Origin of the sequence: Bacillus suaedaesalsae (genome assembly GCF_016890225.1) — a bacterium.
Classification (GTDB): Bacteria; Bacillota; Bacilli; order Bacillales; family SA4; genus Bacillus_BS; species Bacillus_BS suaedaesalsae.
Genome location: NZ_JAFELM010000024.1, coordinates 1 through 57,671, shown reverse-complemented (window position 1 = coordinate 57,671; position 57,671 = coordinate 1). Strand labels below are relative to the sequence as shown.

The 57,671-nt window shown below is 35.4% G+C and carries 52 protein-coding genes (1 of these 52 running past the window's edge); 38 read left to right on the top strand and 14 right to left on the bottom strand.

The genetic code is table 11. The features are described 5' to 3' along the window. The 9 genes from JR050_RS08145 to JR050_RS08105 all read left to right on the top strand — a co-directional run. Positions 1-523: the end of an MFS transporter gene (locus tag JR050_RS08145; protein ID WP_239454206.1), read on the top strand. It extends 782 nt beyond the left edge of the window; only the last 523 of its 1,305 coding nucleotides appear in the window; its start codon lies beyond the left edge, outside the window; its stop codon occupies positions 521-523. 434 nt (positions 524-957) lie between these two features. Beyond that, positions 958-1,422, top strand: coding sequence for a hypothetical protein (locus JR050_RS08140; RefSeq protein WP_204203024.1), 465 nt, complete (start codon positions 958-960; stop codon positions 1,420-1,422). 695 nt (positions 1,423-2,117) lie between these two features. Continuing rightward, a complete protein-coding gene (locus JR050_RS08135; protein WP_204203023.1) occupies positions 2,118-3,014 on the top strand; it encodes a chemotaxis protein in 897 nt (298 codons plus the stop codon). Positions 3,015-3,038: 24 nt separating this feature from the next. Further along, positions 3,039-4,646, top strand: a complete 1,608-nt coding sequence (locus JR050_RS08130) for a diguanylate cyclase (RefSeq protein WP_204203022.1) — start codon at positions 3,039-3,041, stop codon at positions 4,644-4,646. Continuing rightward, positions 4,647-5,714 carry a HEAT repeat domain-containing protein gene (locus tag JR050_RS08125; RefSeq protein ID WP_204203021.1) on the top strand — a complete coding sequence of 356 codons (1,068 nt, stop codon included), beginning with the start codon at positions 4,647-4,649 and terminating at the stop codon, positions 5,712-5,714. Continuing rightward, positions 5,686-7,110 carry a glycosyltransferase family 2 protein gene (locus JR050_RS08120; protein WP_204203020.1) on the top strand — a complete coding sequence of 475 codons (1,425 nt, stop codon included), beginning with the start codon at positions 5,686-5,688 and terminating at the stop codon, positions 7,108-7,110. The genes JR050_RS08125 and JR050_RS08120 overlap by 29 nt, the downstream gene beginning before the upstream one ends. Beyond that, positions 7,100-10,336 (top strand): hypothetical protein, encoded by a 3,237-nt coding sequence (locus JR050_RS08115; RefSeq protein ID WP_204203019.1) that lies wholly within the window; start codon positions 7,100-7,102, stop codon positions 10,334-10,336. The genes JR050_RS08120 and JR050_RS08115 overlap by 11 nt, the downstream gene beginning before the upstream one ends. 14 nt (positions 10,337-10,350) lie before the next feature. After that, complete coding sequence (locus tag JR050_RS08110) at positions 10,351-10,719, top strand: response regulator (RefSeq protein WP_204203018.1); 369 nt, start codon at positions 10,351-10,353, stop codon at positions 10,717-10,719. A gap of 85 nt (positions 10,720-10,804) precedes the next feature. Then, positions 10,805-13,597: an ATP-binding protein gene (locus JR050_RS08105; protein ID WP_204203017.1), complete on the top strand. Its 2,793-nt coding sequence runs from the start codon at positions 10,805-10,807 to the stop codon at positions 13,595-13,597. Between the two features lie 59 nt (positions 13,598-13,656). Here JR050_RS08105 and JR050_RS08100 read toward each other — a convergent pair whose 3' ends face one another. The 3 genes from JR050_RS08100 to JR050_RS08090 form a co-directional block, all read right to left on the bottom strand. After that, entirely contained in the window at positions 13,657-14,112 is a 456-nt protein-coding gene (locus tag JR050_RS08100; protein ID WP_204203016.1) for a YkyB family protein, read from the bottom strand. A gap of 107 nt (positions 14,113-14,219) precedes the next feature. Further along, positions 14,220-14,714 carry a L,D-transpeptidase family protein gene (locus tag JR050_RS08095; RefSeq protein ID WP_204203015.1) on the bottom strand — a complete coding sequence of 165 codons (495 nt, stop codon included), beginning with the start codon at positions 14,712-14,714 and terminating at the stop codon, positions 14,220-14,222. A gap of 59 nt (positions 14,715-14,773) precedes the next feature. Then, positions 14,774-14,965, bottom strand: a complete 192-nt coding sequence (locus JR050_RS08090; RefSeq protein WP_204203014.1) for a penicillin-binding protein — start codon at positions 14,963-14,965, stop codon at positions 14,774-14,776. 87 nt (positions 14,966-15,052) lie between these two features. Between JR050_RS08090 and JR050_RS08085 the strand changes: the two genes are divergently transcribed. From JR050_RS08085 to JR050_RS08065, 5 genes are all read left to right on the top strand, one after another. Further along, positions 15,053-15,436 (top strand): FluC/FEX family fluoride channel, encoded by a 384-nt coding sequence (locus JR050_RS08085; RefSeq protein WP_204203013.1) that lies wholly within the window; start codon positions 15,053-15,055, stop codon positions 15,434-15,436. Between the two features lies 1 nt (position 15,437). Further along, positions 15,438-15,797 carry a fluoride efflux transporter FluC gene (locus JR050_RS08080; RefSeq protein WP_204203012.1) on the top strand — a complete coding sequence of 120 codons (360 nt, stop codon included), beginning with the start codon at positions 15,438-15,440 and terminating at the stop codon, positions 15,795-15,797. A 490-nt stretch (positions 15,798-16,287) separates the two neighbouring features. After that, entirely contained in the window at positions 16,288-16,749 is a 462-nt protein-coding gene (locus tag JR050_RS08075) for a MarR family transcriptional regulator (protein WP_204203011.1), read from the top strand. Beyond that, positions 16,746-19,901 carry an MMPL family transporter gene (locus JR050_RS08070; protein ID WP_204203010.1) on the top strand — a complete coding sequence of 1,052 codons (3,156 nt, stop codon included), beginning with the start codon at positions 16,746-16,748 and terminating at the stop codon, positions 19,899-19,901. Before JR050_RS08075 ends, JR050_RS08070 begins: the two co-directional genes overlap by 4 nt. 210 nt (positions 19,902-20,111) lie before the next feature. Next, on the top strand, positions 20,112-22,211 hold the full coding sequence (locus JR050_RS08065) for a putative bifunctional diguanylate cyclase/phosphodiesterase (RefSeq protein ID WP_239454205.1): 2,100 nt from the start codon (positions 20,112-20,114) through the stop codon (positions 22,209-22,211). A gap of 448 nt (positions 22,212-22,659) precedes the next feature. Here JR050_RS08065 and JR050_RS08060 read toward each other — a convergent pair whose 3' ends face one another. The 4 genes from JR050_RS08060 to JR050_RS08045 form a co-directional block, all read right to left on the bottom strand. Continuing rightward, positions 22,660-23,526: a metallophosphoesterase gene (locus JR050_RS08060; RefSeq protein ID WP_204203009.1), complete on the bottom strand. Its 867-nt coding sequence runs from the start codon at positions 23,524-23,526 to the stop codon at positions 22,660-22,662. A gap of 113 nt (positions 23,527-23,639) precedes the next feature. Continuing rightward, positions 23,640-24,008, bottom strand: a complete 369-nt coding sequence (locus JR050_RS08055; RefSeq protein WP_204203008.1) for an STAS domain-containing protein — start codon at positions 24,006-24,008, stop codon at positions 23,640-23,642. Next, on the bottom strand, positions 24,005-24,457 hold the full coding sequence (locus JR050_RS08050) for a hypothetical protein (RefSeq protein ID WP_204203007.1): 453 nt from the start codon (positions 24,455-24,457) through the stop codon (positions 24,005-24,007). Before JR050_RS08050 ends, JR050_RS08055 begins: the two co-directional genes overlap by 4 nt. Before the next feature lie 48 nt (positions 24,458-24,505). After that, on the bottom strand, positions 24,506-24,895 hold the full coding sequence (locus tag JR050_RS08045; protein WP_204203006.1) for an ATP-binding protein: 390 nt from the start codon (positions 24,893-24,895) through the stop codon (positions 24,506-24,508). 152 nt (positions 24,896-25,047) lie between these two features. On the opposite strand from JR050_RS08045, the gene fadH reads away from it, so the two are divergent. The 4 genes from fadH (at position 25,048) to JR050_RS08025 (ending at position 28,398) form a co-directional block, all read left to right on the top strand. Further along, positions 25,048-25,812, top strand: coding sequence for a 2,4-dienoyl-CoA reductase (gene fadH, locus JR050_RS08040; protein WP_204203005.1), 765 nt, complete (start codon positions 25,048-25,050; stop codon positions 25,810-25,812). A gap of 130 nt (positions 25,813-25,942) precedes the next feature. Continuing rightward, complete coding sequence (locus tag JR050_RS08035) at positions 25,943-27,157, top strand: EAL domain-containing protein (protein ID WP_204203004.1); 1,215 nt, start codon at positions 25,943-25,945, stop codon at positions 27,155-27,157. Between the two features lie 64 nt (positions 27,158-27,221). Continuing rightward, positions 27,222-27,461 carry a hypothetical protein gene (locus JR050_RS08030; RefSeq protein ID WP_204203003.1) on the top strand — a complete coding sequence of 80 codons (240 nt, stop codon included), beginning with the start codon at positions 27,222-27,224 and terminating at the stop codon, positions 27,459-27,461. Positions 27,462-27,672: 211 nt separating this feature from the next. Then, a complete protein-coding gene (locus JR050_RS08025; RefSeq protein ID WP_204203002.1) occupies positions 27,673-28,398 on the top strand; it encodes a DUF3993 domain-containing protein in 726 nt (241 codons plus the stop codon). 37 nt (positions 28,399-28,435) lie between these two features. Here JR050_RS08025 and JR050_RS08020 read toward each other — a convergent pair whose 3' ends face one another. Then, positions 28,436-29,377: an MBL fold metallo-hydrolase gene (locus JR050_RS08020; RefSeq protein ID WP_204203001.1), complete on the bottom strand. Its 942-nt coding sequence runs from the start codon at positions 29,375-29,377 to the stop codon at positions 28,436-28,438. 235 nt (positions 29,378-29,612) lie between these two features. Between JR050_RS08020 and JR050_RS08015 the strand changes: the two genes are divergently transcribed. The 4 genes from JR050_RS08015 to JR050_RS08000 all read left to right on the top strand — a co-directional run bounded on the left by JR050_RS08015 (position 29,613) and on the right by JR050_RS08000 (position 33,162). Then, positions 29,613-29,849 carry a YkuJ family protein gene (locus JR050_RS08015; RefSeq protein WP_149219400.1) on the top strand — a complete coding sequence of 79 codons (237 nt, stop codon included), beginning with the start codon at positions 29,613-29,615 and terminating at the stop codon, positions 29,847-29,849. Between the two features lie 322 nt (positions 29,850-30,171). Then, positions 30,172-30,690 carry a ribonuclease H-like YkuK family protein gene (locus JR050_RS08010; RefSeq protein WP_204203000.1) on the top strand — a complete coding sequence of 173 codons (519 nt, stop codon included), beginning with the start codon at positions 30,172-30,174 and terminating at the stop codon, positions 30,688-30,690. A gap of 408 nt (positions 30,691-31,098) precedes the next feature. After that, positions 31,099-31,542, top strand: a complete 444-nt coding sequence (gene cbpB, locus JR050_RS08005; RefSeq protein WP_204202999.1) for a cyclic-di-AMP-binding protein CbpB — start codon at positions 31,099-31,101, stop codon at positions 31,540-31,542. A 108-nt stretch (positions 31,543-31,650) separates the two neighbouring features. Then, a complete protein-coding gene (locus JR050_RS08000; protein ID WP_204202998.1) occupies positions 31,651-33,162 on the top strand; it encodes an MDR family MFS transporter in 1,512 nt (503 codons plus the stop codon). 191 nt (positions 33,163-33,353) lie between these two features. Here the strand turns inward: JR050_RS08000 and JR050_RS07995 are convergent, their stop codons facing one another. Next, entirely contained in the window at positions 33,354-33,731 is a 378-nt protein-coding gene (locus JR050_RS07995) for a VOC family protein (RefSeq protein ID WP_204202997.1), read from the bottom strand. A 13-nt stretch (positions 33,732-33,744) separates the two neighbouring features. Then, positions 33,745-34,479: a sulfite exporter TauE/SafE family protein gene (locus JR050_RS07990; RefSeq protein WP_204202996.1), complete on the bottom strand. Its 735-nt coding sequence runs from the start codon at positions 34,477-34,479 to the stop codon at positions 33,745-33,747. Between the two features lie 123 nt (positions 34,480-34,602). Between JR050_RS07990 and ccpC the strand changes: the two genes are divergently transcribed. The 9 genes from ccpC to JR050_RS07945 all read left to right on the top strand — a co-directional run bounded on the left by ccpC (position 34,603) and on the right by JR050_RS07945 (position 44,492). Next, positions 34,603-35,481 carry a transcriptional regulator CcpC gene (gene ccpC, locus JR050_RS07985; RefSeq protein WP_204202995.1) on the top strand — a complete coding sequence of 293 codons (879 nt, stop codon included), beginning with the start codon at positions 34,603-34,605 and terminating at the stop codon, positions 35,479-35,481. Positions 35,482-35,554: 73 nt separating this feature from the next. Beyond that, positions 35,555-36,274, top strand: a complete 720-nt coding sequence (gene dapD, locus JR050_RS07980; protein WP_204202994.1) for a 2,3,4,5-tetrahydropyridine-2,6-dicarboxylate N-acetyltransferase — start codon at positions 35,555-35,557, stop codon at positions 36,272-36,274. Between the two features lie 60 nt (positions 36,275-36,334). After that, positions 36,335-37,462 carry an N-acetyldiaminopimelate deacetylase gene (locus JR050_RS07975; protein ID WP_204202993.1) on the top strand — a complete coding sequence of 376 codons (1,128 nt, stop codon included), beginning with the start codon at positions 36,335-36,337 and terminating at the stop codon, positions 37,460-37,462. Positions 37,463-37,743: 281 nt separating this feature from the next. Further along, positions 37,744-37,992, top strand: a complete 249-nt coding sequence (locus JR050_RS07970; RefSeq protein WP_204202992.1) for a YkuS family protein — start codon at positions 37,744-37,746, stop codon at positions 37,990-37,992. 335 nt (positions 37,993-38,327) lie between these two features. Next, a complete protein-coding gene (locus tag JR050_RS07965) occupies positions 38,328-38,876 on the top strand; it encodes a peroxiredoxin (protein WP_204202991.1) in 549 nt (182 codons plus the stop codon). 51 nt (positions 38,877-38,927) lie between these two features. Next, positions 38,928-39,377, top strand: coding sequence for a redoxin domain-containing protein (locus tag JR050_RS07960; protein ID WP_204202990.1), 450 nt, complete (start codon positions 38,928-38,930; stop codon positions 39,375-39,377). Between the two features lie 427 nt (positions 39,378-39,804). Then, positions 39,805-41,553 (top strand): ABC transporter ATP-binding protein, encoded by a 1,749-nt coding sequence (locus tag JR050_RS07955; RefSeq protein ID WP_204202989.1) that lies wholly within the window; start codon positions 39,805-39,807, stop codon positions 41,551-41,553. A gap of 15 nt (positions 41,554-41,568) precedes the next feature. Then, on the top strand, positions 41,569-43,389 hold the full coding sequence (locus JR050_RS07950) for an ABC transporter ATP-binding protein (RefSeq protein ID WP_346726726.1): 1,821 nt from the start codon (positions 41,569-41,571) through the stop codon (positions 43,387-43,389). Positions 43,390-43,829: 440 nt separating this feature from the next. After that, positions 43,830-44,492, top strand: coding sequence for an NAD-binding protein (locus tag JR050_RS07945; RefSeq protein WP_204202988.1), 663 nt, complete (start codon positions 43,830-43,832; stop codon positions 44,490-44,492). Between the two features lie 104 nt (positions 44,493-44,596). On the opposite strand, the gene rnjA is transcribed toward JR050_RS07945, so the two are convergent. Both rnjA and JR050_RS07935 read right to left on the bottom strand, forming a co-directional pair. Next, complete coding sequence (gene rnjA / locus JR050_RS07940) at positions 44,597-46,264, bottom strand: ribonuclease J1 (RefSeq protein WP_204202987.1); 1,668 nt, start codon at positions 46,262-46,264, stop codon at positions 44,597-44,599. A 3-nt stretch (positions 46,265-46,267) separates the two neighbouring features. After that, positions 46,268-46,477 (bottom strand): DNA-dependent RNA polymerase subunit epsilon, encoded by a 210-nt coding sequence (locus tag JR050_RS07935; RefSeq protein WP_204202986.1) that lies wholly within the window; start codon positions 46,475-46,477, stop codon positions 46,268-46,270. A 516-nt stretch (positions 46,478-46,993) separates the two neighbouring features. On the opposite strand from JR050_RS07935, the gene JR050_RS07930 reads away from it, so the two are divergent. Together JR050_RS07930 and JR050_RS07925 are read left to right on the top strand one after the other, a co-directional pair. Next, positions 46,994-47,893, top strand: coding sequence for a DMT family transporter (locus JR050_RS07930; RefSeq protein WP_204202985.1), 900 nt, complete (start codon positions 46,994-46,996; stop codon positions 47,891-47,893). Positions 47,894-47,914: 21 nt separating this feature from the next. Beyond that, positions 47,915-48,688: a Cof-type HAD-IIB family hydrolase gene (locus JR050_RS07925; RefSeq protein WP_204202984.1), complete on the top strand. Its 774-nt coding sequence runs from the start codon at positions 47,915-47,917 to the stop codon at positions 48,686-48,688. Between the two features lie 33 nt (positions 48,689-48,721). Here the strand turns inward: JR050_RS07925 and def are convergent, their stop codons facing one another. Next, positions 48,722-49,276: a peptide deformylase gene (gene def / locus JR050_RS07920; RefSeq protein ID WP_204202983.1), complete on the bottom strand. Its 555-nt coding sequence runs from the start codon at positions 49,274-49,276 to the stop codon at positions 48,722-48,724. 207 nt (positions 49,277-49,483) lie between these two features. Here def and JR050_RS07915 point away from each other — a divergent pair, with 207 nt between their 5' ends. The 5 genes from JR050_RS07915 (at position 49,484) to lpdA (ending at position 55,526) form a co-directional block, all read left to right on the top strand. Continuing rightward, positions 49,484-50,149 carry a YkyA family protein gene (locus JR050_RS07915; RefSeq protein WP_204202982.1) on the top strand — a complete coding sequence of 222 codons (666 nt, stop codon included), beginning with the start codon at positions 49,484-49,486 and terminating at the stop codon, positions 50,147-50,149. 457 nt (positions 50,150-50,606) lie between these two features. Beyond that, the gene (pdhA, locus tag JR050_RS07910; protein ID WP_204202981.1) at positions 50,607-51,722 is read left to right on the top strand and encodes a pyruvate dehydrogenase (acetyl-transferring) E1 component subunit alpha; all 1,116 of its coding nucleotides are present in this window, start codon (positions 50,607-50,609) and stop codon (positions 51,720-51,722) included. Positions 51,723-51,725: 3 nt separating this feature from the next. Beyond that, positions 51,726-52,703, top strand: a complete 978-nt coding sequence (locus JR050_RS07905) for an alpha-ketoacid dehydrogenase subunit beta (protein ID WP_204202980.1) — start codon at positions 51,726-51,728, stop codon at positions 52,701-52,703. Positions 52,704-52,793: 90 nt separating this feature from the next. Continuing rightward, a complete protein-coding gene (locus JR050_RS07900) occupies positions 52,794-54,113 on the top strand; it encodes a 2-oxo acid dehydrogenase subunit E2 (RefSeq protein WP_204202979.1) in 1,320 nt (439 codons plus the stop codon). A 3-nt stretch (positions 54,114-54,116) separates the two neighbouring features. Further along, the gene (lpdA, locus tag JR050_RS07895) at positions 54,117-55,526 is read left to right on the top strand and encodes a dihydrolipoyl dehydrogenase (RefSeq protein WP_204202978.1); all 1,410 of its coding nucleotides are present in this window, start codon (positions 54,117-54,119) and stop codon (positions 55,524-55,526) included. 909 nt (positions 55,527-56,435) lie between these two features. On the opposite strand, the gene JR050_RS07890 is transcribed toward lpdA, so the two are convergent. Next, the gene (locus JR050_RS07890) at positions 56,436-57,554 is read right to left on the bottom strand and encodes an IS110 family RNA-guided transposase (RefSeq protein ID WP_204201818.1); all 1,119 of its coding nucleotides are present in this window, start codon (positions 57,552-57,554) and stop codon (positions 56,436-56,438) included. Positions 57,555-57,671 lie beyond the last annotated feature (117 nt).

Here is a 57,671-nt window from a genome sequence, read left to right as displayed (position 1 = left end):
TGATGCGATTGCAACGGCGATATCAGTAATGGCAATTTATGCAAAAGCAATCGTCGGTTTTTCAACAGGTATGTTTATTTTGCTTTACTTAGTATCAACAATATCGAGTATTATCGGCTCCTTCATTTTCGGTTATATCACTCGAAACGTTGGTGCAAAAAAAGCTGTAACAATGGTAGCGATTATTCTTCTTATCGCATTAGTTATTGCCACCATCGCAACGAATCAAGGGCTATTTTGGATTGCTGGTAGTTTATATGGTGTTGCAATGGGGGCAATGTGGGTTACATCTAGAACAATGATTGTGGAGCTTACACCAAAAGAAAAAAGGGGGCAATTTTTCGGATTATTTGCCTTTTCCGGTAAAGTATCATCCATTGTTGGTCCATTAATTTACGGTACCATTACACTTGTACTTAAAGATTATGGAAATCTAGCAAGTAGACTTGCTCTTGGCTCCCTAATCATATTAGTACTTTGTGGTATATATTTTCATTTGCGTGTGCCGTACAAAAAAGCATAAAGAAACATAAAGAGGCTGGGCAAAAAGTATACTCGGTGAAGAAAAATCTGAACAATCATCTCAAATTCGTTTAATAGGATTTGAATGAGTTCGGATTTTTTTATTTATTTTGTTAGAGACTACGTTTTGTTTTATGTATGTACTAGCTGTTAATTGGAGTGCAAGACGAAGACTCCTGCGGGAGAAGCGAGTTAGGTGAGACCCCGCAGGGAGGAACGACTGAGGAGGCTCACCAACTGCCCGCGGAAAGCGAAGTCTTGCACGGAAATTAACAGCTGTATTAAAAGGCTATCTAATTTGAAATTGTTCGTCATTAGAGTATCATGTTTTAGTTTTGTCCCAACCTCTTTTTCTATTTTTTAGTATCTAATTTCTTCATAATCGTACTTGTAGGAAAATAAAATATAGAAAGTTTATTGCTAACGGAGGGGAAAATGAATCCTTATCACATAGTTGCTTCAGTGGAAGGAATGCTTGTGACTAGCTGGTACTATGGATACACAAAAGGGAAACAAGTCACTAGAAAAGAGTACTTTTGTTATGGTGATAGCTTTTGTATTGGGGAAGAGTTTAAGTATATTCCCCATATAGGATGGTTTATTTTAATTAAACTAAATAATCAAGAAGAACTATTCGTTAGCTTTGAAGCAATAGAAAAAGGATTAACAACAGGAAAAATAGTGGAGCTGTTGGAACTTCAATTAGAGATGGCAATATTGCGAAACCAAATTAATCAAACTTTAGAAGAAAGAGAGAGAGAGAGAGGTTTTATATTATTGCTCCTAAATTCAACGGCATTCATGCCCTCATGGAAGTGGCAGGAAAACACGGGGAAATTCAATTCAAAGTATAACCCCTTACATACATTGACCACCTTTATCTTACATATAATGGATTAGCTTAAATGAAAGATGGCCTTTATGTCTAGAAACGTGTGGGATCGATTTAGCTCTTAGTGTATCAGAAACATTATATACATGTGTGACTTCTAATTTGGCACAACTAGATATTGGTTAAGCTATTTAACTTATTACAGATCGCTTGGTAAAAGTTTGGATTTGGCAATATAGTATGTACTCTCCAAGGTGTACCATTGATACAAACTAGCAGATATTCTTGTAATTAATTATTTATATTAAAAGGAACACATTAAAAATTGAATGATCTGACTATGAAGTATTACACTAAGTTTGGCAACATTGCCAAGCTTTTTTTGACAGTTGTTTTACAAAAAGCAGTTGTTTCTCGAATAATTCAAGGTATATGGAAAGATCAAGGAACGGGGCATATTTTCGTCAGAAGCAATGAAAATTTCAAATGTATTGGCTTATTTAAGATACCTAATTTTGATGAATAACAAAAAAGTTTACGAAAAGAGCCTTGCTCAAAATAATTGTAATACCGTGTTTTCCTATAATTCATGAATATCCTAATTTGCATTGGTTTACCTTAAGAATATAAACATTTTATAATAAACTTGGTAGATTTTGTTAATAATTTTTGAATACTTAAAAATAATTTTCAAAATGCTCGCAATAAATGATGAAAATTGTCGATAAAGAAAGAGACAATATAAGAAAAAGGGGTGCCCCATATGACAGATCAAAAAGGGATTTTACTAGAAAGCGGTACGAATGAATTAGAACTTGTGGAATTTACAATTGGAGATAATCATTTTGGAATCAATGTTATTAAAGTGAGAGAAATTATCAATCCTTCTCCTGTAACAAAAATTCCTCAGTCTCATCCTCATATTGAAGGGATCATTAATATTCGAGGTGAGGTATTACCAGTAGTGAATGTAGCACAAGTTCTAGGGTATCCACCTTCTCATCAACCAGAACTAGAGAAATTTATAGTTGCTGAGTTTAATAAAACAAAAGTTGCCTTCCACGTTCATTCTGTTACACAAATTCATCGTATTTCCTGGAATGAGATTGAGAAACCAACAGATATTTATCAAGGTTTGGAAAGTCATATTATTGGGGTAATTAAACAAGAAAGAGGCATGCTGCTGTTACTTGATTTTGAAAAAATGATTGTAGATATCAATCCTTCAACAGGCATTAATAGTGACCAAATAAAAAAGCTAGGAAAACGTGAACGTTCAGATAAACGTATTCTCGTTGCAGAAGATTCACCACTACTGAGAAAATTAATACACGATACGTTAGCTGAGGCTGGATATACAAACGTAGAATTTTTTGAAAACGGTGTTGAGGCTTTAGGTTATTTAGAAAGTAATAAAGAAAATATTGAAAAACACGTCCAAATTGTCATCACAGATATTGAAATGCCACAAATGGATGGACATCATTTAACAAAGCGTATTAAAGAAGATGCAGTCTTAGCTAAGCTTCCAGTTATTATCTTCTCCTCACTAATTACAGAAGACTTGAAGCATAAGGGGCAACGAGTTGGAGCAAACGCTCAAGTAAGTAAACCTGAAATAGCAGAGCTAGTACAACTAATCGATAAGCTTATTCTATAACGCTCTCTAAAGGTAGGAGAAAATGTGGAAAAATATCAAAAAAATTTAATCGAAAATATACGTAAACAAATTTCATCATGGTTTGAAACAGAAAAACCTCAAGATATATCTAATCTTGAGGTTTATCGTTTTTTGCACTCTATTACAGGAACAGCGGGTACAATCGGTCTTAATGAGATTTCCGATGTGGCAAGATATTTATTTCACCAAGTAAAAGAAGAGGACGACGTACTTTGGGCACAAAAGTCACTACGAGATTATTTAATGCCTCTCCTGTCTTTATGTAATGTAGAAGAAACAAACGAAATATCTACCGATCAAACAATGACAAAGTCGGTATTAAGCTCTAAACCATTAGTGTTACTTATAGATGATGATACAACATTACTCATGTTTCTCAAAGAAGAGCTTGAGAAGCATAATATGATGGTTATTGCCATCTCAGAATTGGATCGCGCCATTCTATCTTTATATGATTTAAGACCAGAGTGCATAGTGATTGATGTATATATGAAGTCAAAGCTAGGTTTTGATGTATTAACACATCTTAAAGAAACGATGCACCATCAACTAATTCCGGTCGTTATGATGAGTGTCGATAACTCAAAAGAAACAAGAATTAAAAGTTTTCAAATGGGTGCTGATGATTTTGTAAGTAAGCCTTTTGATCTTGATGAACTAATTGTACGTATAAATCGCCAACTAGAGAGAAAAGAATTAATTGACCAACTCGTGTTAATAGACGAGTTAACGCGTGTACATAATCGAAAATACTTATTGAATATATTTGAACAACTAAAAAATGATACGAAGGATTCATTTAGCTTAGCAATTCTAGATATTGACCATTTTAAAAAGGTAAATGATACATATGGACATCCAGCAGGTGATGAGGTATTAAAATCATTTGCTCAATTTATCAAAGGGAAGTTAAAGACGTATGAAAGTATTATTAGACTTGGTGGAGAGGAATTTGTATTACTTCTTCCAAAGACGAATAGCTTGAACGCAAAAATTTATGTCGAAGAACTCCTAAAAGCCTTTAGTCAGAGAATTTTTAATTTCGGTGATGAACAACTTAAGGTTACCTTTTCCGGAGGGATAGTAGAAGTAATAAACAACGATAAACCTTTATCAGAATGGCTGAAAAAAGCTGACTCTGCTTTATATGAGGCAAAATCATCAGGTCGTAACTGTGTAAAGATTAACAATTCTGAGCAAAAAGAATTATACAAAAAGTTAATACGTGTTGGAATTGTTGACGATGATCCAATCATTCGCACAATGCTGACGGAAATTGTTGATAAAATTCAAGAAGAAACGATACAACTAGATATAAAGTCATTTAAAGATGGACTGGAATTCTTCAATTCTGATTGGTATGTGAGTGATGACCCTTATGTTATTATTTTGGACGGTATTATGCCAAAGATGGATGGTTTAGAAATACTTCAGAAGTTAAGATCTGAACGGAAAATTGATCAATATCTGGTTGTAATGCTAACCTCCAGGAAAAGTGAAAACGATATTTCGAGAGCTCTTCAACTGGGTGCGGATGATTATATGACCAAACCTTTTAACTTACTAGAGCTAGAAGCTCGGCTCAAGAGACTCATTCAGAGGTTAAAGTAAATGGAACAAGCAATTAACTGGTTATTAGGTATCATACTATTTTTTTTAGTTTGGCTGTTCATCCTTTTTGTTTATTTAACCTCACGAAAAGCAATAGAAAACTCAAAGCGTAGGAAAATTGATTATTATAAAGAAAAGTACCGAGAAAATATGTTCCGGTATTTATATACAGGACAAAAATCTAAACAGTTAATCCCTGATCACCCTGTAAAATTCTTAGCCTTAGAGGAACTCCTTGGTGATTTTGCAGATGTAGCTAAGGGTGGAGACCTAGAGCAACGTATGAAAGCATTTGCAGAAAAGTACTTTCATGAAGAGTATAACAAAAAGCTAGTTCATCGTAGATGGAGTGTAAGGATGAATGTATTATATAACATCGAAGCATTTCAGATGGACACGTTTATGGGGAAATTAGGAGAAATGTATGAGGGGAGAAGAAAGATAAGTGAGTCTGAGGAAATTCAGATCATTAAACTTTTAACAATGTTTGATCATCCGAAACTGTTTGATTATATTGTTTCATCTTCAAAGAAATACGCCGATTTTATTTACAGAATATTGTTCAGTGAGATGTCTGATCCAACTTTTTATTATTTTTTAGCAAAATTTCATACTCTGCCTGTTTCTATAAAAAGTACAATCATTGATGTTTTAGGAATACAAAATCGTTTGGAACATGTAAAGTTTTTAACAGAGCAATTAAAACAACCTAATGATGAACTTCGGATTCGTACTTTAAAGGCTTTGGCACATATATTGTATCCTATGCCTATTGAGGATATGGAGAAACACATTAGTTCCAGGCTATTTGAAGAAAGAATTATGGCGCTTAAAATTTGTGCAGCTGTCCGAAAAAGAGATTATATACCTATTTTAATTAGTAAAATGAGCGATCCTATTTTTGCCGTTCGGAAACAAGCAGGTTACTCCATATCACGATATCCGAATGCTAGAGAAATATTTCAAGAAATAATAGACACTTCAACTGATACGTTTGCAAAAGACATGGCACAAGAGTGGCTCGAGAGAGGAATAATTCATGGGAATTCTACAGGAACTATATCTTAGTTTAATATGGTTCGGTGGCTGGTTCATCGTTTTTTATATGGCTTTTGTCATAATCTTTTATTCAGCAATGCTATTGATATCATTTGTTCATTTACGAACTCAATATCAATTAGATGAATCAGAACCATATGGAGACCTTTTAAATGTAAGTTACACAAAACCGATTTCTATACTTGTACCAGCCTATAACGAATCAGCGGGAATCTATGGAAGTATCCGTTCGCTTTTGAGTATTGAATATCCGGAATTTGAAGTTATTGTCATTAACGATGGTTCCAAGGATGATACATTAGAGAAAATGATTTCTCGGTTTGATATGGTGAAAATAAACAGAGTTGTCCAAACAAAATTAGATACGAAAGACATAAAGGGAGTCTACCAATCCACTATTTATAACCATTTATTTTTAATAGACAAAATAAATGGAGGGAAGGCGGATTCATTAAACGCAGGCATTAATATGTCGGCTTATCCTTATTTTTGTTCGTTAGATGGAGATTCTGTTCTGGAAAGAGATGCTTTCCTGAAGGTGATGAAGCCGATTATTGATTCAAATGGCGAAGTTATTGCGTCAGGTGGAAGTATTAGAATTGCTAATGGGTGCACAATTGAAAGTGGAGAAATCGTAAAAATTGGTTTATCAACAAAACCGCTGGTTGTCATGCAAGTCATCGAATATTTGAGAGCTTTTCTAATGGGCAGAATCGGAATGAGTCGTCATAATTTATTGTTGATTGTTTCGGGTGCCTTTGGTGTGTTCTCAAAGAACTGGGTTATTGACGCTGGAGGATACAATCATAAAACGGTCGGTGAAGATATGGAGCTTGTCGTTAGACTACACCGACTCATCAAAGAACGAAAAGAAAATAAGAAGATTGTCTATGTTGCAGATCCTGTCTGTTGGACAGAAGCACCCGAAGACTTTAAATTTCTGAGAAGACAAAGAACAAGATGGCACCGAGGCTTATTCGAGAGTTTATGGGCACATAAAAAGCTAATGTTCAATCCTAAATACGGAAGTATCGGGTTCATCTCAATGCCTTACTTCTTGTTTATAGAGTTTTTAGGTCCAGTGATCGAGTTGATAGGATTAATCATTATGGTAATCTCGATTTTTATTGGTGGAATATATTTTGAATTTGCTATTTTGTTATTTTTAATGTCCATTCTATACGGATCTGTATTTTCAATGATGGCTGTTTTATTAGAAGAATGGAGCTTGAGGAAATTTCCAAAAGTAATGGACATTGTAAGGCTAGTATTCTTTTCCCTAACTGAAACACTCTGGTATCGTCCACTAACAGTGTTATGGAGATGTGAGGGAATATGGCATATTTTAATCCGTAAAAGAGGATGGGGCGAAATGATTAGAAAAGGTGTATCGAATGAAACATAAGTGGAAGTCGTTTATATATTTTGGGGTAATGTTCTTAATTGTTGCTATTGTATCGTCTCCTTTCTGGGTATGGCAATTACTAGGTGAAAGTAAATTTAATGTGCTTATTGTAGATAAAACCGTACCGGATACAACATATCGTGAACATAAGGGTCTATCTTGGCTGTTAAACCAAAATAAATATGTTCAAAATGATGGTACAACTTACGATTATACAAAGGACTATGTTGGGTTTCATCCACAAGATGATAAAAAGTTTAGTATTAAACAGGTTCCTGCCAAGATCAACTCGTATGATTTAATTTATGTGGCAGACGGATATGGAGTTTATGAAGATGAATTTTATGGAGAAAACCCCGAAGGCGCCAGATCCGAAAGCCTTTATGGAGGTATGACACTAGAAGAAGTTAACTCAATAAAAGATGCAGTTGTTCAAATTGGAACACCTTTAATGGTCGAGTTTAATACATTTGCCAATCCAACGGAGACTCCAGTTAGAAGTACATTTTATGAGTTGCTTAACCTTAAGTGGAGTGGGTGGATTGGCCGATATTTTTCAGACTTGAATAGTACCGAAGTGCCTGTTTGGGTTCGTATGAATTATGAAAAGCAATCGGGAGAAAAATGGAAGTTTAAAGGAAAAGGTCTAGTTTTAGCTGACGAAAGTGACAAAGTTGTTGTAGTTAACAGTGAAGGATTAAATGATGAAGGTGTTTTATACCAGCTTACAAAAAAGGGAAAAGAAGTATTGGATGGGGCAGAAGAGGAGCTTTATCAATATTGGTTTGATATTGTACAAGCGGAAAATGAGAATGAAGTGTTAGCAACCTATACTCTTCCACTTAATGGAGAAGGTAAAAAATTGCTAACACAGCTCGAAATACCATTTTCGTTTCCTGCTATTATTCATCATCAAACATCTAAGTATGAGACCTATTATTTTGCTGGTGATTTTGCTGATCAAGATGAAGTGCCGTCAATCTATCAAACGGTAGGATTAAAGAAGTGGAGACAATGGTTTACTTCTGAAAGTGAGGGAAGTACTGCAGCGTTTTACTGGAAAGTTTATGTTCCAATGATGGATGGAATTATGAAGGAAATGAAGGGGAAAACAAAAAACAAACAAAATGTAAACCAAAATATTAAAGTAATGACTGAAAATGGTGTTAAAATCAGTGGGAAATCCAGTAATGAGTATTTGCAAGTGTTAAAAGATGGGCAGTGGGAAAATATTCTAATAAAGGGTGTAAACCTCGGAATTGCCAAACCAGGTTCATTTCCTGGGGAAACCTCTATATCAAAACAAGAGTATATGCAATGGTTCAACCAAATTGGTGAGATGAATGCAAATGCAATAAGAGTTTATACCATACACCCTCCTGGATTTTATGAAGCATTATATGAGTACAATCAAACTGCCGATTATCCGATCTATTTGTTTCACGGAGTTTGGTTAAACGAAGAGGTATTTTATGAATCGATGGATGCCTATTCAGCTGAAAATGTGAAAGAATTTAAAGATGAAATTACCAGAGTCGTTGATTTATTACATGGAAACGCAACATTACCTGAAAAAGTGGGTCATGCGAGTGGCAGTTACATATATGACTTATCTCCATATATTTTAGGATATATGCTTGGTGTAGAGTGGGATCCTGAAGTGGTACGTGCGACAAATGAAAAACATAAGGGTACACAAGATTATTCGGGTCAATACGTCTATACAAAGGGAGGAAATCCTTTTGAGATTTGGTTAGCGGAAATGATGGATTATACGATTAATTATGAAACTACAACCTATAAATGGCAGCATCCAATGAGCTTTACAAATTGGGTAACGACAGATTTGTTAGAACATCCAACTGAACCTTCAGAAAAGGAGGATTTAGTTTCTATTAATCCAAATGTAATTTATTCGACTGATCAACATAGAGCAGGTATGTTTGCATCCTACCACATTTATCCTTATTATCCAGAGTTTTTAAACTTGGAGAAAAAATATGTTGAGTACACAGATCATAGGGGAGAAAGGAATAACTATGCAGGATATTTGAATGATATGAAAAATGTTCATAATATGCCTGTAATGGTTGCTGAATTTGGCGTACCTGGTTCACGTGGTATTACTCATCGTAATATACAAGGATTAGATCAAGGACACCATTCAGAAAGAGAGCAAGGAGAAATTATTGTCAGACTATTTGAAGACATAGTAGAAGAAAAAATGGCGGGTGGACTGGTATTTGTTTGGCAGGATGAGTGGTTCAAACGCACATGGAATACAATGGACTATGACAATCCAGACCGCCGCCCATTTTGGTCTAATATTCAAACAAGTGAACAAAACTTTGGTTTGTTAAGCTTCGATCCAGGAAAAAAGGGATTCGAGATAAGGGTAGATGGTAAAATACAAGATTGGACAAATCAAGAAAGCAAACTATATGAAAATGAAGACTTAAATCTTTGGATGCATCACGATGAAAGATACGTGTATATACGTGTGGATAGTGAAATGGGTATTGATATGGATCAAAAAAATACGTATTTGTTAATTAATACACTACCAAATCATGGACAGCAAACGATTCCAAATGTAAAGGAAGTACAAGGAAAAGGAATAGACTTTGTCGTTCAACTCAACGGCACAGAAACTTCAAATGTAGTTGTAGATGCTAATTATGATACGTATTACTATCATTATCATAAAGTGCTCAATATGATTCCTAAAGAAAATGAGATTTATCATCCAATAAGATTAGCTTTAAACAAGGAATTAAGTTATACAAATGAAGAGGGACAAACAATTACGAATCCTTTTGATTATGCTGAGACAGGAAAATTACAAATAGGCGACGCAAATCCAAATTCAGGTAACTATAATTCTCTAACTGATTATGCGTTAAGTGATGATAAAAAAACACTAGAATTGCGATTGCCATGGATGCTCCTAAATTTTAAGGATCCTAGTCAGCTTGAGATAATAGGAGAAATGCATGAAAGTAATAAAGGAATAAAGTCGTCAATTAAAACAGAAGGAATAAAAATTGGTGTAGTTCAAACCGATAAAAACCATCAATTCCTTCAAAGTATGCCAGAGCAAAATGATTTAGACAATGAGAGTGCTTATACATTATACAAATGGGACAGTTGGGACACACCAACCTATCAGGAACGATTAAAAAAATCGTATTATTTACTTCAAGAGAGCTTTCATAACTATAAATAGGGAGGTAAAGAGGTGTGAAAAAAATTTTAGTAGCCGAGGATGAAGAAATTCTTAGAATGTTGGTTGTAGATACTTTGGAAGATGAAGGTTATGAAATCGATGAAGCATGTGATGGTCAAGAAGCATTAGACTATATTATCAATCATGATTACGATTTAATTATTATTGATTATATGATGCCCTTATATACAGGATTAGAAGTAATCGAGAAGGTACGCTCACTTCCCGAAAAATCAGATCAAAAAATTATGATGTTATCTGCCAAAAGCCAACAATCAGATCAGCAAAAGGTACTTGAAGCAGGGGCAAATTATTTTATGACCAAGCCGTTCAGTCCAATGGAATTAGTCAATAGAATTGAGGAGATTCTTGGTGGGAATTAAGGGATACTTTTCGAAAAACTTATCAAAGCAATTCATTTTATTGATAAGTATATTTATGGTTTTCTTTATCATAGGATGTTTATTCATGTTTTTCTATCAAGAATATATCAATAATCACTATTCAGAGTTGAATCAAATAAATGAAGAAAAAGAGAAGATTGCACAAGACCTTGATAATTCATTTAATAAGCTTTTCTTTGAGACAAGAGGTTTTATTGCCTACGAAGAGGAACCTTATCTAAATAGAGCACTTACACAAAGGCAAATTATTGATGATAGTTTAAGAAAGTTAGAAACGTTTAAACGTGACAGCAGCGACGAAGATTTTTATAAATATGTGTCAAGTTTTCATCATGAATATATTAATACGATACTTCCGCAAATTATCGAAGATATACGAACCGGGAACAAGGACAAGGTAAAGGAAGAAGCTGTTGGGGGCTTATCTGATCGTGTATTAGAGGTACAAAATACGTTGCGTATTTATCGTTTAGAAATGGATCAGAATGTTGAAAATAACTTTGATGAACTTTCAGAAAAAGTTCATCAAAGTCAACTTTTCTTCCTCGTATATTTATTTTCAATGATAATTCTATTAGCGTGGTTAACCAGAATGATGCTTTCAAAGATTGGTGGCCCACTGAATGACTTCGCTAAAACAGCAGATTTATTATCTCAAGGGAAAGAAGTGAACTACGATTTTAATAGTAATCGGAAGGATGAACTTGGTGTACTTTCACGAGCTTTTGGGAAAATGATTTTAAGCATACAAGATAATGAGCAACAACTGGTTGCACAAAATGAGGAGCTCCAGGCACAACAGTATGAGCTTCAGGTGCAACACATTGAATTGGAAAATGCCTTAGATATTTTGCGTAAAAATGAAACTGAACTTTTAAATCGAAACGAATTTATAAATAATTTATCAAGTTCTCTAATCAAAGAATATGTATTAGTAAGTATTGTTAAGAACATGAGCAACATATTACATGCTGACAACGGCTTTATTGGTTTTCTTACAACACAGGATTATGCTGTTTTTGGAATTTCTCATGAAAAAGGAAGACAAATTCTTGAGACGCTATCTGAGGGACCGGCAAGACGTGTGATAGATACTAAAAAGCCTTACATTGTAAGAAGAGAAGCAAGTAACTTAGAAAAGGGATACCATGAAGTAACCTTATATTGTTCTGATTTATATGTACCGATTCTAAATGTAAAGGATGAAGTACAAGCAGTTATGCGATATACGAAGCTTGGCACATCATTTTTGAAAAACGATATAAAAGAGTCAGAAGCTCTAGCGAAACAAATATCTATTTCACTAGAAAGAATCGAACTTTACGAAGAATCTGAGCATGACCGTTTACTAACTCAAAATATGTTAAATACCATTCATGAAGGTATTCAATTAGTAGATGTTACAGGGAAACTGCTTCAAGTAAATACGAATTTATGCGACTTGATTTCTTGTGAAGATGCGTCGACTTTAGTTGGTAATGAGTTACAACAATGGCTGGGGAATATACTCGAAATTGTGGAGAATCCTTCAGCGCTTAAGACATTTTATGAAAGTGTTCTATCAGGTAACTATCAAAATACTTCATTTATCTATCATATTCATAAGCCTGAGGAAAAGGTTATTCAGGTGTATTGTGAACCATTGGAAAGAGGAACTGATAGATTTGGAACGTTATTTGTTCATCGTGATATTACGAGAGAGTATGAAGTAGATCAAATGAAATCTGAATTTGTCAGTACTGTTAGTCATGAACTTAGAACTCCGCTTGCAAGTGTTTTAGGATTCACAGAGTTATTAATTCATAAGGAATTAAAACCAGACCGACAAAAGAAATATTTACAAACGATTTATCAAGAAGCAAAGAGATTAACTGGTCTAATTAATGATTTCCTTGATGTTCAAAGGATGGAAGCAGGAAAACAATCATATGAAAAGGTACAACTCGATCTCATACCCATTCTTCTCAGGAACATAGAGACGATGCAAATACATGCAGCCACGCACCCGATATCTGTGAATATCCATACCGATAAGACAATGGTATTCGGTGATCAAGATAAACTTTCTCAAGTATTTACCAATATCATAAGTAATGCAATCAAATATTCACCAGAAGGTGGAGACATTGATATTGATGTATATGAGAAAAATAACTTTCTCCATGTATCCGTGAAGGATAAGGGATTAGGTATTCCTGACGAAGCAATACCAATGCTATTTACAAAATTTTATCGTGTCGATAATTCTGACCGCAGGAGAATTGGAGGAACAGGTCTAGGATTAGCAATCGTAAAAGAAATTATGAAGGCACATGATGGAGATATTTCTGTAAGTTCTGAATTGAAAAAAGGAAGTATATTTACACTTCAATTTCCATTCTCATCACCTGTAGATAAATTGGAAACAAGGGATATCAGTCATTATGAATCTTCTATACATGATCGGAAAGACATTTATGTTGTCATAGTTGAAGATGACGATAGCTTAGCATCATTATTGCAAGCTGAGTTAAATGAATCTGGGTTTACAGTCAAACATGTATCTACAGCGGAAGATGCAATAGAGTCATTTAAGATTAGAGTGCCAGATTCAATTGTTGTTGACATCTTGTTAAATGAAAAGGGACTAGATGGTTGGGGGCTCATTGACTATATGAAATCAAAGACACAACTGAAGGATATCCCCATCTTTATATCATCTGCTCTAGAAGAGAAAGAACGAGCTCAAAAAATAGGTGCAAGAGATTTCCTTGTAAAACCCTATCAACCAAGTAAATTAACTAAAACAATTCTTCATACATTACTTAAGCAAGATCGGATGGGCCAAATAATGGTGCCGGAAGTTGAAAAAGAGTAGAACTTTGGAGTTCTACTCTTTTTCGATTCTTGTCCTCAAATAAATCATATCGTAGTTAATTAATAGCTATCTCCCAAACGTTTAAAAACTGGCTTTTGATACTTTGAGTAAGATGATTTTTTTTGTAGTTTAGCCCGGGAAGGTGTAATTCCAACATAGTTTTGTAAAAGGTCTTTTGCCTGAGATAGTGACATATTTGATTTAGGATTTCGGTATGTTTGGTTTAAGGAACCTAAATGTGGAAGTTGCGCGAAGTCTTCTTTTGAAGATGGCAAATGAAAATAGTAATCGCCGGCTAGTACAAGTACATCAGACTGTTGTTTACTATTTTTCGGATTACGAGAAAAATGTAAGCCAACCTTTTTAGCTTTTCCTTCTGCTACAAGCTTTTCAAGTGCTTTACGCTTAAGTAAATATAGAAACTTTGGGTCTGGTGCCGTTTTCGCATGACGGTTAACAGAGAAAATTGCTTGGGTAAGTTGACTAATAGCTTGTTCGTTAGGTATGTGTCCCATGTCAAGTCTCCTTTCTTTTTCTAATCATAGCTTATTTTTGTAAAATTGCCAAATCTTTTTAAGGATATAAAATAGTAGTGTAAATTGAATCAAATATTCATTTTATTTTAAGGACGAATAAACACCGCTGTACCATTTGGGACAATACTAGATAGTTCTAACACATCTTCATTGTACATACGAATACAGCCCGATGAGACAGCGTTTCCAATGGAGCTTGGATTATTAGTGCCATGAATTCCATAATGAATTTTTGATAGGCTTAGCCACATTTTACCGAACGGACCTCCTGGATTTGGCTCTCGATTAACAATGACAAAGTTTCCAATTGGTGTTTCATGTAGCATTCGTCCAATTGCAACAGGATAAACTTTCACTAATTCATAGTTCTGATAAAGAATTAACGTTCTTTTTGATAACGATACCCAAATTGTATAAGGGATGCTGTCAGGAGAGGGGAGTCCAGGAATGACAATGGGTTGGCCAACATAGATGATGTTTGGATTCGAAATATTATTCGCTTGTATGAGTTTTTGTACAGTCGTGCGATAATTTTGGGCAATAATAGCTAAGGTCTCGCCTTGTTTTGTAATATGAATCATTTTAACACAACCTTTTCTATTCTAATAAAAAGAGCCTTTTAAAAAAGGCTCTTTTAAAATTACCACCAATAACCAGGTCCATAAAATGGTGGATAATAAGGGCGTGGTCTTGGGCCCCAATACCCGTATCCGTAGAATGGTCTAGGTCCATATAAGAAAGGACTAACAGCTAAACCAGCAAGGAATGGTAATGCCGGGTAAAACGGAAATCTTTGATCGTGATGATGAGGTGCTCGATAAGCAGGATACATCTTTTTTGCCTCCTTTATGTTAAATCGATATATAATATGGATATGTACGAATTTTTGAGCATGTATTACAAAAAATGGGAGTTAAATATGAATAAAAGAGAAGGTGTGTGCGTTGCACTGGGAGGCATTGTAGGTGCAGGGTCCAGATATTACATAAGTACGATTGTAACTGTTCCGTTATTAGGGACCTTTATTGTCAATATTTTAGGTTGTATACTAATCGGTTGTATTTTTGCATTTACAACGGTAAAGAAAGACTATCGTTGGGTTTGGCCGTTTCTTGCAACGGGCTTTTGTGGAGGATTTACAACCATGTCTACACTTTCGATGGAACTAGTCTCATTACTTAATGAAGGAAACACAATACTAGCACTTGTTTATATACTTAGCACACTCCTATTAGGTATTAGCGGTGTTTTAATCGGCTATTCAGTTACATTGAAGGCGATGCATATAAAGGAAGTGGGTTAACATGACATTCTTATATGTATGTATTGGTGGAGTTTTAGGAGCGTTAGGGAGATATACAATCGGAGTAATGATAACTAAGTATCTTCCTCAAATTCATGCTTATGTTTCAACAATAATTGTAAACGGAATAGGTTCTTTTGTACTTGGAATCGTATTAAGTTCGTACAATTTTTCATCAAAAAGTTCAATCATGATTGGTATTACAATAGGGTTAATTGGTTCGTTTACGACTTACTCAACTTTTGCATTAGATTGTGTAAAGTTTATACATCGAAAAGAATGGATGGCATGTATGTACTATGTAGTTGGGACACTTTTAATTTCAATCGGTTTATTTTCAATCGGGTATTATATTCTTTAATGATTAGGAGGCTGGGACATAAATATTTCAGCCAATGATAGACCCAAACTATTAGGTAATATCTTTCACCTAATAGTTCGGGTCTTTATTTGTTGCTTTCAATAAATTTGTTTGATTTTGCATACTATTTTTAAAAAATAGTGGAATGGAGCGGAAGACACTCGACTCCTGCGGGAAGTAGAGGAAAGGCTGAGACCCCGCAGGCGTAGCGAGGAGGTAGGTTTTTTCACGATAGTGAAAATAACCATCAGCTTCCTCCCCGTGGTATCCGGCGAGTGTCTGCAGAGTAATGGAACGAACTAGTTCTTCAAGCTTAACTGATTAATACATATCAAAGGTGATTTATTTAGTTATGTCCCAGCCTCTTTTTTATCGGTTTAAAATTTGTTCACAAATGTGTCAATTGACAATAAATTGTCCAATGTTTTATAGTTAACACTATTAATAGTTCACGGTGTGAATTACATATCTAGGTGAAAGGAAATGAAGTATGGAAAGGGAAAAACTTAAAACTTTTATTGATCGATATGAAGAGATATATTTCTTTGCCACTCGTAAAATTTCTTCGCTCATTTCAGAGACAGTTCTAGACGATTTGACTAGTGAGCAATATGTTGTACTGCGTTCATTGAAAAGATACGGACCATGTAAGCCATCAGAATTAGCCGACATCTGCCAAGTGAATCGTAGTGCCATTACTGGGAAAATTGATCGCCTTGTAGCCAAAGGCTATGTCTTACGTACGAGACAAGAAATGGATCGCCGAACGATTTACTTAGAAACAACCAAAAAAGGTGATGAAGTATATCAAAAGGGTGAACAACGAATTCAACAATTTGTAGAGTCTTATCTTGAGGAATTAACAGAACAAGAGCTAGAGCAGTTTTTAAGTATATATGAAAAGATTACAATGATCATTCAAAAAAAGCATGGAGGTGTAGAAGACAAATGAAGATCATGATTAAAGGTAAATGGTATATTCTTGCACTTTGGGCAGTGGTCGTAACGCTACTTGTAATGAATGCTCCGTCAATGGAGTTGCTTGTACGAGAAAAAGGGCAAATTACTGTGCCAGAAGGATATAGGTCCTCAATTGCAGATGAAATACTGAAAGAATCTTCATCCGGAGCAAATGTAAGTAATGTTGCCGTTGTTTTTCATGAAGATAATAAGATGACTAGTGAACAACTTCAAGAAATTGAAAAGACAATAAATTCGCTTGAATTGAAAAAGAATGACTTAAATATTATGGAAATAACTACTCACTTTGAGAATAAGGAGTTAAAAGAACAACTTCTTTCTGAAGATGGTAAAACGGTTCTTGCACTTGTAACGATCTCTTTAGAAAATAAAGAAGTTAAAGAACTAAGAAAAAGCCTACAAGAAGCTTTATCATCAAGCACTGTTCAATTCTATATGACAAGTGGGACGTTTATCGATGAAGATGTAGTGGCAAGCTCAGAGGAAGGTTTAAAAAAGACAGAAATTATTACGGTTGTATTTATTCTAGCTGTTCTGATTCTTGTATTTAGATCAATCGTTACACCGCTTATACCATTAATTACAGTAGGAATTGCCTATGTATCCAGTGGAGCTATTGTCTCCTTCTTAGTGGATCAGCTAAACTTCCCATTATCTAATTTTACGCAAATTTTCTTGGTTGCCGTGTTATTCGGGATAGGAACTGATTACTGTATTCTATTGCTGAGCCGATTTAAGGAAGAACTATCACATGGAAAATCGGTTCAAGATGCTGTTATTACAACATACAAAACTGCCTGGAAAACAGTATTCTTTAGTGGAATAGCAGTATTAATAGGATTCGCATCCATTGCATTCTCAACCTTTAAACTCTATCAATCTGCTTCAGCAGTAGCAATTGGAGTGGCTGTATTGTTAGTCGCGTTAGCAACAATTGTTCCATTCTTCATGTTAACGCTAGGTAAGCATGTTTTCTGGCCATCTAAAGGGGCACTTGAGCATAGTCAAAGCAAATTGTGGGCAACAGCTGGAGAATTTTCTTTTAAAAGACCACTTGTTAGTTTATTAATCGTGGCAGCTATTATTCTACCTTCGCTAGTTTTATATGATGGTAGTTTATCCTTTAATGCACTAGATGAAATGGGAGAGGACTATGACTCTGTTAAAGGCTTTTCTATTATTTCTGATAGCTTTGGCCCTGGTGAATCACTTCCAGCAACAATTGTGATAAAAAATGATGAAAAAATGGACCAAGAAAAATATATGGCTACATTCGAACAGATTACACGTGAGGTTGAGGCTTTAGAATCTGTAGAGAAAGTAAGAGGCATTACACGCCCTCTTGGTGATGTAATTGAAGATTTTTATGTAGCAAAGCAAGCTAAACAATTAGGTGAAGGTCTAGAGGATGGTACGTCAGGGGTTAATCAAATTCGTGATGGCTTACAAGAGGCTTCTCAATCTTTAACTAGCTCAATGCCTCAACTACAAGGAGCAACAAATGGAATAGATGAGCTAGTCCAAGGTACTAACGAGCTTGAAAAAGGCGCCAGTGATTTGCAAAATGGATTAATTCAAATCAATAACGGGTTACAAGCAGGTACGATTGGAACAGCTGAATTGAAAAAAGGTTTAGAAGAGGCTGCGGCCGGTGCGAAGTTTTTAGCTGATAATAGTAACTCATTAGTTAATGGATACACTGAGTTTGCAAAAGGGTTAGGGAAATTACACTCAAATTACCAAGATGTGAGTACAAGTCTTGGTGAGCTAAATAGTAAACTTCAATCAACGAGTACTATGTTTGCAAACATTAAAGAGAATAATGAGAACATAGCTAATGACCCAGATTTTAAGAAGCTTGAAGAATTAATTATGAATGATGTAACACCATCACTTGCTGGATTACAAGTGGTGCTCAAAGATGTAAATGATGGTCTACTAGGCGTTCAAGGCAAGATGATAGATACAAATACAAACTTTTCAATGTTGGCAAAAGAACAAATAAATCTACATTTAGGTCTACAAAAAGTGATCGAAGGTATTACTGAACTTCAACAAGGTTTACAAGCAGCATCTAAAGGTCAACAAGCAGTGATAAATAAAATACCAGCAATGACGAATGGATTGGATGAAGTAGGGAATGGCCAACAACAAATCGGCTCTGGTGTTCAAGAACTAGTAGATCAACTTGATGACTTATCTCTAGGCTTATCACGAGGAGCCAGTGGTTTAACAGAGGTTTCTGGAGGTTTAAACTCTGCAATTGACTATTTAAATGAACTAAGAAATAGTGAAAATGAGGAAATGACAGGTTGGTACATGCCAAAAGAGGTAATGAATAGTGAAGAGTTTGAAGCAGTACTAGATACGTATCTTTTAGATGATCGTAAGGTTGTTACGTTTGATGTCATTTTGACGGAAAATCCGTATTCTAACAAAGCGTTAGGTCAAATTGAAAAAATTGAAGAAGCTGTTAAGAGAGCGATTAACAATACAGAGCTTGAGCAAGCTGAAATTGGTATTTCAGGTGTGACAAGTACGTATGCTGATTTAAACGATATCTCAAATGCGGATTATGCTAGAACAGTAGTGTTTATGGTAATTGGCATTGGGCTTGTTCTAATTATTTTACTACGCTCAATCATTATGCCTATATATTTATTAGCATCACTAGTACTAACATATTTTACAGCATCGGGTATCAATGAAATAATTTTTGTGAATATTCTGGGCTACCCGGGAATTAATTGGGCAGTACCGTTCTTTGGGTTTGTAATATTAATGGCATTAGGTGTTGATTACTCGATTTTCTTAATGGACCGTTTTAATGAGTATAAGAACCTTACTGTAAAAGATGCAATGATTGAAGCAATGAAAAACATGGGAACCGTCATTATCTCAGCAGCCATCATTTTAGCAGGTACATTTGCTGCGATGCTTCCTTCTGGAGTATTATCTCTCCTTCAAATTGCAACTTTAGTACTATCTGGTCTCATTTTGTATGCAGGTGTATTTTTACCACTGTTTGTACCAGTTATGGTTCGAGTTTTCGGCAAAGGCAATTGGTGGCCATTTAAGCGCCAGTCTATAGTTGAAGTTGATTCTAATGAAATAAATATGTGAGAAGTTAGGAAGACTACTTGAAAATTTCCAAGTAGTCTTCTTTTTTTCACAAAATTTTGTTATAGTAAAAAAGTGTCATTTTTTGTCGTAAAAAGAGGAATGGTTTCACTTGAAGTGGAATATTAAAGATAATTATAAAAACGAAGTCTGTTTTTTGCAGACTGTGATAAAATAACTAATAGCTAATTATACTTGGGGATGCGATACACGATGAGCAGGATGATGCCGCTACTTAATGATAGTGATTGGAATAAAGACTATGTCGATAAAATGGAAAAGATTATAAATGAAATTATATTGAGTGCTATAAAGGACTTAGTCTACTTAATGAAAGTAGAGGAAGACGGTTCTTTTCGTTATCTTTATGCTAATAATGAAGCATTAAAGTACGCGAGTATCTCTGAAGAAACAATAGGAAAAACATTACAAGAAAGCTTGCCTGTTGAAGTTGCAGAGCATCTACAAGCTCAATATGAAGAGGCAGTTCGTAAAAAAGCGCCTCTTGCGTTTCAGGATTTTGTCACGATTAATGAAGAACAAATATATGGGGAATCGATTTTAACACCAATTTTTGATGAAAACGGTCAATGCCAATTTGTTGTCAGTGTAACAAGAGATATTACGGATAAAGTGATTGAAAAATTAAGACTTAGTGAAAGCGAACAAAGATACCGTTCTCTAATGGACCATAATATGGATGCTGTATGTTCGTTGGATAAGAATGGAGTTATATTACAAGCAAATCCTTCAACATATGCCATTACGGGATATACCGAACGAGAGCTAAAACATCTCAATATTGCTGATTTATTAATTGGGGATCACGAAAAGATTGTCCAAGATGCTCTTAAATATACGACCGAAGGAAATACCCGTGATAATTTGACATGTGAATTAATTCATAAAAATGGTGAAACAATTCATGCTCAAATAAAAATGATTCCAATTGTTGTTAATAACGAAATTACAGGTGTTTATATTATTATTCGCGATATAACGGAACAAGTGAGAAACGACGAAGTCATGAAATTCATCGCCTATCACGATCACCTTACAGGCTTACCAAATCGTAGCCTATTAAAAGAACAAATTCATGAGTATATTCAAAGAGCTCAAGACGAATCAGGGCAATTTGCTCTTATGTATCTAGATTTAGACCGATTTAAATTCCTGAATGACAGCATGGGCCATAATGTTGGTGATATGTTACTAAAAGAAGTTGCTATACGACTTACTTCGATTGATGACTTTACTATTACTGTATATCGCCAAGGTGGAGACGAGTTTATTTTAATTGCTGAGGATATTAATCGTATTTCTTCGGTAATTATTGCAGAAAAAGTACTCGAATTATTTAAGAATCCATTCTTGTTAACAGCACAAGAATTTTATGTAACGCCTAGTGTTGGAATAAGCATGTATCCAAATGATGGAACAGACGGAGAAACGTTAATTAAAAATGCAGATACAGCCCTTTATCAAGTGAAGGAACGTGGCAGAGGGCATTATCAATTTTACTCAATTGACATGCAAAAAGGCGATTCGCAATCTATGCTTCTTGAAACATGTCTGCGTAGAGCAATTGAAAAGGACGAGCTTATACTAAATTTTCAACCTCAAATTGATTTATATACTGGAGAAATTAACAGTTTTGAAGCACTATTAAGATGGAATTGTGGTTTGCTTGGTTATGTTTCACCAGCAGATTTTATTCCATTAGCAGAGGAAACAGGGTTAATTATTCCAATTGGAGAATGGGTAATCAAAGAAGTTTGTCGTCAAATTAATGAGTGGAATAATAAAGGTTATAAAAATATAAATATAGCTGTTAATTTATCAGCTAGACAATTCCAACAACCAAACTTAGTTGAAATTATAAAAAATGCAATTGAGAAAAATAAGATAGAATCAAGTCAACTAGAAATCGAAATTACAGAAGGTGCAATGCAAGACACAAAAGAAACAATTTTAATCTTGCATCGTTTAAAGGACTTAGGTGTTCAAATATCAATTGACGATTTTGGTACAGGATATTCATCACTAAGTTATTTGAAAAGGTTCCCTTTAAATACGTTGAAAATCGATCAATCGTTTGTTAGAGATGTTTTAACTGATAATAAAGATGCTGCAATTACAACAACGATTATACATCTTGCAGAAAGTTTAGGCTTCAATGTCATTGCAGAAGGAGTCGAGCTAAAGGAACAGGCAGATTTCTTACGTAAGGTTGCTTGTCATAAAGCACAAGGGTTCCTATTTAGTAAACCGAAGCCAGCAGAACAAATTGAAAATGAATATTTAAAGAAATAGCTCTGTTAAACAATGATGTTGTTTTTAAAGAATAAATCGAAAAGAGGCTGGGACATTAGTATTTCAGCCAATGATAAACCCGAACTATTAGGCAATATCTTTTACCTAATAGTTCGGGTCTTTATTTGTTGCTTTCAATAGATTTGTTTCATTTCGCATACTATTTTTAAAAACTAGTGGAATGGAGGGGAAGACACTCGACTCCTGCGGGAAGTAGAGGAAAGGCTAAGACCCCGCAGGCGTAGCGAGGAGGTAGGTTTTTTCACGATAGTGAAAATAACCATCAGCTTCCTCCCCGCGGTACCGGCGAGTGTCTGCAGCGCAATGGAACAAATTAGTTCTTTTACTTAACTGATTAATAAATAACAAAAGGTACGAAAAAAGTAGAATTATTTAGATATTATTCGCCTTTAAGGATGATGTATTAGTTATGTCCCAGCCTCTTTTCTTATGAAGAGGATTCCAATGTGAAGATTGCAATCTCAGGTTTTGATAAAAAACGAAATGGAACACGAGTGGTCCCAAGACCTCTATTAACATACAACGTTAACGGGTGTTGACCAAGTTCGTAAAATCCTTCTGTATATTCTGTTGCAAAGGGTGGGGTTACAATGGGACCGAAAAAAGGAAGCTTAATTTGGCCACCGTGACTATGTCCAGACAACTGCAAATGAACCGGGTAAGACTGACTAATTTTAGCAACATCGGGTTCGTGTGCTAAGAAAATGGTAAAAGTATCTTTAGGTATCTCTCGTAATGTCTCTTCAAAATCAGGACGGCCCAGCATGTAATCATCTAGTCCTGCCACAACTATTTGTTCGTTTAAGACATTGATAGGAGAAAAGGAATTAACTAAAAGAGTAAAACCAGACTTATCCATAATCTTTTTATACGTTTCTGTTCCATAGCCACCGTGGTCATGATTACCGTAAATCGCAAACTTACCTAGTGGTGCTTGTATAGAGCTAAGGAGTGGAATAAGACTATTTCCATCTTTGTATAGATCCGGTGCGTCTATTAAATCACCTGTAAAAAAAACAAGATCAGGTTCTTCTTTATTTATTTTCTTTATGAGTGTTTTAAATTTTTCGATATCATAATAATGCCCAACATGTGTATCACTAAATTGGAGTATTTTAATTCCATTAAAGCTTTGTGGGATGAGTGGTGCTTGATATGTATATCGATTTATTTCCAGTTGGCTTGGTTCAAAATATCTCACATATGAATACCCAGCCATTGTGGTTAATATAGTACCAACTGTAAGTGTAAAAGCCTTCTTCAAGAATTTTCTTCTCGTATACTGATTTCCCATGCTTTGTAATCCAACTCATTTCTACTTATACTAGTTAGAATTATAACATGGATTTTTTATTGTGATTGTTATGAAAATATTACATTTAAAAAAACAGCCTCAAAGGAGACTGCTTACGAGATAATTTTAAGTTCTTCAAGAGCTTGTTGTAAATCTGCTTTTGTTATAACTCTATCTGCTATCGATACACCTAGTTCAATCATTGTGTTCGCTACTTCAGAACGGATACCAGTAACGATTGCTTCACATCCTAAGAGCATGAATCCATCTACGATTTTAAAGAGGTGGCTTACTACAGCAGTATCCATGTAGGCTACACCTGATAAGTCAATGATCATTCGTTTAAACTTCTGTCTTTCAATTTCTAATAATGCCTTTTCTTGTAATCGTTTGGCACGGAACGTATCCATTGTTCCGACGATTGGTAGAATTGCTGTTCGTTCTGTTAAAGGAATAATGGGAACAGATAACTCATCTATCACTTCACGTTGAGACTGAAGAAGTTTATTGCGATATAGCTTGCAATATACTTTTTTAAGTATGTATCGATGAAGTGATTCGTTTTCTTTTCTAGATTAAAGAACTCTTCTATACTAATAGTGACGTTCATATAGTAATGTTGTAACAAATCCCAATAAAGACTTCTAAGTTCGTGGAGATATTCAAGCTTAACCATTGACTGGAGTTCACTTTTAGCCCAAACCATTCCCTGCTCTTTAGCAAGATCCATCAAACTGGTCTCATTATCCAAATCAATATAATGAACGATCTTTTTAGCAATATCAAAAATACTCTGTACTTGAATTGAAGAATTTTTTACATGTAAGAAAATGTTCTGTGTTCTCTCGTGTAATAAACGATCAAATACTTCTTGGTTGTAATATAGAAAATCTTTAAAACTTTGATTTTCTTTATATTGTAGTTTGTCCATTTATAACCCTCGCTTATAAAGATTTAAATACTGTGAAAAATTTGTTTTCTAGTTACACCATTTTTCTATGATAATTTTGGTGCCTTCTTCTTTTGTTGAAGTAATAATAAAAACATCCATCATTCTTTTTACACCACGAAGACCAAGGCCAAGACCTTTTGAGTTTGGAGAATTTTTTCCTTCTAATACTGCATTGATTGAAGGGATACCAATACCGTTATCAATAACGGTAATACGAATTCCATTCTTAATCGATTCTATGAGTACTTCCCCTGTAGTACCAGAGTGAATCAATATATTTTTACATAGCTCAGAGATTGCAACAAAGACCTTTTGTTTCTCTAGTATACTAAAAGGGAACTCTTTCATTTTAGAGTGGGCAATAGAAATCGCATGTAATATATCGTTCTCGCAAGTAATCATCATAACATGAGGCATATAACCACCTCCATTTTATTGCATCTTTCATTATTTTAACAAAAGATTTATTAAAATTAAGTATTTTTTCTGTTTTTTATTTAAAAGACTATTATTCTGACAATTTAGTTTTGGTAGAATAGTAATGACAAATATTTTAGAGGAGTGATTGGATGAAAGATAAGGTGGCAATTGTAACTGGTGGATCAAACGGTATGGGCAAATATATGGCAAAGCGTTTTGCTCAAGATGGGGCGTTTGTAGTAATAACTGGACGAAATCAAGAAAGACTAGATGAAGCGAAGAAAGAAATTGAGACTTTTGAAGGACAAGTATTAACTGTTCAAATGGATGTTAGAGAACCAGAACATGTTAAGCATATGGTCGATGAAACGGACAGGGCATTTGGTAGAATTGACTTTTTAGTCAATAACGCAGCGGGAAATTTTATTTGTCCAGCAGAGGATCTTTCTGTAAATGGATGGAAATCTGTTATTGATATTGTACTAAATGGTACGTTTTATTGCAGTTCTGCAGTTGGAAGGTACTGGATTGAAAAAGGACTTAATGGAAGCATCATTAACATGGTTGCTACATACGCATGGGGAGCTGGAGCAGGTGTAATTCACTCAGCCAGTGCGAAGGCTGGAGTATTGTCGATGACCAAAACATTAGCTGTTGAATGGGGAGCAAAATATGGAATCCGTGTGAACGCAATTGCACCAGGGCCCATTGAACGTACTGGAGGTGCAGATAAGCTTTGGGAGTCGGAAGAAGCTGCGAAAAGAACAATCCAAAGTGTTCCATTGAGAAGACTCGGAACACCAGAAGAAATCGCAGCACTTGCCGCATTCTTGTTCTCAACCGAAGCAGCCTACATCAATGGAGAATGCATTACAATGGATGGTGGACAATACTTAAATCAATTTCCATTCTAACTCTTTACCACATTAACGCATCGGGGGCCTGTCCCCCGATGCGTTAATGTGGTAAAGGGGTGAGAAGTTGTTAGAAACTTGAGCTTGTCGCGTGGTATAATTACCCAAAACGAGGGATGGAGGTGTGGGTATGGATCCACTCGATGTGTTAACGAATTTATCGATGGTTGCCCCGCATTTTCAAGCGATCTTTACAGCAGATGAAAGAAAAGTATGTGGATATGAAGTGTTAGGTCGTTATCAAGTAGGAAATAAGTTTATGAGCCTTGGTCCATTTTTTAGCGATGAATCAGTGCCTGATGAGTATCGCGCGGAAGTGGATGATTTGGTTGTGAAGAAAGCCATTGAATATTGGTTAGAGCGAGAAGTAACTCCTCAATTATTTATTAATCGAAATCCGAATTTGCTCATGCGCGATAATGGAGAATCGTTATTAGAGTTACTTCTTGGATATGAGGAAAAGGGCTTTTCACTATCGAAATTAGTATTAGAAATTAGAGAACATGATTTTGTTGGGGATATAGAGCAACTTAATCATTTATTAACTTATTATAGAACGTTTGGTATAAAGGTTGCAGTTGATAACGTAGGGAATGGTACTAGCAATCTAGACAGGATCGGCCTGTTAGCTCCTGACTTTTTAAAGTTTGATTTACACATGTTAAGAAAATCGAATGTTCACACTTCACACCAAGACGTCCTATACTCTTTATCATTACTAGCAAGGAAAATTGGTGCAGCAATGTTGTATGAAAATATTGAAACACTGTATCAGCTACAATATGCATGGAGAAATGGTGGCAGGTATTATCAAGGGTATTATCTCCAAAATCCGACATCAGAATTCGTACAAGAGGAGATATTAACAGAACAACTTAAAGCTGAAATTCAACAATTCATTGAACATGAAAAACGAAAAATACAAAACATTTATCAACTTAGAGAACACATCCAAAACCTAGTTCAAGAGTTGCTGGTGAAATACAAAAAGTTATTCACCGGAGATGAGCTTCTAGAAGTAGTATCTCACCATCTTACCGATTTTACTTTCCGAATATACATCTGTGATGAAGACGGCTTTCAACAATCTGCAAATCATGTGAAAACAAGTAATGGATGGGAATTACAGCTCGAGTATTACAATAAAAACTGGAGTTTTCGTCCATATTTTTTAGAGAATATAATGAAAATGAAGTTAGAACAACGTGGAATATTATCTGATTTATATAGTGATATTGAAACAGGAGAAGTAATTAGGACGTTTTCATTTCCGATAAACCAGAAGAACTACCTCTTTATCGATTTAACATATGACTTTCTATATGAAAAAAGTGCTCTTTACTAGGAATATGAAAGCGATGTTTGAGTCATTCTAAACATATCTTGCATAGCTGGAGGGTGTGTTTGAAATGACAATGCTTGATATTGTGTTAATGGTCGTCGGAGTCTTAGTTTTACTTGGGGGATTATTGTATACGTTAAAGCTTGGTAAAAATACAAAGTATCAAACAGAAGGATACGATACAGAAATAAATGGAAAAGTGAAGAGTCACCCATATATGAGAAATCCGGTATTTCTCACTTACATTATTGCTGCTATTATTACGTTAGCATTTATAGCATATTTTGCGCTATCAAGTCGATGGTAAAAGAAGCACGTGATCACAACTACAATAGTTGTGGTCTTTTTTTGTAGATAATTGTTTATTCATAAGAGACTAAGGGAATTCCTGTATTATGAGAGCTTTTACTGTCTAAATTTTACGAACGAAAAGTGTACTAGTCATGGATAGACAATTGCTACAATGACAAATAAGAGATCATCTTTGATATGAGTCAATTAAGGAAGAGGTGGAATAAATGATGAAAAGTCATTCTAATTTTGTACTAATAGTCATTACTATAATAGGGATTATGTTCATGCCAAAGGAGATGTATGCTGCTAAACCTATGGACATTGAAGAAATTAAGGCTCTATTGAAGAGTGCTGATGATGCACAATATTCTCTAACAGAAAAGCACTATAGCTGGGAGGAAGCCTTACATACGCTTACACCATACATGACTGAGGAATTTGCGACAGCATTTATGAATGAGCACTTGTTTTCAGAGGAAGAAGGATACATATATTATGGAACGGATTTTTCCATCTATCACATTCCACATTACGCTTTTAATGATAGAACAACAGTCGTAATGAGTGCAGACCAAACTAAAATATTTGTTTATGAGCTATTCAGTGGTACTGGCCCTGTTATGTTTAAAAACCAATATGAAGTTGTTACTTTTGTGTACGAAAATGAAACATGGAAAATAAACAATATTTCATATTTAAAAGAGCTCACAGCTGAGATTGAAAACGGAACAATAATAGAGATACCCAAAGAGGAAGTCGAAGAAAACGAGTCAAGCTCAATTGGTGTCCAAGAGAGCACTTCAACAATGTATATATCGACATATTCTAAATATATTGCGGTAGTACCATATTTTTCAATTATGAAACACTCTAATACATTATTTGCGTTAGATAATAAAGGACAAGCAGTTTCAATTCGTACATTAGCAAATGCTAGCTATGAGAACTAAAAGTACAAAGAGACTCGATTAAATGAGTCTCTTTTTTCTATTGCATTTTTGAAAAATAATCAAGAAGCCCCATTGAACAAACCTGTAAATCAAGTTGAATTAGTTTTTTTGCTTCTTCTGTCACAGTAGTTGGTACTTCAAGAATAACCTTCTTCATTAACTCGTCACTTAGCTCTAATAAAAGGACCTTCTCGTCGAGTGAGTGAGAAGATTGAATTACCTGATGAGTTATTTCCACAAAAATCGGGATCCAATACTGTAGTTGCTCCCAAACGTCCTTTACTTGATGTGTTCCACCAAAGTGACCAAAATAAATAAAGGAAGGACTAAGATCCATAATTTTTTTTGCAGATTGTAACATCTTTTCAGGGTCGAATTGATTTGGTGATGTTGATGGTAAAAAGAAGGGATGTCCTAGTATAGCTTCATAGTTTACCCCTATAGTATCACCGGTGAAAACTCCATTTGATTTTGAATCATGAATACTAAAATGATGATTAGCATGTCCTGGTGTATCAAAAAATGTTAAGGTACATTTTTCACTTAATGTTAGACAATCACCATCAGCCATCACTTTTACATTATTTTCATTGATTGGAATAATGGGGTCAAATAATGAATCAAATTGATCACCATATACATGTTTTGCTCCTTGAATTAACCTTGAAGGATCAATAATATGCTTAGCTCCTTTTGGATGAACAATGACCTTAGCGTTTGGACAGTGCTCGAGCATTTTACCGAGACCGCCTGCATGGTCTAGATGAATATGAGTAACAATAAGATAATCAATTTCTTCTGGGCTTATATGTAATTCGGTCAAGCCTTGTAGTAAATGAGGAATAGAAGGACTTGCACTTGTATCTATTATTGCTTTTTTTTCCTCATTAAGTAAGTATGAACCAGTACGATTAGGGATTCCTAAATCGTATACATCAATCATATAACGATCTGGCTGAAAAGTTGTGATTTTACTCATTAGTCTAACACCTCCAATCTTATAGTAAAAAAGTTGAAACACTATGTAAAGAAGATTCAGATAATATTTTTCTCCTTTATATGGATAGAATTGAAATCAATGTTTATCCTAACGAGTATAGCAAGTTTATTTAATTTTCTTTGAAGAATTATGTATTTATGTGTAAAATGGGTAAGTATGTGAAAACAAGGATGGGTGTACATATATTTTAATTTCAATCAAGGGGGATTTAGCTATGTCTAAATTGCAAGGTATTTTACAACGATTAGTAAGCTTAACGGAGGCACAGGAAAATGGTGATCCGACTCAGCGTTATTTTGAGGTAGACGGGGAAAGAAAATGTAGTGTGACATACTTCCACAAGACAGAAACGTTTGAAATAGAAGTTTATGTACAAGGTGAAAAGCCAAAGAAATATCAATTTGATAATATTGATATGGCAGCGATTGAAATTTTTGAGTTAATTAACTAATAAATGATGACTTAACTTGGCTAATAGCCAAGTTTTTCTATATTCTAAACGAATAGCGAGGTGTAAGGTGATGGAAACACCATTAGTCATTTGTCCAAAGTGTGAAGCAAGCCATACGATAGAGGATGTACTTACAGCACAGTCAAACCAAAATGTAATATTCACATGTCCTAATTGTCATTTTTCAAAAAAAAATATCGAAACAAGTAAAGGCTAACAAGCGTACAAGCCCAATTGTATAAGATAGGATAAGGGTAACATTAAACGAAATAATATTCGTGTCAAACAATGTAGTTCAATCTTCTAATAAAGGAGTGAACACATGTGTGATCCTATGATGTTTCATAATGTAACAGAGGAAAACATGTTGTTTGAGGAAGTCTTTTCTAGAATGTTGCGTTTTATCGAGATGGATCCTAGTTCATCCTATCACTTGTCAATCGGGACGGATTCACAAGTTCACGATAATAAAACTCGTTTTGTGAGTGCTATTCATTTACATCGTAAAGGAAAAGGTGCATGGGGATGTATAAGGCAAATTATTGTCCCTAGAGCGATAAAAAGTATACGGGAGAAAATTTCTTTAGAAACAACATACTCCCAGGAGCTTGCATTCATGTTTACAAATCGACACATGGATGAGATAACTGAAATTCTTCTACCTTACTCAAATGAAGGAGCTGACTTTCAATTTGAAATTCATCTTGATATAGGCAAAAGGGGAATGACAAAAGAGCTAATACAAGAAATGACGAGTAGAATTTATTCTATGGGCTTAGAACCAAAAATTAAGCCTGATTCTTATGCGGCATCTTCCTATGCAAATCGTTATACTAAGTAATGATATAGAGACCACTTTAGTTGGTTTCTTCTAGACTGTAGACAAACTCGAGTAATTACGAGCTTTCTACAGTTTTTTTTCTTATTTTTATGTTTTTCTGAATACCTAAGTAAATTCCGCTTTAAACGAACTTGTTCCATCCAATCATCTCTTACGAAAACCTGAAGAGGTAATTGATTGTCATTCAAATACTGCCTATCACTAGTTACTTTTGGTGCATACATAAATTTCTCCGAGTGTAAGATGTTTTAATTTACAACCCATTGGGTAAATAAGAAAAAGTTGTGATAAAATGAAAAATAGGCTGCACTGGACAATCTTGTGTTGAACACATATATAGTAAGTTGATTGTTCACTTGAGAAAATGAACATAGACATAGTGATAATTAATAATAAGGGGAATCAGCCATGATAAGTCTTCAAAGTGGGGAATTTGTAGAAACGACAATTAAGGACCTTATAATTTCTGCAGAAAAAGTAGCTCATGTACAAGTTGGAAATAGCTTAGAGCATGCTCTATTGTTACTTATTAAATCAGGATATTCTGCAATTCCTGTTCTTGATCCAACATATAAATTACAAGGACTAATTAGTACGGCATTAATATTAGATAAAACGCTAGGTCTAGAGAGAATAGAGTTTGAACGACTTGAAACGATGAAGGTTGAAGATGTAATGAACATAGATATCCCAAGGTTGAACATACACGATTCATTCTCAAAAGGCTTACAAATGGTGATTGACCATCCATTTGTATGTGTTGAAAATGATGACGGAACACTTGAGGGAATCCTAACTAGAAGAGTGATTTTAAAACAATTAAACCAACATATTAAAAAGTTAAATAAATAAAGGGTTATGTTATTTATTATAGAATAGTTAGAAATAAAAAATGGAGTTGATCGAAAAAGGTCAACCCATTTTTCGATTTTTCAGTAACAGTAGAAGGGATGCAAAGGAATGACTGAAGCTTTAAAGGTAAGAGTACATAAAAAAAGCAGAGAAAAGAAAACAAATCGTCCGTTCGTATTAGCGGCAGTTATGCTTGCTATGTTTATGTCTGCGATTGAAGCAACAATTGTTTCGACGGCAATGCCCGCAATTGCATTTGACTTAGGAAGTTTTTCACTTTATAGCTGGGTGTTCTCATCCTACCTCTTAATGAATGCTGTCACCGTATTAATCTATGGAAAGCTATCAGATTTGTATGGACGAAAGCCAGTACTGATAATTGGAATTGCGATATTTTTAATCGGTTCCATTTTGTGCGGATTTGCTAATACGATGGAAATGTTAATCTTATTCCGATTTATTCAAGGCTTCGGTGCTGGTGCTGTAATGCCGATCGCCTCAACAATTGTTGGCGATATGTATACAAAAGAAGAGCGAGCGAAGATTCAAGGATACTTATCAAGCGTGTGGGGAATATCGGCAGTTTTAGGCCCGGCAATTGGTGGTCTACTCGTCCAATATGTTAGCTGGAAATATGTATTTTGGCTCAACATACCGTTAGGAATTTTAGCAACAATTGCATTACTTCTATTTTTACATGAGGATATAGAAAAGAAAAAACATGATATTGATTTTTTAGGTGCAGGTTTATTATTTATTGGAGTATCAGCGTTAATGGTTGTATTAGTTGAAGGTGGAGTCAGATGGTCATGGACTTCAGCTCCAGTTATCGCCTTGATTTCAGTGTCGTTGTTCGTATTTATTTTATTCTATTTTCAAGAAAAAAGAGTAAAAGAACCAATGATGCCTTTCTCGCTGTGGAATGAACGTTCCATACTAGTTGCGAACTTAACATCTTTAACGACAGGTATCATGTTAATTGGTGTATCGAGCTTTTTACCAGCCTTTGTGCAAGGAGTGATGGAACAGCCCCCAATTATTGCTGGCTTCACATTAACTACTATGTCAATTGGGTGGCCCATTGCATCTATGATTGCTGGTAGATCCCTCTTAACAATTGGTTTTAGAACGACATCGATTATTGGGGGAGTTTCATTAATACTAGGGTCAATCGTATTTGCCACGATGTCTCCAGAATCAGGTCCTATTTGGGCAGCGTTTGGTTCCTTTTTACTCGGTGTAGGGATGGGTTTCACTACAACATCCTTTATCGTATCTATTCAAAGTACTGTTGAGTGGAAGCAAAGAGGCATTGCAACAGCGACTAATATGTTTATGCGAAACTTAGGTAGTACAATCGGTGCTGCGTTACTCGGAGGGATTTTAAACAGTAGTCTCATATCACATTTACGCAGTAACGGATTAGAAGACTCGATGGACCTTGATGCAACAAATGTACTACTAAATGCAGAGGAACGAAATCAATTATCTGAATCAGTAAGAGGGGTTTTGCAAGATGGATTAACAAGCTCCTTGCATTCTGTGTATTGGGTTGTTTTATTAATTGGGATTATTAGCTTTGTGTTAATCTTATTTTTACCAAAAAAAGAAGCATCATGAAGCAATGAGTAGGAACTCATGAACACAGAAGACTATGGACAGATAAACAAGCTTGAGGAGATGAACTCAAGCTTGTTTTTTTTAAAACTCTTTTCGTAAATCTTTAATCGTATGCTTATTCATTGTTTTGACGAAAAGATGACCCGGAACTCTTTCAAATTACGTGTTTCTAGACTGTCCAAATACAATAATTATGCGACAACACCCTTTTCTAAAAACTCAATACGATTTCCAAATGGATCAAAGAAAGTAAAGCGTTCTATATTTGGAATCGGCTTTTCATCTTGGATTTTTATATCGTGCTGCTCAAGGTAAGCTCGAATCTCAAGTAAAGACTCTACTTCAAAAGCAGGATGACGCTTGCTTTTGTATCCGTTCATCTCTTCTGCTCCAATGTGAAGTTCAATATCGCCGACTTTATACCATAGACCACCATTTGCCTTTAAAGAATCTGGTTTCTCAATTTCTTGAAAACCGAGAATGTTTGTATAAAAAGCACGTGCATCTTCCTCTGTTCCAAATGGAATACAAACTTGTACGTGATCTAATCTTTTAATTTGAATATTCATTATTGTTTTCCTCCTAAATTAACAAATTAATAGTTAATTGAATCATTAATAAAATTGTCACAGTTTTTAAAATACCAATCAAGAGCTTCTTAGAAAGTTTTCCTGCTACACGAACTGCAACTTGAGCACCTATAAATGAACCAAGGGCAAGAAAAAGAGCGATCTCCCATTTAATGTGTCCGTTTAATAAGTAAGTAATAAAGGCACTAAAGCAACTTAGAAACGTGACAAATCTCGTTAATGCAATGGAAGATAAGTAGGAAAATCCGTTTTGTAAGTACGTATACATTTGAAGCGTAGCTTGACCAGGACCGAACATACCATCATAAATAGTGATTGTGTATAACAGAGGGTATACCTTTAAAGGAACTTTATCTACAGTGTTTAATTCTTCTTTTGGTTTCTTTATGAAGCTTACAAGTAATGCCACTCCAAGCAATAAGATCGCGATGATTGTCATCGATTTTTCAGATAGGCTAGTTGCAATCAACCCCCCGGTCATTCCTCCTAATATCGCAACAGGGCTAACGAATAGTGCGGTCTTTACGTGTATTTTTTTTTGTCTCAATAAAACAAAAAAGCTAGAAAATGAACTAATTGTGTTTGAAAATTTATTGGCTGCAATTGCCGAATGAATGGGAACTCCAATTAATAGCATCGACGGCATGCTAATAAGTCCTCCACCACCAGCTATTGTTCCAATAAATGTCCCTGTAAAGCCTATGATAATAAGTAAGATAAAATCCATTGAAACCACCACCAACATTTCTCATAATCTACCATCATTGTAATCGAAATGTTTTGATAATGAAATTTCAATAAAATTAACATATAATATAATAAAAACTTATCAATAAAAGGGAAGATTCCTATGCAAACATCAGAATGTAGATTACTAGTAACGTTAGCTGGTGAAATGAATATGAGAAAAGCGGCAGAAAAGCTATTTGTGTCACAGCCTGCGTTAAGTCAAAGGCTTCAATCGATAGAAAAGAGCTGGGACACACAAATTTTTATTCGCTCTCAAAAAGGGTTAACGTTAACTCCCGCTGGTGAAAAAATTATTGAGTATGCAACCGAAGTCATTGAAAAGGAAGAGAAAGTAAAAGAACAAATTCATTCATTGAATACACACGTTCATGGTACCTTAAAACTTGCAGTCGCATCTATTATTGGTCAACATTGGTTACCTAATGTTCTAAAGCAATTTGTAAGCAGATATCCTCATGCAAGGATCTCTTTAATAACGGGGTGGAGTAGTGAAATACTAAAGCATCTGTATGAAGATCAAGTACATATTGGAATCATAAGAGGTACTCCCGACTGGAAGGGTCAAAAGCACCATGTGTTAACCGATCATTTGTATTTAGTGGATACTGAAATTAAAAGTCTTGAAGAACTGAAAACAACAGAGCGTCCGTTTATCCAATTTAAGAGTGATTCAACGTACTATCAAGAAATCCAAGATTGGTGGCACAGACAATTTCAACATCCTCCGAAAAGAACAATTGTCGTGGACCAAATTGAAACATGTAAACAAATGGCGTTTCATGGAATTGGGTATGCTATATTACCGTCGATTACCTTTCATGAAAACGACCCAAATGTGTATAAGATTCCGCTCTTCGACGAAGCTGGTCAATCGGTAAAACGAAACACATGGCTACTTGGATATGACTCTGCCTTTCAGTTAAAACAAGTAGAAGCATTTTTAGAAATAGTGAAAGAAAATATTCATATTCCAAATTAAATAGTAATCACTTGTCATCTAAAAAATGGTTTGATAGAGTAAAGGAATGAAGTATGAAGGAGGAAAATTACATATGAAAATGATGGATGCTAACGAAATTATTTCATTTATTCAAAAAAGCGAAAAAAAGACTCCAGTTAAGGTTTATGTAAAAGGAAACTTAGAAGCAATTAATTGGGGATCAAATACTAAAAACTTTATTACTGGAAACACAGGTGTGGTCTTTGGTGAATGGAAAGAAATTGAAGCAGTACTAGAGGCTAACAAAGCTAACTTAGAAGACTTCGTAGTTGAAAACGACCGTAGAAACTCTGCAATTCCTTTATTAGACCTTAAGGGAATTAAGGCACGTATTGAACCAGGTGCAATTATTCGTGACCAAGTTGAAATTGGTGATAATGCGGTAATTATGATGGGAGCTATGATCAACATCGGTGCTGTTATTGGAGAAGGTACAATGATTGACATGGGTACTGTTTTAGGAGGACGCGCAACGGTAGGTAAGAACTGTCATATCGGTGCAGGCACAGTCCTTGCTGGCGTTATCGAGCCACCTTCAGCAAAACCTGTTGTGGTAGAAGATGATGTTGTAATTGGTGCAAATGCAGTGGTTCTTGAAGGTGTAACTGTTGGGAAAGGTGCTGTTGTTGCAGCAGGTGCGATTGTAATTGAAGATGTACCTCCATATACAGTTGTAGCAGGGACGCCTGCTAGAGTAATTAAGCAAATTGATGAAAAAACAAAAGCTAAGACGGAAATTAAGCAAGAGTTACGTCAATTAAATGAAGAATAATAGCAAAAAGCGTGGATGAAAATCCGCGCTTTTTTAAGGAATATAAAGGGGAAGAGTAGGATGAATACATACGAGTCTTTTGTTCATATTCGTAGAGATCTTCATAAAATACCGGAAATTGGTTATCAAGAATTTAAAACTCAAACGTATCTTTTAAACTATATTCATTCTTTGCCATCAGATCGGTTAGAAGTTGAAAAATGGCGGACAGGAATTTTTGTAAAAGTAAAGGGAACACATCCTACAAAGATAATTGGTTATCGTGCAGACATCGATGGGCTTCCTATTTCCGAGGAAACGACCCTTTCTTTTCAGTCTATGCACGATGGTTATATGCACGCTTGTGGTCATGATTTTCATATGAGTATCGCTCTAGGTATTTTAACAACGATCGTGAATGATCCAATAAAAGAGGACGTTTTATTTATGTTTCAACCCGCAGAGGAAGGTCCTGGTGGAGCAGAGCAAATGATTCAAACTGAAACATTTCAAAAGTGGAAGCCGGATTATATTATTGGTTTACATATTGCCCCAGAATATCCAGTTGGAACAATTGCAACGAAAGAAGGTTTATTATTCGCCAACACGTCTGAACTATTTATTGACCTAGTAGGAAAGGGTGGACATGCAGCATTTCCTCATAATACTAATGATATGGTTGTTGCAGCTTGTTCATTAGTTAGTCAGCTTCAATCAATTGTATCGCGTAATGTCAATCCGCTAGATAGTGCAGTAATTACAATCGGGAAGATTACTGGAGGCACAGTCCAAAATATTATCGCTGAAAGAGCTAGGCTAGAAGGAACAATTCGAACTCTGTCAGTTGAATCCATGAAAAAAGTAAAGCAGCGTATTGAAGCACTAGTAGAAGGAGTTAGTATTGGCTACGCCTGTCAGACAAAGATAAATTATGGAAGTATGTATCATCAAGTCAATAATCATGGTGAAATGACAAGAGAATTTATGAACTTTGTTGAAGAACAGACGGATGTAAATCTAATTGAATGTTCCGAAGCAATGACAGGAGAAGACTTTGGTTATATGATAAAAGACATACCAGGATTTATGTTTTGGCTAGGGGTCGATTCTGAGTTTGGGTTACATCATGCGAAATTATCTCCTAATGAAGACGCAATTGGAGTTGCTATTGAACTAATTAGTCAATATATGAGATGGAAAAGCGAGTAGAAAATGCTACTCGTTTTTTGTTTAGTTACTATTAATAGCTCAAACAATTGTTATTTGGTATGGAGTAGTGCAAGAAAGATCCACTACTTAGGATGTGGGAAAAACAAATTACGAGCAAGCTTACCACTCGCCTCGTTGAAAGTAATAGAGTGTAAAAATCATTGATTATATAAGAAGAACTTTGGCAATAGACTGAGTCATATTTTTCAATTTATCTCTCATAAAAAAAGAATAATTTTCTATTTATTGATGCACATTATCCTTGAGGAGGTGGATGGAAAATGGCTCGTATTGGTGTAGAACAATCACTTACCGATGTTCGTGAAGCTTTACAGGAAAAAGGGTATGATATTGTAGATTTACAAAGCGAAAATGATGCGAAAAACTGTGACTGCTGCGTTGTTACAGGAATGGATTCCAACATAATGGGCGTAGAAAGCTCATTCACAGCTGGTCCAGTTATTCAAGCGTCTGGTTTATCAGCGGATGAGATTTGCAACCAAGTTGAAAGTAAATTAAACAATCAATAAATAATAAACAGTGGAGTGAGATGTACAACGTACAAGCACTCCACTGTTTTTTACTTTTAGTAGGCCAGACCTCATAAATTTTATCAATCAATGTCAATGTTGTAGGCTGTTTGCATAGATTCTTGAGCGATTCTATAAACACTAAGTTTTGAGAGTTTCGAGGAACTATTGTTAAGAGTATATGTACTTCGCCATTATTGATCAAGTAAAGATGCCTAGACCTAATTAATACCAACATTGTTTACAACAAGAACATAATAAGTAGTTTAAAAAAAGTTAGAGATGATAAAACTAACGATTGTGCAGTTTGATAAAAATATTGGAGGTATATACATATGGCTGAACGTATGGTTGGGAAACAAGCTCCACGTTTTGAGATGGATGCTGTAATGTCAAATAAGGAATTCGGAAAAGTTAGTTTAGAAGATAACATGAAAAATGAAAAATGGACAGTCCTTTTCTTTTATCCAATGGATTTTACATTTGTATGTCCGACAGAAATTACAGCATTATCTGATCGCTACGATGAATTTGAAGATTTAGATGCTGAAGTAATTGGGGTTTCTACAGATACAATTCATACTCATTTAGCATGGATCAAAACAGAACGTAAAGACAATGGCTTAGGGGATTTAAAATATCCATTAGCTGCTGACACAAATCATCAAGTATCACGTGACTATGGTGTGTTAATTGAGGAGGAAGGAGTCGCACTACGTGGGCTATTCATCATTAGTCCAGACGGAGAATTAATGTATTCAGTTGTTAACCATAATAATATCGGTCGTGATGTTGACGAAACGTTACGTGTACTTCAAGCCTTGCAAACAGGTGGACTATGTCCAGCGAACTGGAAACCAGGACAAGCAACAATTAAGGCTTAATTCATTTATGAAATATAAATTTGGTAACCCAATGAGAAAGGAGGTATGATCATGAGACTCCGTGAACCAATGCCTTCATTAGATGGAGCAACCGAGTGGCTAAATAAAGAAGTTAACAGGGAAGAATTAGTTGGTGCTAAACCAACACTCATACACTTCTGGTCTATTAGCTGTCATATGTGTAAGGAAGCGATGCCTGAGATCAATCAATTTCGGGATCAGTATAAAGATCAACTTAATGTCATTGCCGTACATATGCCAAGATCTGAAGAAGATTTAGATATTGCAAAGATAAAAGAAGTAGCCGCTGAGCATGATATCTCACAACCCATTTATGTAGATAATGAACATAAATTAACGAATGCCTTTGAAAATCAGTATGTTCCTGCTTATTATGTATTTGATAAAACTGGTGCATTACGACATTTTCAAGCTGGAGGGAGCGGAATGAAGATGTTAACAAAGCGTGTTGACCGAGTATTAGACGAAGCTTCGCAATAAATGAAACCAACGATATAATCGTTTGCTTCAGACTGTAGACCAGAAGGGGTCCGAATAAAAGTATTCGGATTCCTTTTTGTGTTATTTAATGATTATTTTTAGACCTATCCGAAGGTCATTTTTATTCCAATTTTAGACATTTCCACGTACAACTTGCTTTATATAGATACATGGCAGCAATCGTAGTATCGTGAAATCCATAACGTAAAATCAACTGATAAGTCATATTTGGTTCTATATATCTTCAATAGTATTACGCATTATGCGAAATCCGACTTGTAAAAATGTTTAAAAAAATGAAATAAAGTACTAGTAATTTACTTCGAAATCCGATATATTTTTAAATACGTTCTAATTTTTCTAATTTTTAGTAATTGTAAGAGTCAACATATTATTTAAGGGTGTTGGAACAAAGGAGGGGTTTTTAATGGAGACATTTAAAAAGCTGAAACAGTTTTATTGGCCTTTTTTACCTTATTTTTATTGGTCAATGTTTTTTTTGCTTTTTGTAACAGCAATCACAGTTATTTATCCGATGATTTTACAATTTACGATTGATGATGTAATCATTGATGGCAAATATGAGTATGTACCATACTTAGCAATTGGATTTGTTGCTTTAATGGCTGTGAAAGGATTAACAACATTCTTTCATCAATACTTAGGAGACATGTTCGGTATCCGTTCAGTTTATAAACTAAGAAATTCACTATATGAAAAGTTGCAGTTTTTGCCGTTTCGCTACTATGACAATGCAAAAACCGGTGACCTTATGTCTCGCTTAACAGCAGATGTAGAAGGATTTCGCTTCTTCTTATCATTTGGATTTGCAGAATTGCTTCGATTTGTATTACTCGTTTCAATCAGCTTAGGGGTAATGTTTTATTACTCAGTGCCATTAACCTTCGTTACAATGGCTGCACTTCCATTTTTAGCCATCGTTGTATACCGTTTTGATAAACGAGTACATCCAGCGTTCAGAGGGATTCGTAAATCATTCGGAAAGCTAAATACAAAGGTTCAAGAAAATATTAGTGGAATTAATACTGTTAAATCTCTATCACGTGAAAACTTTGAAATTGATAAATTCAATGACTCAAACGGAGATTACCGTCAAAAATATCTTGAAACCTCAGATGTATGGGCAAAATACTTCCCGTTAATGGAATTTATCGGAAATATATGTGTTGTTGCATTATTATCTTATGGTGGTTATTTAGTTATTAATGGTGATGTTCAGCCTGGAGAACTAGTCGCTTTCTTTAGTTTAGTTTGGTACATTATGTGGCCAATCATGAACTTAGGGTTTGTTATCAATCTATTTTCTCAATCAAAGGCATCAGGTGAGAGATTATTAGAAATTCTTGAAGCAGATAATGAGATTCATGAAAAGGAACATCCGGTAGTTAAGGATCGACTGCTTGGGCACGTTCAATTTAAAGATGTTACTTTACAATATAAGCCTGAGGATGACATTGCTTTAAAGTCTATCAGCTTTGATGCAACACCAGGTAAGGTAATTGGATTAATTGGTGCCACTGGAAGCGGGAAAACGAGTATTACTCAACTGATTACAAGATTTTATGAACCGACTGAAGGAAACATTTTAGTTGATGGTTTAGATATTAAGGAATATTCGTTAAATACATTAAGAAGTAATATAGGATTTGTTTTACAAGAATCATTCTTATTCTCATCATCTATTAAAGCGAATATCGCTTATGGAAATCCTGATGCAACAATGGAACAAATTATTGATGCAGCAAAAAGAGCACAAGCACATGAGTTTATTATGGAGATGCCCGATGGTTACGATACGATGCTTGGAGAGCGTGGTATGGGGCTTTCTGGTGGACAAAAGCAAAGAATTGCCATTGCTCGTGCAATCTTAATCAATCCTAGCATTCTCGTATTAGATGATGCGACAAGTGCGGTAGATATGGATACAGAATTCAAGATTCAAAAGGCTTTTAAAGAGGTAATGGATGGTCGCACAACGTTTATTATTGCCCACAGAATCTCTTCTCTAAAACATGCGGATGAAATTCTAGTATTAGAAAACGGTGCAGTAGTGGAACGTGGTGTCCATGATGAGCTTTTAAATAATAATGGACCTTACCAACGAATCTATGAAATTCAATATAAAGATCGAGAAACTGTACTTCAAGGTCAATAAGAAAGGGGGAGCATTGTGAAAGGAAGAGAAAATAGTAAAAAGCATTTAAATCGATTTCATTATTCTACTGAGCAAGTAATTGAGAAATCTTTTAACTGGCAGCAGTTATCTAGATTGTTCGCGTACATGGTTCCATATTCTAAGAATTTATTACCACTATCCTTTTTAGCGATGATTGTTTCCACAGCTGTAAGATTAATCATTCCAATTATCATCGGGGTATATACGTTTGACCATGCAATTGAAAATAAGGATGCGGACCTTTTAGTAACACTTGTACTTATCATCGCAGGTATGTACACCATCTCGTATGTAGCGAATATATTACGAATTCGTTGGACGAATATGTTAGGACAAAATATTATTTATGATTTAAGACAACATTTATTTACACATGTTCAGCGCTTATCTCATCGATTCTTTGATTCAAGATCAGCCGGGTCGATCTTAGTTCGTATTTTAAATGATGTTAACTCCTTACAGGAACTATTTACTAGTGGTGTCATCAATTTATTAATGGATGTCATCATGCTTATAGGAATAGTGTTCATATTATTTACATTAAGTCCAGAGCTTACGATAGCCGTGCTGATTATACTACCAATTATGTTCTTTATTTCTACTAGCTTAAGAAGAAACATTAGACGTTCATGGCAAGTAGTACGTATAAAACAATCTAAATTAAACTCACATTTAAATGAGAGTATTCAAGGTATTCGTGTAACACAATCGTTCACACAAGAGCATGAAAACATGGAATTCTTTGATGGTGTAAATTTAGAAACCCATGACTCCTGGAAAGATGCAACTAAGAAAAATGCAATGTTCAGACCATTTGTTGAAATGTCCAATGCAATAGGAACAGCTATTCTAATCTGGTATGGTACATCATTAATTCTAAACGATACAATCCAAATAGGAGTATTTGTTTCCTTTGCATTCTACTTAGGAATGTTCTGGGAGCCAATCTCTCGAATTGGTCAAATATACAATCAGTTACTAATGGCGATGGCTTCCTCTGAACGTATTTTTGAATTTCTAGATGAAAAACCAAATGTGCCAGAAAAAGATAATGCGAAGAAATTAGAAAATATCAAGGGTCATATTGAATTTGAGCAAGTAGAATTTGCTTACGATGAAAAGAGAAAAGCATTAAAAGGTGTCTCTCTTGAAATGAAGGCTGGTCAAACTGTTGCTTTAGTTGGACACACAGGATCAGGGAAAACAACAATTGCTAACCTGGTTAGCCGATTTTATGATCCAACAAGTGGGTCAGTTAAAATTGACGGTAACGATTTAAAGGACGTTACACTTGATAGTATTCGTACTCAAATTAGTGTTGTTTTACAAGATACGTTTATATTTTCAGGAACAATCATGGATAACATTCGATTTGGTAATCCTAATGCTTCGGACGAAGAGGTAATAAATGCTGCAACTGCTGTCGGAGCAAACGTGTTTATCGAAAAACTATCAAATGGATACGAAACAGAAGTAGAAGAAAGAGGGAATGTACTTTCAGTTGGAGAAAGACAGCTCATTTCTTTTGCCCGTGCATTATTAGCGGATCCGAGTATATTAATACTAGATGAAGCAACAGCAAGTATTGACACTGAAACAGAAGTGAAAATACAGCTAGCGTTAAAAACGTTGCTTGAAAATCGTACAGCGATTATTATTGCTCATAGACTTTCAACCATTCGTGAAGCTGATAATATTATTGTCCTTGATCACGGAGAAATAATTGAACAGGGCAACCATAGTGAATTAATGGACGTAAAAGGTGAGTATTATAAATTAGTAAAAGCACAATTTAATATGTTAAGTGCTGGATAGAAGATTAGAGAGGCTTGGCCAAAAATATTTTCGGCGAAGAAAAATCCGAACAATCATCTCAAATTCGTTATTAGGATTTGAATGAGTTCGGATTTTTTTATTTGTTTTGTTAGTACGTTTTGTTTTAAGTATGTTCTAGCTGTTAATTGGAGTGCAAGACGAAGACTCCTGCGGGAGAAGCGAGTTTAGGTGAGACCCCGCAGGGAGGAACGACTGAGGAGGCTCACCAACACCCCGCGGAAAGCGAAGTCTTGCACGGAAATTAACAGCTGTATAAAAGGCTATCTTTCGTCTTTAGAGTATCGTGTTTTAGTTCGTCCTAGCCTCTTTTTCTATGGGTTAGATTGATTTATGACTAATTTAGAGTAGAGTATCTTCCAACAATCAAGGTTTATGGTAAAATAGTGGAGATTAACTGTAAAACCATTGGAGGAATTAATGTGAAAAAAGAGTTTGCCGTCATAGGGCTAGGGAGATTTGGTGGAAGTATTTGTCGTACATTAAGTCAACAGGGGATGGAAGTATTAGCGATTGACCTAGATGAAGACAGAGTAAACGAATATGCATCCATTGCTTCACATGCTGTTGTGGGGGACACAACTGATGAAATGGTTCTAAAAAGCTTAGGTATTCGTAATTTTGATCACGTAATTGTGGCAATTGGCGATAATATTCAATCAAGTATATTAACAACACTCATTCTTAAAGAACTAGGTGTAAAAAATATTACGGTAAAAGCTCAAAATGATTATCATGAAAAGGTTTTATCGAAAATTGGAGCAGACAATATCGTACACCCCGAACGAGATATGGGTCAACGAATTGCGAATAATATTGTGTCTAACAACGTATTAGATTACTTAGAATTATCTGATGAGCACAGTATTGTTGAGATTATTGCGAGTAAACATGTTGATGGCTACTCATTGATTGATTTAGATATACGTGCTAAATATGGAATTAATATTGTGGCAATTAAACGAGGGAAAGAGATTTTAGTATCACCGCAAGCATCCGAAACAATTCAGCAAGGTGACATTCTAATTGTAATTGGTGCAGATACAGACATTAACAGATTCGAGAAGAACTTAATCGATGATTAATAACCAGCCCCCCTTTCCTTAATGAAAGGGGGGACAGCTTAAAATAAAAAACCTTATTTAGCGACTTCATCAATAAGATTTGGGGCTAAATAAGGTTTTTCTATTTATACTTCCATAATGATCGGTAAAATCATTGGACGACGTTTTGTTTTTTCATATAGGAAAGGTGATAACGTATCTGTAATTTCATTTTTAATTTCTGACCACTGAGATGTTTTTCTTTCCATTACACGATTTAAATGTTTCGTAATTAAACTTTGAGCATCATTTATTAAGTCACCTGATTCTCTCATATATACAAAGCCACGAGAGATTAAATCTGGACCAGCAGCAATTTTATGTTCCTTCATATTAATGCTAACAACAACGATTACAAGACCTTCCTCAGAAAGAATTCTACGGTCTCGAAGCACGATATTACCAATATCGCCAATTCCACTACCATCAATATATACATTCCCAGAAGGAATTTTCCCTGCAACACTAGCTTCCTCAGAACCTAGTGCTAATACTTCACCGTTATCCATGATGAAGCAATTTTCTTCTTGTACACCACAATCGACTGCAAGTTTTGTATGCATTTTTTGCATTCTATATTCACCATGAATCGGCATGAAGAACTTAGGTTTCATTAAGCGAAGCATAAGCTTTTGCTCTTCTTGTCCACCATGTCCAGATGTATGAATATCACTTAAAGAACCGTGAATAACTTCAGCACCTGCTTTGAATAGACTGTTAATCGTACGACTTACACTTATTGTATTACCAGGGATAGGTGAAGATGAGAATACAACTGTATCACCAGGTATAATTTGGATTTGACGATGTGTACCGTTTGCAATTCTTGAAAGAGCAGCCATCGGTTCACCTTGACTACCTGTACATAAAATCACAACTTTATCGGCAGGTAATCGATTAATTTGTGATGCTTCAATAAGTGTATCCTTTGGACAAGTAATATACCCAAGTTCTTGTCCAATTCTCATTGCTGATTCCATACTACGTCCGAATACAGCGACCTTTCTTCCGTTTTGAACAGCTGCTTCCACAACTTGTTGAAGACGGTGGATATTTGATGCGAAGGTAGCAAATATGATTCTACCTGATACCTTACGGAAAATTTCGTGAATGCTTTCTCCAACTCGTCGTTCTGACATGGTGAAATGTGGTACTTCACTATTTGTACTATCTGATAGTAAACAAAGTACTCCTTCTTTCCCAATCTCAGCCATTTTTGTTAAGTTAGCAGGTTCTCCAACTGGAGTGAAGTCAAACTTAAAGTCACCTGTATGGACAATTTGCCCAGGTGGTGTCTTTACGACTATTCCATATGCATCTGGAATACTATGAGTTGTCCTATAGAACGTGACGGAAGTCTTTCTGAATTTAATAATGTCATCTTCTTTAATTTCGTGTAATGTCGTTTGGCGCAGTAAACCATGCTCTTCTAATTTATTCTTTATTAGTCCTAGCGCTAGCTTTCCACCATAGATCGGAATATTTACTTCCCTTAATAGGTATGGAATCCCCCCAATATGATCCTCATGCCCGTGTGTAATAAATAATCCTTTTATTTTATCGACATTTTTAACTAAATAGCTGTAGTCAGGAATTACGTAATCGATACCCAGTAGTTCGTCCTCTGGAAACTTTATTCCTGCATCGATAAGGATGATTTCATCCTGAAATTGAACACCGTATGTGTTCTTTCCGATTTCGCCTAATCCACCGAGAGCGAAAACGGCTGTTTGGTCATTTTTTACAAACTTCATAACTTATACCGTCTCCAATTTATAATTTTCTGATTGTTTTTCGTAATCCAGATATGCACCTGTCACACTTTGGATAAATTCAATGTTATAAGGACGTTCTGCTAATTTCGTTCTTACGTCACCTTCGTTATCAGCTTCTACATACATTGTCTTTGTGTGTTCTCGTACTGGTGCTTGAAAAATATCCTCTTGAAAAAATACTTTAAATATCATGTTCTATCTCTCCTTGACTTCCTATTATATATATCTAGTTCAACCGTACTTTATTGGTGTTTTTAAGCGGTTTGAACAGTTACTAAGCTAATTGATTTACTAATTTTTTTTCTAGTAGCAAATAAAAACAATTATAAGATGTTCTTGTATATTAAGCAAATCTTTCTACAAGTTCCAACTATAGGGAATCACGTTATTATTTATTATAAAGTATATCTGATACTTTTTCATGTTTTTTCTAATTAAGGAAAATTAACGTTTGCATTGTATTAAGCAATTGTTCTCTTACGTAACATATCATTCCACTGCTCTAATAGTTTTCGTCTAAGTTTTTTAAGCATTTTATCCATTCTCTCCTTTCGTACAAGTTTTATTCAGGTCCAGACGGCTTGTATATTTTTAGTATATGGATTTAGTCTAAACCTTTTCATGGGTAAAAATGGAATTATGATAAAGATTGACAATTTGTTGTTTCATCAATTAGCGTTAAATGATGAACTGTAAGGAGATGGATTAATGGCGAAGTTGTATAGTGCGCTAATTATTTTAAGTTTGATATGGGGAACATCTTTTTTATTTATTAAACTATTAGTTGAGCCTATTGGTGCGTGGGGCGTTGTTTTTGGAAGGTGCCTATTTGGAACAATGATTTTAATCTTAATCATAGCCATTCGTAGGGAGTGGAAAGGGTTTAAAAGACTTCCAATTAAGATGATTATTTTAGTATCTTTTTTAAATAATGCTATACCTTGGTTTTTGATTGCGTTAAGTGAGACTAGAATTACAAGTAGTTATGCTTCGCTAATCAATGCTACAACTCCTATATGGACGATTATGATTGGCTTTTTATTTTTTCATAATAAGCTAAAAAAGTTTCAATGGATAGGAATTGTATTAGGTTTTGCAGGAATTGTATTATTATCCGGAGTTAATATGGAAAATATTAAAGAACAATCGATAATTGGATTATTTACAATGATTGGCGCTACAATTTGCTATGGTTTTTCTACACATCTATCAAAAAAATACTTGTCATCTGTGAGTATTACGATGACTTCAGCAAGTACATTATTAGTAGCGACATTCATCAGCTTTATCATGGTTTTATTAACAGACCAATCAATCTTTATAAAGATAGTAGAACCAACTGTATTTTTTGGACTAATTGGACTTGGGGTATTTGGATCGGGAATCGCGTATCTCTTGTATTATTATTGCATTCAAAGGGGAAGCCCAGAATTTGCTTCTCTCGTGACATATCTTGTTCCGATATCAGCAATGTTATGGGGAGCACTTATTTTAAATGAACGTATTCATCTTACAATGATTATAGGCTTTATGCTAATTTTAGCCGGAGTATACGTATCCTCTAATAAGAAGAAAGAACGTTCTAGTGAAATGAGTAAAACTGCTTAATGGTTAGGAGATTTATTTAAAATGAAACAAAAGTTACTATTTTTTGACATCGATGGAACTATTCTAAACAAAGAAAAAAAGATACCAAAAAGTACGAAGGATGCTTTAAAGACATTACAGAATTCAGGTCATTATTTAGCAATTGCAACAGGAAGATCACCATTTATGTTTAAGGAAATAAAAGATGAATTAAAGATCTCCTCATTTGTAAGCTTTAATGGTCAATATGTTGTTTTGGATGATGAACCTATTTATAAAAATCCACATGATAAAGTAAAGCTTAAAGAGCTTCTAAATACTTCAAAAAGTGAAGGACATCCATTAATTTTTATGGACCATATTAAAATGAAAGCAACAGCAGATAATCATCCACACATACATGAAAGCTTGGGTACTCTACACTTTAATCATCCTGAAGTCGATGAGGAATATTACATAGAGAATGATGTTTATCAAACTTTACTCTTTTGTGAAAGAAAGCATGAAGACGCCTATTTGAATAGTTATCCTCATTTTCATTTCATTAGATGGCATGAACTGTCTACAGATGTGTTGCCTAGAGGGGGATCAAAAGCAAAAGGGATCGAAGCAATGATGAAAAAACTCGGGTTTTCTCGAGAAGATGTGGTAGCGTTTGGCGACGGATTAAATGATATTGAAATGCTTCAATTTGCAGGTACTGGAGTGACAATGGGAAATGGCGTGAAACAAGCAAAAGAAGTAGCTTCTTTCGTTACAAAGTCTGTTGAAGATGATGGGATTTTATATGGGTTGCAACAATTAAAATTACTATAATCAAAAAAACGAGGGTGGATTTCGCCCCTCGTTTTATCTATCAATAGCTGTCGCATCTTGAGGCTCAGCAAATGGTTCATCTTTATTAATATGGTCATAAAACATCACACCATTTAAGTGATCAATTTCATGTTGGAATACAATTGCAGGTAGTCCTTTTAAACGGAGTTTAACTTCTTCACCTTCTAATGTTGTAGCTTTTACCGTAATACGTGCATATCGTGGTACGAATCCAGGTACATCACGGTCAACCGATAAACATCCCTCTCCAGTTGTTAAATAAGACGTTTCTATAGAATGACTAACAATTTTCGGATTGAACAGTGCATAGCTGAACAAATTATCCTTATCGTCTGTTACATGAACCGCAATCATTCTCTTTAGTACATTTATTTGTGGTGCTGCTATACCAATTCCAGGTCTTAGTTCATATTTAGCAGCAAGCTCTGGATCTTGACTATTAATAACAAACTCCATCATTTCACGAAGTGTGTTTTTATCTTCTTCAGTAGCTGGTAACGCTACCTCTTCAGCCACCATTCTCAAGGTTGGGTGACCTTCACGAATCACATCTTTCATTGTAAGCATCGAATCACTCCTAATCATCCTCTAATTACATTATACAATGCTCTTAGCATACCATAACATGAACTTCCGTTAAAGAATATGGGCTGCTAAAAGGCAGGCATATATTGTTTGGGGACTATTTCATTGGACAAGCACATATACTTGGGATTAGTTGCCAAATAAATGATAAATAACTATATTAATAATAGAGATAAGGGGGAGTCATAAATGAAATACAGATCAATTGTTTTCGGTATTGTACTAGCTATTACACTGTCAGCGTGTCAAACAGGTCCATTACCTCAAGAAACGATATATAGTCATTTAGAGCAGGCGGTGAAATTAGAAACTGGATTTGAAAATCAACAAACTGAAATGATTCGTCTTGAGACAAAAGAAAAAGAAATATATGATCAAATCATGACGTTAGGATTAAAGGAAATAGAAAAAATTAAACAACTATCAACAGAAGCCCTTGTTATAACAGAAGAAAGAAGAACAGGACTTAGCACAGAATATGAGAGCATGCAACAATCAAAGCAAGAGTTTGAAAAGATTATTAATATAGTAGAAGAAGTGGAAGAGGAACAACTGAAAAAGAGTGCAAAAGCTTTAGTGGAATTGATGAATACCCGTTATTCAACATATGAAGAATTGTATAAAGCATACGGGAAATCCATTGAGTTTGATAAAGAATTATATATCATGTTCCAAAACAAAGACTTAACGTTAGAACAATTAGAGGAACAAATTCAAAAGGTTAACGGTAGTTATGAATCAGTATTAGCGTTAAACGAGAAGTTTAATAAAATTACAAACGAATATAATGAAAAAAAGAGAATGTTCTACGAAGATGCTGGACTAAATATTACGTTAGAACAAACCTCAAATTAACAGAAGATGTCATGGTTTTTATACTGTGACATCTTTTTGCTTTTGGTGAGTTGTGATTAAATGGGGGAGATTCATTTAATTGTACTATAAAGGTGTAGTACAGTGTTTGATATTGTGTTAGTACAGAATGTTTTACTGGAATAATATGTTGCATTTTTTTAGTATATTTATTTTGAAACCTAATGATTGACGGGGAAAACTTAAATAATGTACACTGTTTTTATGGGAATTAAATTGTACTAGTGTTATGTGTGTTTATTAATAGTACAGTTTGCAAATGGGTGTTTCATATTTTGCTAAGGTATCCCTTGATTGTGTAATAGTAAAAAACTATTAAAACATATATTGTATTTTTGATTTCTAATCAAAAAAGTTGGGTAACCTAGTGCTGTATGTAAACAACTTGATTTTGCCATTATTAATTTAAAATGGAATAGAACAGGAAGGGTGAATGAACATGGCTTCAAAAACAAAAAAGGCTACTTTTGATAAGCAAAAGCAATTTGATGCTATTGCAAGCCAATTCGAAACAGTGCAAATTTTGAACGAAGAAGGCGAAGTTGTTAACGAAGCGGCAATGCCTGAAATTTCTGATGAACAATTAAAAGAACTAATGTCTAGAATGGTATACACTCGTATTTTAGATCAGCGTTCAATTTCACTAAATCGCCAAGGACGTCTTGGTTTCTATGCACCAACTGCTGGACAAGAGGCTTCACAAATTGCTTCACAATTTGCTCTAGAGAAGGAAGATTTTATCCTTCCAGGTTATCGTGATGTACCTCAAATGATTTGGCACGGTCTACCTTTATACCAAGCATTTTTATTCTCTAGAGGACACTTTCATGGTAATCAAATTCCTGAAGGTGTGAATGTAATTTCCCCACAAATCATTATTGGTGCACAATATATTCAAGCTGCTGGAGTAGCACTTGGAATGAAAAAGCGTAACGCACAATCTGTTGCGATTACATATACAGGTGATGGTGGTGCATCACAAGGTGATTTCTATGAAGGAATTAACTTTGCTGGAGCATTTAAGGCACCTGCAATCTTTATTGTCCAAAACAACCGATTTGCTATTTCAACACCAGTAGAAAAGCAATCTGCAGCGCAGACAATTGCTCAAAAAGCAGTAGCTGCAGGAATTCCTGGAATTCAAGTAGATGGAATGGACCCATTAGCTGTATATGCAGCTGTTAAAGATGCTCGCAATCGTGCAATCAATGGAGAAGGTCCAACATTAATTGAAACATTAACATACCGTTATGGGCCACATACAATGGCTGGTGATGACCCTACTCGTTACCGTACGGAAGATCTTGATAACGAATGGGAAAGAAAAGATCCATTAGTACGTTTCCGTAAATACCTAGAAAAAAAGGGTATTTGGAATGAGGAAGAAGAAAACAAAGTAATCGAACAAGCGAAGGACGATATAAAAGAAGCAATTAAACGTGCTGATGAACAACCAAAACAAAAGGTAACTGATCTAATTTCAAATATGTTCGAAGAGCTTCCAAATAACTTAAGAGAACAAATGGAAATATATAAAGAGAAGGAGTCGAAGTAAGTTATGGCGCAAATGACAATGATTCAAGCAATCACGGATGCGTTACGCACTGAACTGAAAAGAGACCCAAATGTATTAGTATTTGGTGAAGACGTTGGAGTGAACGGTGGGGTTTTCCGTGCAACAGAAGGATTACAAGCTGAATTTGGTGAAGATCGTGTTTTTGATACACCACTAGCTGAATCGGGAATTGGTGGTCTTGCAATCGGGTTATCGTTACAAGGCTATCGTCCAGTACCAGAAATTCAATTCTTCGGTTTCGTTTATGAAGTAATTGATTCCATTTCTGGACAAATGGCACGTATGAGATATCGTTCTGGTGGCAGATATAATGCACCTGTAACAATTCGTTCTCCTTTTGGTGGCGGTGTACATACACCAGAACTTCATGCTGACAGCTTAGAAGGCTTAATGGCTCAACAACCTGGTTTAAAGGTTGTTATTCCATCAACTCCTTATGATGCAAAAGGATTATTAATTTCTGCAATTCGTGACAATGACCCTGTTATCTTCTTAGAGCATATGAAGTTATATCGTTCATTCCGCGGTGAAGTGCCAGAAGGTGAATATACAATTGAAATTGGTAAAGCAGATGTAAAACGTGAAGGTACTGATTTATCCATCATTACTTACGGTGCAATGGTACACGAATCATTAAAAGCAGCGGAAGAACTACAAAAAGATGGTCATTCAGTTGAAGTTATTGACTTGCGTACAGTTTCACCTTTAGATATTGATACAATTATTGCATCTGTTGAGAAGACCGGTAAGGCAATTGTTGTTCAAGAGGCACAAAAGCAAGCTGGTATTGCTGCTCATGTAGTTGCTGAAATTAATGACCGTGCAATCTTAAGCTTAGAAGCACCTGTACTTCGTGTTGCTGCGCCAGATACAGTTTATGCATTCTCTGAAGCTGAAACTGTCTGGTTACCTAACTATAAAGATGTAATTGAAACTGCGAAGAAGGTTTTAAATTTCTAAACTAGAAGCAAATTAGAAATCAGAGGTCCGTTTCTGATTTCTTTGCATTTCCTAAATTCATGTTTTACATAAAAGAGGAGGTTACATTCCGTGTCATTCGAATTTAAATTACCTGATATCGGTGAAGGTATACATGAAGGTGAAATAGTTAAGTGGTTTGTGAAACAAGGCGATGAAGTAAATGAAGATGATGTGCTTTGTGAAGTGCAAAACGATAAAGCGGTAGTTGAAATTCCATCTCCTGTTAAAGGAAAGGTTATTTCACTTAATGCAAATGAAGGTGAAGTTGCAACTGTTGGACAAACAATCATTACGTTTGATGCACCGGGGTATGAAAACCTGAAGTTTAAAGGTGACCATGGTAACGAAGCTGAAGCACCGAAACCAGCAGCAACGCCTACTCCAGAACCAGTAGCGCCAGCAGTTGAAACTGCACCTGCGCCTCAAGCAGCTGCACCAGCCCAGGCAGAAGTAGATCCAAATAGACGTATTATTGCAATGCCATCAGTACGTAAATATGCTCGTGAAAAAGGCGTAGAGATTCGTCAAGTTAGTGGATCAGGTAAAAATGGTCGTATTGTAAAGGCTGACATTGATAGTTACCTAAATGGTGGTGCTAGCGCTGCAGTTGCAACAGAACAAGTTCAAGTTACTGCTGATACATCTGAAACGAAAGCTGCAGCGAAAACACCAATTCCGGCTGGTGAACTACCAGAAACTCGTGAGAAAATGAGTGGAATTCGTAAGGCTATCGCAAAAGCGATGGTTAACTCGAAGCATACTGCACCACACGTTACATTGATGGATGAAGTGGATGTAACCGAACTTGTAGCTCATCGTAAGAAATTTAAGCAACATGCTGCAGACCAAGGTGTAAAATTAACATACTTACCGTATGTTGTTAAAGCTCTAACGTCTGCATTGAAGAAATACCCAGTTTTAAATACTTCATTAGATGATGCAACAGATGAAATTATTCAAAAACATTACTATAACATCGGTATTGCTGCAGACACAGATAAAGGATTATTAGTTCCGGTTGTGAAAAATGCAGACCGTAAGTCAGTATATGAAATTTCATCCGAAATTAATGATTTAGCTTCAAAAGCTCGTGATGGAAAACTAGCTCAGGCAGAAATGAAGGGTGCTTCATGTACAATTACCAATATCGGTTCTGCGGGTGGACAATGGTTTACGCCAGTTATTAATCATCCAGAGGTTGCGATTCTTGGTATTGGTCGTATTGCTGAAAAGCCAGTTGTACGTAATGGTGAAATTGTAGTAGCTCCAGTACTTGCACTATCATTAAGCTTTGATCACCGTATGATTGATGGAGCAACAGCGCAAAATGCATTGAATCACATAAAGCGACTATTAAATGATCCACAATTAATTTTAATGGAGGCGTAATCAATGGTAGTAGGAGATTTTCCAATTGAACTAGATACTCTTGTCATTGGAGCAGGACCAGGTGGTTACGTTGCAGCAATTCGTGCAGCACAACTTGGCCAAAAAGTGTCAATTGTTGATAAAGGCGTATTAGGTGGAGTCTGTCTAAATGTTGGGTGTATTCCTTCAAAAGCATTAATTGCAGCAGCACACCGTTACGAAACAGCAAAGCATTCTGAAGAAATGGGAATTAAAGCTGACAATGTGACAGTTGACTTCTCTAAAGTTCAAGAATGGAAAGCGGGGATCGTAAAGAAGCTTACAGGTGGAGTAGAAGGACTCCTAAAAGGTAATAAAGTAGAAATCCTTAGTGGTGAAGCCTATTTTGTTGATGCAAATACTGTTCGAATTATGAGTGAAAACTCAGCTCAAACGTATAAGTTTAATAATTGCATTATTGCAACAGGGTCACGTCCAATTGAAATTCCAACTTTTAAATATTCTAAGCGTGTAATTGATTCAACTGGTGCATTAAGCCTTCCTGAAATTCCGAAGAAGATGGTAGTAATCGGTGGAGGTTACATCGGTACTGAGCTTGGAACTGCATATGCGAACTTTGGAACAGAGGTTGTAATCGTTGAAGGTGCAGATGAGTTACTTAATGGATTTGAAAAGCAAATGACATCTGTTGTTAAGCGTCGTCTAAAGAAAAAGAATGTTGAAATCTTCACTAAAGCAATGGCTAAAGGTGTAGAAGAGACTGAAAACGGCGTAAAAGTAACATTTGAAGTAAATGGTGAAGCCAAAACAGTTGAGGCAGACTATTGCTTAGTTACTGTTGGAAGAAAACCAAATTCAGATGAACTTGGATTAGAGCAACTTGGAGTAGAAAAAACTGACAGAGGGATCATTAAAATTGATGACCAATGCCGAACAAGTGTGAGTAACATATATGCGATTGGTGATATCGTTGATGGGCCTCCATTAGCGCACAAGGCTTCTTATGAGGGGAAAATTGCAGCTGAAGCAATTAGCGGTCATCCTTCTAAAATTGATTATCAAGCAATTCCTGCTGTTGTATTTACAGATCCAGAAATGGCAACAGTTGGTTATCAAGAACATGAAGCAAAAGCTGAAGGTATTGAAGTAGCCTCTGCTAAGTTCCCATTTGGAGCAAATGGTCGTGCATTAGCATTAGACAGTGCAGATGGATTCTTGAAACTTGTAACTCGTAAAGAAGATGGACTCGTAATTGGAGCGCAAATCGTTGGAACGAATGCTTCAGATATGATTGCTGAATTAGGATTAGCTATTGAAGCTGGAATGACAGCAGAAGATATTGCAATGACAATTCATGCACACCCAACTTTAGGTGAAATTTCGATGGAAGCTGCAGAAGTAGCTATTGGTAGTCCGATTCATATTATTAAATAATGTATAAGCCGGTCTCTATTTAGAGAGCGGCTATTTTTAAACTAATGCTGTTTAGGCATTGATTGTAATGGAAGGAACGAAAATTCCGGGGAAATCAACATCACTGTTCAACATAGCCTTCATTAGGGTAATGATTCCACATACTATTGAAGATTTAAAAGGTAAATAGAAACAATGATTACTAAAAGAACCCTAGCTAAAAACAATGAGGTTGGGACAAAACTAAACCCCGATACTCTAAAGACGAACAATTTCAAATTAGATAGCCTTTTAAAACAGCTGTTAATTTCCGTGCAAGACTTCGCTTTCCGCGGGCGGTTGGTGAGCCTCCTGATATGAACGAAACTGTCAAGGCTCCCACTCTTCACCAGGTTTGGATTGTCTTTTGACCAACTCTAAGAAGAGAAGCTATTTACGGCTTCTTTTCTTGATTTTGTTAGTTAGCAAGCCATTCTGGCTAGAATAGCTCCTTCTTTAGCTTACTGACCACTTCTCACTTCTTTGTATGTCTGTCAAGTGGTCTCCTTGACTGTCATACAAAGAAGTGAGAGACTCCATTAAGCTATAGAAGGAATCTGTTCCTTTCTCCTTTTTTTGACTTGAATAGAAGTTAAGAACACGGCACGAAGGCAAAAATCTCTACTGCGGTTTACGCTCTGATATCCGTGGGTTTTCACATTTTATCTTTCCGTATAAAGGACTAATCCACTAACTCGGCACGTGCGTTAATCTATTTAGATATAGCACAGAGGAGGCCACGTGGGTTTTCCTTTCCGGTTTTTTTCTTTGCCTTCGAGCCCTGTTCTCAATCATCTATCTTTCTTCGTAAATTATTCGTGTGAAATTAAAGCCATACATAAAAAATGGATCAATAATACCTATATCACCGTAACATGACAACTTGTAAGATCAAAAACTAGCGTTTTTTACTTCTTCTACCTCTTGTGTAATAGCCCAAATAAAACCAGCTAATTCTCTGGCAACTGCAGTAATTGCTTTTCCACTTTCTTTTCCTCTTGATAATAATCGGTAATACTTTTTATGAAGTCGGTTTTGTGCTTTCCAGGATATCGCTTGAATAGTGGGGGACTGTCCATTTTGTCGTCTCATCAATTCTCCTTTAACTGACGGTTGATAACGATAACTCCATGCAGCTTCTACTAATAAGCGTCGTACATGACGATTCCCTGTTTTTGTGATGCTCCCTTGTATTCTTCTTTCACCACTTGAGTATTCACTTGGTATTAAACCAATATAGGCCATTAATTGTGTTGGTGATGAGAAACGTTTGAAAGAACCTATCTCCGCTACAAGACTAGTCGCAGTAATAAGAGCTACACCTCTTAGTGATTGTAAGGCTTGAATGGTTGGGGCGTGTACGCCCTCCGTTGCCTGAACTCTAATTTCTTCCTCTAGTCTTAAAATTCGTTGTTCTAGCTCTTTCAATTGATGATAATATTCTTGAAAGACCACACGTAGTTTGGAGCTTTCAAATTTTAATGCATCCAGCCATCTACGATATTTGACCGTCCATTTGTTCACACCTGACGGTGGCTTAATGTTATTACGAAGCAAAAATTTACTCAAACGGTGCCTTGCCCTAAGTTCATCTTCTTTTGCATCTTCACGACATCTTACAAGATCACGGAGAGCTTCATCCTCTTCGTTTGGAACATAGATGTTAGTTAATTCTCCTGCTCGATATAACTGAGCCAGTCGAATAGAGTCTCTACGATCTGTCTTAATACGTTCACCTGGTCTTTTAGGTATGAGAGATGGGGCTATCACATCACAATGAACACCTAGGGAAAGTAATAATCTATATAGTGGGTATCCAGTTGGACCGGCTTCATAACAGACTCGAAGAGTCTCGGTGTTTCCAAGTTTATTTATTAATTTCCTAACTGCTTCTGGTGTGTGAGGAATTACTCCCCAGTATCTCGGCTCTTCTCGCCCCTCATCCGCGATCGCAACTGCAATTTTTTCTTTTGATACGTCTAAACCTACATATTTTATGGTATCCTTCATAATAACTAGCTCCTTCCGTAATGTAGCTCTGATTTGGTTTGTTTTTACCAGTAAACATTCTAACCAAATTAACCTACGATGTTACGAGTAAGGAGCTAGTTTCGTTCATGATAACTC

Excerpts from the sequence above, each read along its gene's own strand:
- JR050_RS08140 (WP_204203024.1), top strand. The coding sequence starts at position 958 with ATGAATCCTTATCACATAGTTGCTTCAGTGGAAGGAATGCTTGTGACT.
- JR050_RS08135 (WP_204203023.1), top strand. The coding sequence starts at position 2,118 with ATGACAGATCAAAAAGGGATTTTACTAGAAAGCGGTACGAATGAATTA.
- JR050_RS08125 (WP_204203021.1), top strand. The coding sequence starts at position 4,647 with ATGGAACAAGCAATTAACTGGTTATTAGGTATCATACTATTTTTTTTA.
- JR050_RS08120 (WP_204203020.1), top strand. The coding sequence starts at position 5,686 with ATGGGAATTCTACAGGAACTATATCTTAGTTTAATATGGTTCGGTGGC.
- JR050_RS08115 (WP_204203019.1), top strand. The coding sequence starts at position 7,100 with ATGAAACATAAGTGGAAGTCGTTTATATATTTTGGGGTAATGTTCTTA.
- JR050_RS08105 (WP_204203017.1), top strand. The coding sequence starts at position 10,805 with ATGTTTTTCTATCAAGAATATATCAATAATCACTATTCAGAGTTGAAT.
- JR050_RS08100 (WP_204203016.1), bottom strand. The coding sequence starts at position 14,112 with ATGGGACACATACCTAACGAACAAGCTATTAGTCAACTTACCCAAGCA.
- JR050_RS08095 (WP_204203015.1), bottom strand. The coding sequence starts at position 14,714 with ATGATTCATATTACAAAACAAGGCGAGACCTTAGCTATTATTGCCCAA.
- JR050_RS08090 (WP_204203014.1), bottom strand. The coding sequence starts at position 14,965 with ATGTATCCTGCTTATCGAGCACCTCATCATCACGATCAAAGATTTCCG.
- JR050_RS08085 (WP_204203013.1), top strand. The coding sequence starts at position 15,053 with ATGAATAAAAGAGAAGGTGTGTGCGTTGCACTGGGAGGCATTGTAGGT.
- JR050_RS08080 (WP_204203012.1), top strand. The coding sequence starts at position 15,438 with ATGACATTCTTATATGTATGTATTGGTGGAGTTTTAGGAGCGTTAGGG.
- JR050_RS08075 (WP_204203011.1), top strand. The coding sequence starts at position 16,288 with ATGGAAAGGGAAAAACTTAAAACTTTTATTGATCGATATGAAGAGATA.
- JR050_RS08070 (WP_204203010.1), top strand. The coding sequence starts at position 16,746 with ATGAAGATCATGATTAAAGGTAAATGGTATATTCTTGCACTTTGGGCA.
- JR050_RS08065 (WP_239454205.1), top strand. The coding sequence starts at position 20,112 with ATGAGCAGGATGATGCCGCTACTTAATGATAGTGATTGGAATAAAGAC.
- JR050_RS08060 (WP_204203009.1), bottom strand. The coding sequence starts at position 23,526 with ATGGGAAATCAGTATACGAGAAGAAAATTCTTGAAGAAGGCTTTTACA.
- JR050_RS08050 (WP_204203007.1), bottom strand. The coding sequence starts at position 24,457 with ATGGACAAACTACAATATAAAGAAAATCAAAGTTTTAAAGATTTTCTA.
- JR050_RS08045 (WP_204203006.1), bottom strand. The coding sequence starts at position 24,895 with ATGCCTCATGTTATGATGATTACTTGCGAGAACGATATATTACATGCG.
- fadH (WP_204203005.1), top strand. The coding sequence starts at position 25,048 with ATGAAAGATAAGGTGGCAATTGTAACTGGTGGATCAAACGGTATGGGC.
- JR050_RS08035 (WP_204203004.1), top strand. The coding sequence starts at position 25,943 with ATGGATCCACTCGATGTGTTAACGAATTTATCGATGGTTGCCCCGCAT.
- JR050_RS08030 (WP_204203003.1), top strand. The coding sequence starts at position 27,222 with ATGACAATGCTTGATATTGTGTTAATGGTCGTCGGAGTCTTAGTTTTA.
- JR050_RS08025 (WP_204203002.1), top strand. The coding sequence starts at position 27,673 with ATGATGAAAAGTCATTCTAATTTTGTACTAATAGTCATTACTATAATA.
- JR050_RS08020 (WP_204203001.1), bottom strand. The coding sequence starts at position 29,377 with ATGAGTAAAATCACAACTTTTCAGCCAGATCGTTATATGATTGATGTA.
- JR050_RS08015 (WP_149219400.1), top strand. The coding sequence starts at position 29,613 with ATGTCTAAATTGCAAGGTATTTTACAACGATTAGTAAGCTTAACGGAG.
- JR050_RS08010 (WP_204203000.1), top strand. The coding sequence starts at position 30,172 with ATGTGTGATCCTATGATGTTTCATAATGTAACAGAGGAAAACATGTTG.
- cbpB (WP_204202999.1), top strand. The coding sequence starts at position 31,099 with ATGATAAGTCTTCAAAGTGGGGAATTTGTAGAAACGACAATTAAGGAC.
- JR050_RS08000 (WP_204202998.1), top strand. The coding sequence starts at position 31,651 with ATGACTGAAGCTTTAAAGGTAAGAGTACATAAAAAAAGCAGAGAAAAG.
- JR050_RS07995 (WP_204202997.1), bottom strand. The coding sequence starts at position 33,731 with ATGAATATTCAAATTAAAAGATTAGATCACGTACAAGTTTGTATTCCA.
- JR050_RS07990 (WP_204202996.1), bottom strand. The coding sequence starts at position 34,479 with ATGGATTTTATCTTACTTATTATCATAGGCTTTACAGGGACATTTATT.
- ccpC (WP_204202995.1), top strand. The coding sequence starts at position 34,603 with ATGCAAACATCAGAATGTAGATTACTAGTAACGTTAGCTGGTGAAATG.
- dapD (WP_204202994.1), top strand. The coding sequence starts at position 35,555 with ATGAAAATGATGGATGCTAACGAAATTATTTCATTTATTCAAAAAAGC.
- JR050_RS07975 (WP_204202993.1), top strand. The coding sequence starts at position 36,335 with ATGAATACATACGAGTCTTTTGTTCATATTCGTAGAGATCTTCATAAA.
- JR050_RS07970 (WP_204202992.1), top strand. The coding sequence starts at position 37,744 with ATGGCTCGTATTGGTGTAGAACAATCACTTACCGATGTTCGTGAAGCT.
- JR050_RS07965 (WP_204202991.1), top strand. The coding sequence starts at position 38,328 with ATGGCTGAACGTATGGTTGGGAAACAAGCTCCACGTTTTGAGATGGAT.
- JR050_RS07960 (WP_204202990.1), top strand. The coding sequence starts at position 38,928 with ATGAGACTCCGTGAACCAATGCCTTCATTAGATGGAGCAACCGAGTGG.
- JR050_RS07955 (WP_204202989.1), top strand. The coding sequence starts at position 39,805 with ATGGAGACATTTAAAAAGCTGAAACAGTTTTATTGGCCTTTTTTACCT.
- rnjA (WP_204202987.1), bottom strand. The coding sequence starts at position 46,264 with ATGAAGTTTGTAAAAAATGACCAAACAGCCGTTTTCGCTCTCGGTGGA.
- JR050_RS07935 (WP_204202986.1), bottom strand. The coding sequence starts at position 46,477 with ATGATATTTAAAGTATTTTTTCAAGAGGATATTTTTCAAGCACCAGTA.
- JR050_RS07930 (WP_204202985.1), top strand. The coding sequence starts at position 46,994 with ATGGCGAAGTTGTATAGTGCGCTAATTATTTTAAGTTTGATATGGGGA.
- JR050_RS07925 (WP_204202984.1), top strand. The coding sequence starts at position 47,915 with ATGAAACAAAAGTTACTATTTTTTGACATCGATGGAACTATTCTAAAC.
- def (WP_204202983.1), bottom strand. The coding sequence starts at position 49,276 with ATGCTTACAATGAAAGATGTGATTCGTGAAGGTCACCCAACCTTGAGA.
- JR050_RS07915 (WP_204202982.1), top strand. The coding sequence starts at position 49,484 with ATGAAATACAGATCAATTGTTTTCGGTATTGTACTAGCTATTACACTG.
- pdhA (WP_204202981.1), top strand. The coding sequence starts at position 50,607 with ATGGCTTCAAAAACAAAAAAGGCTACTTTTGATAAGCAAAAGCAATTT.
- JR050_RS07905 (WP_204202980.1), top strand. The coding sequence starts at position 51,726 with ATGGCGCAAATGACAATGATTCAAGCAATCACGGATGCGTTACGCACT.
- lpdA (WP_204202978.1), top strand. The coding sequence starts at position 54,117 with ATGGTAGTAGGAGATTTTCCAATTGAACTAGATACTCTTGTCATTGGA.
- JR050_RS07890 (WP_204201818.1), bottom strand. The coding sequence starts at position 57,554 with ATGAAGGATACCATAAAATATGTAGGTTTAGACGTATCAAAAGAAAAA.